The organism is [Scytonema hofmanni] UTEX 2349 (genome assembly GCF_000582685.1).
GTDB lineage: Bacteria > Cyanobacteriota > Cyanobacteriia > Cyanobacteriales > Nostocaceae > Hassallia > Hassallia hofmanni.
This window is the reverse complement of record NZ_KK073768.1, coordinates 1,846,487-1,904,157: the sequence shown is the minus strand read 5'-3', so window position 1 is coordinate 1,904,157 and position 57,671 is coordinate 1,846,487. Positions and strand designations below refer to the sequence as shown.

Sequence of the window (57,671 nt, the reverse complement as noted above, 5' to 3'; positions counted from 1 at the left end):
AGTTCGTAGCGCTAGTAAACCTAAGTTTCCCAAACCTTGGAGTGCTTGATATAGCGCTTGTGGGTTGCTGTCTATTTCGTTAGCTTTGGGTGCAACTTGCTGAAGTAAGAAGGAATTGGTAATATCTAGAATAGAGCGATCGCAATCCATAATTTTTTCACTTTTGCAATTCTGAACTGAGCAACTCAGCACTCAAATAGATAATCCCCCCAAATCTCTTAAATTTCAAGCTTTGAGGGGTTAAAAAGTTGCAGCAAAAAGTGAATCAGTATTTAGTTAACACTCAAAAGGTTAAGATTTTTTATCAATTTAAGTTAAGTTTTAGTGAAATACTAATTAAAGATGTATGTCTTCGTGAACAATGAGATCCCGACTTCTCTAAGAAGTCGGGGATCTAAGTCTTAAGATTTTCACAAATCAGATAATATTGACATATTGCATCATTTGCAATTAGCTTCATAACCCGCCGTGGAATTAATTCCACGGCTCATAGCTCAAGTCCATTAAAATGGACTGGAACCTTATACAGATGTTTTGCCTCATAGATATTGACATTTTCCGGTTTTGTAGCTAATAAAGTATCTGCACCACTTACCCAAATTACTTTCTTCTCAAGTGAGAAAAATTCTTTCCTTAATTTAAATCAGTGGAAAACTTCCCTATGGAATCAGAAAAACTGGATCGTTTTCAAAAGTATGGTGAATCGATTCTCCGGAAAATAGACTCAGTACCGCAACAGCCTTCACAACAAGAAGATTGGGTTCCAGCTAGTCTAGATGACTGTCTGATTCACCTCCGGGAAGCTGCTGAAAAAACTGTCAAACTTGCTACATCAAGTGTTAAAATCGGTGTGATGGGTGAATTCAGTAGTGGAAAAACTTTGCTTTTAGGCAGTTTGATTGGTTACGCAGATGCTTTACCAATTAGTGAGAATCCTACCACAGGCAACGTTACCGCTATCCACCTCAAACCGCAAGAAGACTTTAAAACTACGCAACTGAGTAATTTTGCTGTCGAGTATTTGACTCACGACGAGGTTAACGAGTGCTTGCGCTTCATGCTGGGGGAGGCAAACCAAAGAACAATCGCAGCGGGATTGTCTTCTGTACCCCAAGAAAAGCTGAAAACCTGGAATGATATTCTTAGCTGGTGCGAAGAAACGTGGAACAATAGTAAAAACTTGGAGTTGCGTTATCTGTTGCGCGAGTTAGTATCTTTCATTCGCGCTTATAATTCTTATGGTGCGGCGATGTCTGGTAGGCGCTACAATATTGATGCTACCACCGCCCGCGATGGACTGACGCTAGCCGATCAACCGATGGCAATTCAGACTCTCAACTTTAAAGATTTACCACCAACGCATATTAAATTACCAAATGCACCTCAAAGACTGCCAGCAAAGTTATTACAAAATAGCTTTCCGCTGATTCGTCGTGTAGATATTGAGGTAAAAATATCAAAAGATATTTGGGATCTTTCCGGAAAGAGTGGAACATCAGAGTTTATTTTATTAGATTTTCCCGGATTGGGTGCTGCTAATTCGGGAGTGAGAGATACATTTTTGTCGTTGCGAGAATTGGCAGAAGTACAAACAATTTTAGTCTTACTAAATGGTAAATCTCCGGGAAGCGATCGCGCTAACAAAATCTTCACGATGATGCAACAGCAACGTCCCGGACAAGACCTCAAAGATTTAATTTTAGTAGGTGTAGGACGCTTCGATCAACTACCTTTAGAAAGTGAAGGTGGTGAAAGAGAACTTGATAGCTTAATTAACGATAATGTAGATAATCCTTTAAAAGAAAACACCGTTTGCCAACACCTCAAAGTTTTGCAAACAACTCTTGAAGGTGCATCCGCATTTACTAGCCAAAAAGAGCGAATTCTTCTACTCTCACCACTTTTAGGATTAGCTGATTTAGCCAAACGCTCTAGTAAAGTGAAAGCAGGTTCACCAGAGTTTTTAGCTAATTTAGATTATCCTGATTATTTAGATCGTTCTAAGCGATTGCAACAAAAATGGGGACATTTAAGTGAACGTTTGTTAGAATCTGATTCCCGCAGTCATCTAGGCAGACAATTGAGTTATTTTGCACAAGATGGCAGCATTAGCAAACTGCGAGAATTGATTCAAACCCACGTAGCTACTCACGGTTTCAAGCAGCTTTATGAAGATACTCGTCGAGCTACTAATGCTTTGCATCAACAACAAGATAAGTTGAAAAATATCTTAGATGAAATTAAAGAGCAAGGCATACCAATGGCAGAAAGTCAATCTTTTCTTGACTTACGCTTTGCCGTAGAAACCTTAGATAAAACATATAGAAAATTCCAAAAAGAATTAAGTAAAGAACCACTCAAAGACAAACGAGGAATTACAGTTAGCGATGTGGTGAAAGACGAACTAACTTATAGAATACTTAATTGGAGTCAGTGGACTTTGCTTTTCAACAAAGCAAACAACGGGATGATATCATTAACAGAATCAAAAGGTGCGGCAGGGAAATTATTTGATAGAGGAAATAAACTTAATAGTTCCCTCCCAACTAAAAGCGATGATTTTTATCCAGCATTTGAAAAGACAATTAAAGAACTAGAAGAATTTGCACGCGATCGCCTGAGTCAAGCAGTGGTAGACTCATTAAGTAAGTTATCAAACCAAATAGCCAAAGAACGCGATCGCTTGCGAGAAATTCTCCATCCCGAACAGGAGCAAGACATTCAACAAAAATTTGGTGATGAAGAAGCAGATTTATTTTACAAACTGCTTTTAGGATGCGATCCTAACCAATGGCAAGAAGCGATAATTTCCGAAGTTAGTAGTAAAGATAAAACCAGCATCCCTGCTAACATGTTTCCCTTAGCGCGTCAAGACGATAAACACAACATTGGACAAATCTTTGATTGGGCGCCAGAAAGAAGCCAAAGCAACCCCAGAACCGCTAACCATCAACTTTTAGTACTGCGACTGCGAGATGAAATTACCGCTAGTGCCAGTTTACATCTTGTGCAGTATGTTAGTGAAGTGAATCAGCGAGTTAATGCCGAACTAGAAGGAATTTTAGATCAGATTGTTCCTTGTTTACAAAATATTTCTAAAAAGGAAGCGTTGTTAAGATATATTGCAACAGATGAATCGCAAATTAATGCGGAAATTCCTAGTTGGTTGCAGATTATTTTAGATATTGCTAACTTTGAAAGTAATTCGATTTGATTGGTGAAAATTAATTTTATAACGAACCGCGAAGAAGCGAAGAACACGAAGGAAAGAGAAAAGAGATATAATTGACCTAATTTCTAAACTAATTCCTCTCTCCTCCTTTCTTCGTGTCCTTCGCGTCTTCGTGGTTCGTTTCTCTTAATCCAAATTCCCTACAAATATGAACCTTTTCCAATTAAACAATAATAAAGAATTAACAGATTTATTAACAATGAACTTTGAACAACTTAACAAAATCGAGAAACCAAAAAAAAGATTTCCCGGATGGTTTGCGATAGATTTTGGCACATCAAATTCTACAGTTACATTATTTGACCCCATTGAAGTACCTATCGCGGAAATTCTGCCGAGAGAACAAGAGATACGTTTGCGCGATCGCATGGCACAATGGTTGAGTTCTCCCGCTGCAATTGCTTTACCAGATATTAGCGCAAGTGAATGGGATAAGTTCATCGCAGAAATTAGCAAAAATCTGGAAATAGAACCAAGTCAGTTAGGTGAAGTTTTTGAAAGTGATAATAAGGAGCGATTTTTAGAAGCGATTCGTCAAATTGAATTATGTTTGGGAACAAGCGATCGCTTTCGTCGTGCTGTCAGCAAAAAACTTTACCAAATATATCATGAAGTGTTCCGCGTTCCGACTCTAGAATCGCAAAATCTCATCCCGGTTGTGTTAGATATTGATCGTCGAGATACGGAGATTCCTAGTGAGTTGGAAGTTTCTAGTTTGACTGCTTTGAAACTGAAGATGGGGAGAGAAGCGAGAGACAACAGAAAAAAGGCGATCGCTCAAGGTACTAGCGGTTCTTTAGAGGAAATTATTAGCAAGTTTCATCATTCACCTAAAAGATATTTCGGTCAAGATCGGTCTTTTGGTGTTATTATAGAAGGCGAAAAAACTACAATTACTGTTAATCAGTTAATTCAAGCTGCTTGGGGACATCTTGTTGAGTTAACTGAAGATTATCGACAACGTGCACGACGCAAATTTTCCGAAGGGGATTTGTTGACGGCAGTTGTGACTTATCCAACTGTTGCCCCCCCAGTTATTCGCAAGGAAATTAAAGAACTTGTGGAACAACTTGGTATTGATGATGTGCAAACAGCTTACGATGAAGCTGTTTCTGTGGCAATATTCTTTTTGTGGCGAGAGTTTGGTGGTAATTTGAATATTGGAATTGAATCTTTCAAAACTCGCTGTCATCAAGAAAAAAATAAATGGTCGCAAAATGTGCTTGTTTTAGATATTGGTGGGGGAACAACTGATTTAGCTTTAATTGAATTAACTTTAGAAGATAAAACTCCCTTTTTTGGAGATAATGAAGATAGAGGACTTGGAGGACGCTACTATAGACTTACTCCCAAGTTGTTAGGTTCATCTGGTCATTTGCAATTAGGTGGTGAGTTAATTACACTGCGAATGTTTCGGCTTTTGAAAGTAGCGATCGCTGATTCTTTGTTAACAGCAATTACTCTCGGTTCTTTAGAAAGCGATAAATTAGAAGATTTAATTAATTCCGAATTAAACGAGCGCTTTTTAGAACAAGGAAAATTTAAAAGCGGCAGTCTTTTGAAATGTGTAGATAAAGAAAATCCTGAAGGTGATGCAGCTTACAAAGATGCTTTAGATACTGCGGAGAAAGTGTTACCTACTCGTTGGCAACAAGCACCTCAACGCTTACAAACATTTTACGCCCTTTGGGAACTTGCAGAAGCTGCCAAACTCAAATTAGGACAAAAGTCACCAGCAGACGGTTCTACTTTAACCTTCACTGTTTCTGAACAACAAATTTCCGAATTATTAACACAAAGTAGCATTAAATTCAACATTCAAAATGCTCATAATATTAACGTCACCTTAGACAGTCAACAATTTGAAAGAACCGCAGCTACAGCAATTAAAGAAGCAATTGGCATTGCTAAAGGATTGATGGAAAGTCGATTGCTAAGTAGCGGACAAAAAGTTGATTGGTTAATTCTATCTGGGAAAACTTGCAATCTTGATTTAGTCCAGCAAGAAATTTATCAGGAATTTAGTAAATCACAATATTTTGTTTGGAATCCAGAGCGAATTACCTTTGTTTTAGAGTTTACTAAATTAGCTACCTCTGCCGGTGCTTGCTACGCTGAAAAACTGCGAAGACTCAGATTCGATCCAGAAGAATCTAAAGGATTGCTACGTAAGGGAGCAAATCAACTAGAAATAGATGTCAAAAATTTATTTTATTATTTACCTTGCAACTTTAAACGCAAAACTCAAAGCAACGACTTACTACCAATCTTTCAAGCTGGACAAGAACTTTATCAATTAGCTGATAGGGAATCTGTAGCAAAAGTTCGCACCAATTGGCAAGGGATACAATTAAGCAACATCATCTATCGTCAAGATTACGAAGATGGAGATTTGCGGCTTTGGGGTAGCTTTGATGGTAAAACTTTAATGGAGAAATTGAAGATAGAAGAATCAGAATTTCTCAACAAAATTAAAGTTCAATTTGAAATTGACCAAACACTACAATTTAACGTGTTACTTTGTCGAGGAAATCCACATTATTTAATTGATGTTCCTGGTATTGATGTCGGAATAGCAATATTAGCGCACTTCCCCACTGCCGAAAGCTCAAAGTTATTTTCTGATGGTAAATTGAATTGGAATATTGCCATTGAACGTCCCTATCAAAAGCTGAATAATGGTGACATTGCAGTCAATGTGATCGAGTCAGCAACAGTCGATCAACCAGATGCTTATCATTTGGTATTTGTGGCAGAAAGCAATGATAGTAAATCTATCAAAGAATTTCGTTATGTACGCGATCGCTTACAAGAAACAGGAACCGGTTTAATCAGTAAACCCTTACCTCCCTTTCCCCAAAACAGTCAGCACACCTTCTACATTTATCAAACAGATCCCCAAAGAAACACCAATAAATGGATCAGAATTGGCGCCCTAACTAAACCAGAAATAACCACAGATTATCCTTGTCAATATCATGTTACCCTTGATGAGAAAGGCATTCTCCGGATGCACGCTGGTGAAGTCCCTTACTGGACATCAACAAATGAAGAATGTCTCAAAGAAGAAGGATGTGTTTTTCGCGCTGAACTAGAATTACAACCCAACGAAGTTGATAAAGAACGCGATCCATTTTGCGGCATTCATTAATAGTTAGGAGTTGTGAATATTTAAGTTGAAAAAATCATGATTCTTCTTCTCCTCCGCGTCTCTGCGTGAGAAAAATTATTTCTCCATTCTTTTCTAATTTTTTAATTCCTAACTTATAGTACAGACGTTCCGCCGGAACGTTATAGTACAGACGTTCCGCCGGAACGTCTCTACCTAACTCCTAATTTATTATGCAGCACTTACGCCGACTTTTAGAAGTAGAAAACTCAGAATTAGCCCGGTTATTACGGTTTAGTTTGTACGGACTAGAAGCTTCTCTGAAAAAAGCTCAAGCAGAATTATCTAACGATCCCGGAGCGAAAATATGCGACGAAGTGCTGCAAGAACTTTGTCATCTTTTACAACCTTCAACCGTTGCCCCTTTAAATAATATCACCTCCACAAATGAGTTAAAACTAACACGCTTGCGAGATGAATTTAATGATGACAAAGAGCTAACTTTATATTTAGGAAATTCACCACTTCAAAGCCAGACTGACTCAGATTTGTGGAACGAAATTCAACGAAAGCTGTTAAGAATTCCAGAGGATGTAGCTACATATTGGCGTCAAAATGCTTTGAATCTTGCTCAAGAAGCTGGTGCTATTGAGGATAATTCAAATTTATACCAACTTCCTTTTATCCGCGATGAAATTATTTACCCAGGACTCAGCGGTAGTGTGAATGTCCAAGGTTTGCAGTTGTCTCAAAATGAAATGACTCATGGACAAGAATCAAATGATATGTATCTACTTGCATGTATGGTGAGTTTGTTGATAAAACTTATCGAAATTGAACCAGATTTGCATCATGCTTTAAAAAGTATTTTTAGCTTTGATGTTGTATCTTTGCATTCAAAACCAGAACAGCGAACTCAATATATTGAAGCTTTAAGCGATCGCTATCAACGCATCCAAAAAGCTGAACAAAATGCATATCCCTTATTAACTCTGCGTGCTTGGATTGATATCGACGAAGCAATACACTCCCTTTTATTCGTTCCTCCAGCCGAACGCTATTCGTGGTGGGGGAAATTACAACAAGAATCGCGACGCATCCTGAAAAAAGTAGCCGATAGGGTAAACAACGCAGGCTATGATGTAAGAATTCGCCAATTATCCGGACTTTACGCCGATATCTGTGCTTTTTCCAAAGATGACTTACAATTAGATTGCGGCGGTACACCCGGAGAAGTTTTAACATGTCTGCGAGTATATGCGCGAATCAACCAAGAAGATTGTTTAGGACGCGTCATCTTTCGCTCATTGAGGTAATTTTCTGGCTTTAGCGCTCTTCTATGATTATCGGCAGAGAATAATCTCATCAAACCCCGGCACGTATTCGTTACTATGTCTAGATATATCAATATTTCGTAAACATTAGCAACTCTAATTGTGTGCGAAAATCATTATCAACTAAGGTGATAACTTGCAGGTATGGTGACTGTAATGCTGGGTAAAAAGCTTGGTGGACGCTACCAAATTATTAAACATTTGGGAGAAGGTGCGTTTGGAGTTACTTTCGTCGCTGAAGATATGCAACGACCAGGAAATCCTCAGTGCGTTGTCAAGCAGTTTCAACCAAAAAACACAGACCCCCACACCTTGCGGGAAGCACGACGGCTTTTTGATAACGAAGCCAAAATGCTAGAAAGGTTAGGAAACCATGACCAAATCCCTCGTCTTTTGGCTCATCTGGTAGAAAACGAAGAATTTTATTTAGTTCAAGAGTTTATCGAAGGACACGACCTGAGTCAAGAAGTGATTTTAGGTCAAAAATTGAGTGAAGCTGTAGTAATTAAACTTTTACAAGATATTTTAGAAGTTTTAGCCTTCGTTCATCAGCACGAAATCATTCACCGAGATATCAAACCATCAAACATCCGGCGGCGCAAAGATGGTAAAATTGTCTTGATTGACTTTGGTGCAGTCAAACAAATCAGTACCCAAGTAGTTAATGCTCAAGGTGAAACGCGTTTTACGGTTGCGATTGGTACTTTTGGTTACATGCCAAGCGAACAAGCTAGTTGTAATCCGCAATTGAGCAGCGATGTCTACGCAGTGGGAATGATTGGTATCCAAGCACTTACAGGAATATTCCCAAATAATTTACAAAAAGACTCTCAAACAAATGAAATTATTTGGCGTCATCAAGCACAAGTAAGCCAAAAATCAGCAGATATTTTAGATAAAATGGTGCGCTACGACTTTCGTCAGCGTTACCACTCAGCAACGGATGCATTAAAAGCTTTAAACGATCTGTCACATTCACCCACAAAAGTCTGGCGATCGCCTAAAAACTTTATTATTGGATTAGCGATCGCAGCAGTACTTACAATCAGTATTGCATATTGGTACTTAATTCCTCGTCCCAAACCACCAGAAAATTTCTTAACTTATGGAAATTCAAGTTTAGGGATAACAATCAAATATCCCCAAAGCTGGGAAAGACGAGATATAGACAATCCCATCACTGGGGAAGTAGTTGCATTTGTCTCTGCCAAACAAACTGATGCAGATAAATTCCAAGAAAAACTAATCATCAGCGTTCAAGATTTTTCTGGGACATTACAAGACTTTAGCGATACATCGACAAACGACATCACAAAACATTTAGTAAATGCTGAAATTCAAAAGCCAAGGGAAACGACACTTGCAAATAAATCTGCATATCAATTAATTTATACTGGTAAAGGTGGAGACAATAATTTAAAAAGTATGCAACTTTTTACTTTAAAAGGTGATAAAGCATATGTAGTTACTTACACAGCAGCAATAGATAATTACAACGACTTTATCCAAACAGCAGAAACAATGATTAAATCATTTGAAATTCAGTAGAGACGTGACCATGGAACGTCTTTGCAATATATGTGATTTGCCAGATATGACATAATATGAAAAAATCGGTTTAACTGCACTATTAAATTATGACGATTATTACCCTGCAATTGTCGCCGGAATTGAAACGAAAACTACAAGAAAGTATCGCACGTCATGATCCCCAAAGCATTCGAGAGCTATTAGCTGAAGCGTTTGCACCAACTGTAGAAGCATTCCTGGAACAAACACCTACTCAATTAAACGATAAGCAGTGCGAGGATGAACAAAAGTTAGAAGAAAGTATAGATAGATTATTAGATGAGTTTGCATCACATGTTAACTCAATACCAACACTTTCAGATTATGCAGTGAGTCGTGAAGGTATTTACGAAGAACATTCCTAGCTGTGATATATCTTGTAGATACAAACTTTTTACTGCGTTTTGTGGATCGTAACAGTCCATTAAACACAATTGTCAGAAATGTGAGAAAAAACCTCAGAGCAAATGGAGCGCAATTAACAATAACGTCACAAAATTGTAGAGAATTTTGGAACGTAGCTACAAGACCAACAGCAAAAAATGGGTTAGGGTTAACACCAACCTATGCAAATCGCTTATTACAGGTAATTGAACGTTTGTTTCCATTAATCTGATACACCTGCGATTTATCCTGAGTGGCGTCGGCTTGTGGTTACATATAATGTGTCAGGTGTGCAAGTACATGATGCTCACCTTGTTGCTAGCATGAAAGCAAACGGTGTTACCCATATTCTGACATTTAATACAACTGATTTCACTCGCTATGCAGTTGAAGGGATTGTAGCAGTTGATCCGGGAACACTGTAGATGACGCAAAGGTACGATCGCACAAACCAAAATCCAGTCATGCGATCGCATTATCTAACACTACTGATACTTTTTAATTAACTCAACGGTTTTTTGGTAATTTTCTTTTCTTCCTTGTTGTTGATACAGTTCAGCTGCTTTCTCCAAATCAGCCAATCCTGCTTGTTTCTCTCCTAAAGAAATACGCTCAAGACCCCGATTATAATAAGCTAGGGCATAGTTAGGATTAATCTTGATCGCAGAGCTGTAATCAGCTAATGCTCCTTGTCTATCTCCCATATTAGAGCGGATAAGACCCCGGTTATTGTAAGCTAAGAAATAGTTAGGATTAATGCCGATCGCTTGATTGTAATCAACTAATGCTCCCTGGGAATCTTTCAATCTGTCGCGGGTAATACCCCTGTTATAATAAGCATCGGCATCGTTGGGATTAATCTTGATGGCTTGATTGTAATCAGTTAATGCTCCTTGCCTATCTCCTAAATCGTCGCGAGCATTACCTCGGTTAACGTAAGCTTCAGCATAGTTAGGATTGAGGCGAATAGCAGAATTATAATCGGTAATTGCTACCTGAAACTCTTTCAAACTGTAACGAACAAGACCCCGCTTGTTGTAAGCTCTAGCATAATTAGGGTCAATCTTGATAGCAGTATTGTAATCAGTAAGTGCTGCTTGCTTATCTCCTAAATTATCGCGGACAAGACCTCGGTTATAATAAGTATCGGCATCATTGGGATTAATCTTGATAGCAGTATTGTAATCAGCGATCGCTCCTTGGTTGTCTCTTAATTCATAGCGGATAGCACCTCGATTGATATAAGCATTAACATAGTTAGGGTCAATCTTGATAGCAGTATTGTAATCAGCGATCGCTCCTTGCTTGTCTTTCAACTCATCACGCACAAGACCCCGATTGTAATAAGCCTTAGCATCCTTAGGGTTAATGCTGATAGCAGAGTTATAATCAGCTAATGCTTGTTGATAGTCTTTCAAGTTGTAGCGAACAAGACCCCGATTGTTGTAAGCGTTGGCATATTTGGGATCAATGCCTATAGCTTGATTGTAATCAGCGATCGCTCCTTGCTTATCTCCCAAACCGTTGCGGATAATACCTCGGTTGTAATAACCTAGAGCATAGTTAGGATTAATGCTGATGGCAGAGTTATAATCAGCAAGTGCCCCTTGCTTATCTCCCAAACTAGAGCGGATAAGACCCCGGTTATTGTAAGCATTGGTATATTTGGGATCAATCTTGATGGCAGAGTTGTAATCGCTAATTGCCCCCTTTTTATCTCCCAAACTAGAACGTGTAATACCTCGATTGTAATAAACTAGGGCATTATTAGGATTAATGCGTAGCGCCGAGTTATAATCAGCTAATGCTCCCTGCTTGTCTCCTGAATCATCGCGGGCATTACCTCGATTGACGTAGGCTAAAGTATAATTAGGATTGAGGCGAATTGCTTCCGTTAAATCAGCGATCGCTCCTTTAAAATCTCCTTTGCCATACTTATCTACACCCTGAATATACAAGTCGTCAGCTTTAGATTTTGTTGTAACTGGAGTGTTAGGAAAAGAAACACCTACATCTACCTTAGTTGTTGCTGATAATTTCAAAAAGGTATTAATTGGAACACCCAAATTAAACCCTGTTTTAATTTCTTTAGTATCTTTATCTGCTCTCCCGTGAATTCCGATTAATTCACCATTTTCATTTAATATTGCACCACCACTCATCCCCTCTGACGTATTATTGCTATAGACCAAACTATAGCCATCACGCAGAGCTTTTGAAGCATTAGCAGTAATCCGCCCATCACTGAAAGTATAAATCGATTGATTAATCGCAAATGTTGGTGCAGGGAACCCAGTTACATAAGCCGTTGTCCCTTCTGTACTCACGTCAGAATTGCCTATTTTTGCCACAGGATAATTTTGATTGCTGCTAAACTGCACCACAGCTAAATCTACTCCTGGCAACACTTTCATTGTGTTATAATTAACTGCATAGCGCCGATTATCAGAAGTAACAATTTCATAATTATCTGCCACATCTACCACATGAGCCGCAGTTAGCACAGTGTAAATATTGCCTTCTTTCTTAACAATTACCCCAGAACCAAACCGAGGCTTTTTACTTTGAATCAGCACCGTGATTTCTTTAGCAATTTTATTCACCTCAGTCGGTGATAGCGCTACAACCACTTGCATTTGCACAAAAGCAATTGAAACCCCAATTAATGCTGGTGCGAGTCGAGAATAAAAATTCATTGCTTTAATGCTCCAATAAACTTAATAACAGTCTCTATCGGTACAGCCCAACTGAGGTGAGTAATTTTTTTGTGCAAAGCTGCGTCAGCTTCCGAACCGTCAGCAAACACAGAAGGTGCATCCCATAGTGGATATGCGTGCATCCCATTTACACCGACAACTTCACCACGACGATTTAACAATGGTCCGCCGCTCATACCCTTTTCGATATCATTGGTATAGCCAAACTGATATCCTCCCTCCAAAGCTTTGTGCAGCTTCAAAGATATCTTCCCACTAGTGAATGCAAAGCCATGTTTCTGAGTTTTCTCTTCTTCAGAAGGAAACCCACCTGCAAACACCTCATCCCCCACCGTCGGCGAAGAACCAAAAGATGCCACACTATAAATAATGCCAGTGCTGCGGAACTGCAATAAAGCCAAATCATTTTGCCCAAAGCGAATAGTTTTAGGCACATCAGCCACCCAGATCCGCTTATCATTAGTTTGAATGCGATACGGGGGATTCTGCGATCGCAACACATGAGCATTCGTCACCACAGTATAAAAGTAGCCCTGCCTTTTTAATAAAATCCCTGAACCTAATACATCTCGCGATATTACCTTCACAGTAATAGCTTGCGCCTGATTATGTAACTGTTGTATGGATAATTGAGCAACCGATAATTCCGGTTTTGCCAACTTACTACTACTGACATTTACTGCCAATCTTGACAAAGTGATACATAAACTGCCCGCACAAGCAATCAGTGTAAATTTACGCCAATTCATTTAATTTTTTGAGTTATTTCCTCATCATGACTCCTTGCCATCTACCTAAACAAGTAAATTACATCTTTAAATGTTTAGTGTCTGTACTCGGCTGAGATGATGTAAAGTACAAATACGCTTCTACATCAATATTCACCGGGTCGTTGCTTGTGTTACCACCAAGTTGATTTGTAGCGTTTCCAGCTGCCAAAGCACGGCGATCGAATAATTGGCGTGCAGTTGCATTGGGATCGCTGCCTCGTTTGAGAGTAAATAACAAAGTTCTATCTGTACAAGCAGCGTTTTTTTCAGCAGCAGCGCACACCACAGGCAGTCCGTTGAGAGTACCTGCTTTGATATATCTTAGAGTACGGTTATCATAAGTTGTTTGAAATCTCCGAGACACCTGTTTGCAGCGTTCTACAGGTGTCAATTCCTTACTGCCCAAAGACGTAGTAATCCAGCGAATAATCGGCAAATTCTTTCCGTCTTGAGTGCGAACAAATGTTGTCGGTACACTATTGCTTTTGCCGCAGTAAAAAGTCGTGCCTTCAGCATAGCTAGGTAGATTCATTGCACCTGTTGCTAAACTAGTCAGCGCAGCTATACCAAAAACTCGTGCAAACCCAGTCAAAACGTGACTATATATTTTTATTTTCATAAGTACAAAAATGTGTTTAGTTTAACACTAATGTTTTTCTACACTTAGTTACAACCTCAAGTTGCAGAATTTCGGAATATACTTAATATATATCAGGAAAGTGGCGGTGATTTTTAATTGTATACATTATTAAAAATAAATTATTATTACTTGACAAAACCTATAACAAATGGTAATAGCTAATGAATAATTCCTCATTAGACATAGGAGTGAAAAACAATGTAGAGACGCGATATATCGCCTCTCTACAAAGGTTTCGGGTAACGCATAGTTCATTTTTACTCCTATGTCTATTAGCCATTATCAATTTTGAATTAATATAAATAACAACAGCTAAATATACAGATAAGATTATGTCTGCGATTTGATTGATGAGGTGATAACTAAGTATAGCCCAGATGAAAAGCTCGTAGACACGCTTTCTTAGCGAGTCAAGAGAGCTCACATAGCATATCCGCAAACATTTAGCACCATAGCTTCCATTGAACCACTATAAATTAGGAGTGACAAAGTGAAAAAGCAACCAGATTCATCTCCTGAAGAAGTAAAAAAGATTCAACCTGTCATGAAAAAAACCGGATTCATACCTAGGTCAATTGGCAGAACAATTAATAAAATAAAAAGTGATTTTAATCCGCAATCAGAGCAGCAATTTGTTCAAGATTACCGAGTTTCTAGAAATAGAACAACAACGGCTGTAAAATTTTTGACAATGCTAGTTCTTGTACCGCTTTTAACGCAAATACTATCGAAACAATTTATAATAAGTCCTATATTAGAGCGCGTTAGAGGTGAAAACACACCCGAAATTTTCCTGAACTCGGAAATGGAAGAAGAAGCTCTCGAAGAATTAAAGAGTTTTGAAAGACAACTTAAATTTAACAATTTGGTTCATCAAGCACCCCTGCTTTCTTCTGAGGTGATAGAAGAAAAAGTCAAATATAAAGCACTTAAACTTGCCGAAGAATTTATTGGTAAAAGCAATAATGCCATTAGCAATGTTTTTGCTGATTTGATATCACTAATCGCTTTTGGCGTAGTCATCGCTACAAGTAAAAGGGAAATTGTGATGATCAAGTCTTTTATGGATGAAATTGTTTATGGTCTAAGTGATAGTGCTAAGGCTTTTTTAATTATTTTATTCACAGATATATTTGTCGGATTCCACTCACCACATGGGTGGGAAGTTGTTCTAGAAGGATTATCAGAACATTTAGGTTTAGCAGCAAATAGAAGCGCAATATTTTTATTTATCGCGACATTTCCTGTGATTTTAGACACTATATTTAAATATTGGATATTCCGTTATCTCAGTCGTTTATCTCCGTCAGCATTAGCTACATTAAAGGAGATGGACGAGTAATGAATAATTAAAACTTCAAAAAATATCAATAGACATCTGGTAAAAATTAATTATGCGTTGCCCGAAACCCTTGTAGAGACGTTCCGACGGAACGTCTTTACGTCTTTTCTGGAGATGTCTAATGGTTCTCGATAACGCATATTTAAATTGGGTCGATGTTTAATGTCTAGAAATGAGATAAAAAATATTTTTGCCAAAAATTTAGTGTTTAAATATACAAATACTTTTACTTTTACATTGAAAAACGCCTAACTTCAAATCCCTGCAATCCTTTTGGTTTTTCATACTCAACTACTACATTTTGAACCATAGCAGCAGGTGGTCCAGAATGACACCAGCGAATCATCTCTTCTACAACATTCTGCGCTCCCTCAAAGACTGCTTCCACGCGATTGTCGGGGAGATTTCGCACCCAGCCGTGCAATCCCAACTGCCTAGCTGTATCGACAGTAGCGTAGCGATAACCTACTCCTTGAACTCTCCCCGTAACAAATACGTGGGCGCAGATTTGCGGGGATGCTGTAAGACTTTCCATTCAATGGCATACTATTGACGATATCTAGTTTACCTGCTTTATTGACATAATATCTAGTTTTTTAGTTGAAAAAAGTGATTTTAAACCTAGTCATTATCCTTCCGAGCCTCAACTAAACCTCGTCCATGTTGAAACCTGAAGTTTATAATTATTCAGATGTGTCCCTATCGACGTAAGGAAGCAATCTCAAAGTCTTGGCAGAAAACTACGGTTTTCAAGGTAGACGAGGTTTAACTATTTTTTCTGGTCATTGTTGCCAGCCTCAACCAACAACCAACAACCAACAACAACTAACATTTTTTCCTTATGTCTAACCTGCCTCCACTCAATACCGAAACCATTTGGGCAATTCTTAATGAAGAAATTGATGATGCCGTAGTTAACAAATTGGTATGGCATTACTTAGGCTATCGCTACGACGAAACAACCGGACAATGGGACACTAGTCAAGTGTTACCAGAATGGCGGGATGAGTACCCAGAACCACCAAATTTTATTGAAAATCGCCCCCCAACAGTTAAATTGACTCGTTCTATTCCTGCGGAAAATAAACAATTGCTGAAACAACAACTAGGTTTCAAAGGTTATAAAATCGGTGAATTTGGACCTCGACAAACTCGTAGAGCGACTGCGGCAAATTGGTTGTTAAGTTACATGCAAGAAACTAACAGCAAATCTGAGTAATCAAGCAGATTCGCAATTTTAAATAAGTAGATGGGCATAAATAAACGGAATTTTGTCGTAAACGGTATCCCTTAAAACTTTGATATCGGGGGTTGTCTCTTTCATCTGGTGTTACCTTGATGTGAAAGCTTTGCTAGTCAAGCATTATACTTTATCGTCGCTTCGCTCCTGGGTGTGGGGTGTGGGGTGTGGGGTGTAATGAATTGAACAGTTTTTAGTAGCTAATTTGACTTCAAAAATATTCTCAAACAGTCCTCTTTCAGAGGACTTAAGCTATAAGACAGGGACTTATAGTCCCTGGCTAAATTCAAAAAAAGTAAAACCCGCTTTCGCGGGCTGTTTATCAAGAAATAATTTTTTACAATTGTGGTGCTTGTTCACCCTATATACTTCATTTCGGCTTCTAGTTGACGTACTAGCTTTTCGTCACCTTTAGCTCTAGCTACTTCCAAGCGATGTTCTAGGTTTTTTTGCAGATTTTGGTGATGAATTTCTTCAGCTTGTTTTGCCGCTTGGATTCTGTTAGTAAGCATAAATTTTCCCTCTAAGTTTTTGCTTTATGTCTTCAATTTTGAATATAACACAACTTCCGTAACATAGGCTACAGAAAAATGTGGTTTTATATATTCCAATTGATACATTTTTTTCCAGATGAGTCAAATCACCTTACTTAGCGATTTTGGCGATCGCGATGTGTATGTCGGGGTAATGAAGGGAGTAATCGCCCAAATCAACCCAAAATTAACCACAATAGACTTAACGCACCAAATACCGCCACAAAACATCGCTGCGGCGAGATTTTGCTTGATGAATGCTTATGCTTATTTCCCAAATGGGACAGTGCATTTAGCGGTGGTAGATCCAGGGGTGGGAGGAATCAGGAGAGCGATCGCCTTAGAATTAGCTCATGGGTTTTTGGTGGGACCTGACAATGGTATATTTAGCGGGGTACTTAGTCAAAGTCCCGCGATCGCCGCAGTCGAACTGACAAACTCTCAATATTGGCGAACTCAACAACCCAGCAGAACTTTTCACGGAAGAGATATTTTTGCACCTGTGGCAGCGCATCTTGCTACCGGCGTTTCTTTAAAGGAGCTAGGGAGAGAAATCGATCCAGCAAAGTTGATAAAGTTAAATTTAGCAGAATCCAGTTTAACAGAAACTGGCGTAACTGGTTTTATACAATATATTGACCATTTTGGCAACTTAGTCAGCAACATTGAAGCAAGTTACGTAAAAGGTAAAACCTGGTATGTCAAAGCTGCCGGGTTGACGATCGCAGGTTGTGAAACTTACGCTGATGTAGAAGTTGGGGATGCGATCGCTTTAATTGGCAGTCACGGTTGGGTAGAAATTGCCATCAACAGCGGCAATGCACAGTTACAGTTGCAGATGAAGTTGGGAGATGCGGTAGAAGTATTTTTTGAGCAACAAGAACCCCGACTTCTCTATTGCATAAATTAATGTCGAAAATTTATCACGAAAACTCTGCGTCACTCTGCGCTTCCCTCCGCGTTCCTTTGCGTTAAAAAACGCGCTCGTTCTTATGGAAAACTGTACTTAGACCGTTACTATCCTGGAAACCCAATTTATTGATGCTAGTTTCGGTTGAGAGGTCGTTAGTATTTTGAGCATTCATAAAAAGTATAAACTTATCTGAATAAAGGATGATTTTAAGAGTTATTACTGATAGAATTTTCCAGAATAGAGACTAACTAACATCAACGAGCAAAAAAGTTGCACAATCTCTCCTAGCATAGGAAATATAGATTCAAATCCAAGATTGTTATGACTCTAACAGAATCGCCACCATCGGTTTATCAAGGTCAGTTTGGCGAATTTACAATTAATCAAAGCGATCGCAAAAGCGTAATTATCTATCGCGCTGCTTTAATGGTAGCCGCACTCAGCTTTGCGATCGCCAGCGCTTTGGTATTGTTTGACACCAACCCAACTACCATCCAAGCAATTACACCTTTGTATACTGTCTTTTGTCTTGCTCTGGGTGTGAGTTTACTGACGATTCATATCTATTTAGCACCCCTGCACCGAGCTTTACAAGCTTTCTGGCTCATCGGTTGCATTTCCTCATTTGCAGTGGGACATTTTGACAGTCAACCGTTTGCTGTGACAGTTTACACTCAACCACTTACCTTGCTGGGAATTGGTTTTATCTTCGCAGCTTTGACAGGTATATTTTTCAAAGAAGCTTTTTGCTTCAATCGTTTAGAAACAAAAGTATTAACCTTTACAGTGCCGATACTGTTGCTAGGACATTTGGGAGGTGTTTTGCCAACTCAAGCCGAACAAGTTTTATTAGGAATCTGGGCGATTTTGTTTGTAATATTTGCTTTGCGGAAAGCTATACAAGAAATTCCTCCGGATATTGGTGACAAATCTGTGTTTGCTTATTTGAAAGCAGAGCGCACAGCCAAAGCATAAATACAGCTTAATGTCAACAACAAAGCGTCGAAATCAAAAAAGACCAAAAATCCGGCTACTAAAACGCCAAGAAATTTGGACACTGACGGCGCCGGGATGGGTAATAGCGATCGCTTTAATGATTTCTGTAATGTTTTTCAGCATTACTTATTTATACCCGTTTCTCGCCGTCACTTCTCCCATAAAAACCGATGTCTTGGTACTTGAAGGTTGGGTAACAGACTACGCAGTAAAACAAGCATTTACCGAATTTAAAAATGGTTCCTACCGACAAATATTCACCACCGGAGGTCCGGTAGAAAGAGGATTTTATTTAGCTGAATATAATAATTTTGCCACAATTGCCGCCGCAACTTTAAAAAAGCTGGGTATGGAATCAGAAAAAGTGACAGTTGTAGCGGCACCAGATGTAATTAAAGATCGGACTCATTCATATGCGATCGCACTTCGTCAGTGGCTAGCAAATTCAAATTCCCCGATAAAATCAATGAATTTGTTAACCTCTGATGCCCATGCTCGCAGAAGTTGGCTAATATTTCAACAAGTACTTGCCCCGAAAGTCAAAGTCGGAATAATTGCCGCCAAACCATCAAGTTACAATCCAAATAAATGGTGGACTTCTAGCGAAGGTGTGCGAACAGTCATTTCGGAAACTATCGCTTATATTTATGCGCTATTTGTCAATTGGGACATATAAAAGCCAGAAGCCAGAAAAATCTCTTTCCTAGTCCCCAGTCCCCAGTCCCTAATCCCTAGTTATCCCAACACCTCCACTTGTTGTTCCACCACATTAAGTTCATCAAGAATTCGCCAAATTTCCTGTAACATTGGCTGTAACCCAGCGCCGGTAACAGCAGAAATCAAGAAAACTGGCGCAAAGGATAGATGATTAAGTTGCATAGCTAGTGCATCCAAATCTACAGTTTCGCGATCGACCGCATCAATTTTGTTCAGTGCTAAAACAAGCGATCGCTCTGCTAAACCTCGTCCATAATCTTGTAACTCTTTTTTAATCGTTTTATATTCGCCTATCACATCTTCACTGGTAGCATCTATCAAGTGCAACAGTACCCGCGTCCGCTCAATGTGACGCAGAAAATCGTGTCCCAACCCCGCACCACCAGAAGCACCTTCAATCAATCCGGGAATATCAGCAAAAACTGTACCATCACCACTCGGTTTCCTGACTACACCCAAGTTCGGTATCAAAGTAGTAAAAGGATAATCAGCAATTTTCGGACGCGCTGCTGACAAAGCTGATATCAAAGTTGATTTTCCCGCATTTGGTACTCCAATAATTCCCACTTCTGCTAACAGTTTCAACTCCAGACGCAGCTGCTTTATTTCTCCTGCTAATCCAGGGAGCGCGTATTCTGGAGCGCGGTTACGATTACTCAAGAAATGTTGATTTCCCAAGCCACCTTTACCACCTTTAGCTACCACAAAAGTCTGATTTTGCTCAATTAAATCTGCCAACAATTCACCACTTTCCGCATCATAAATAGCCGTACCGCAGGGAACTTCGACAGTAAAATCCTTACCATTTGCACCGGTACAGTTATTTGGTCCCCCACGTTCACCGTGTTCACCTTGAAAGCGATGGTTGTATCTAAAGTCCAGCAAAGTTTGCAAATTGTTCTTCGCCACAAAAATCACCGAACCGCCGCGTCCCCCATTTCCGCCGGAGGGACCACCAGCCGGCACATACTTCTCCCGGCGGAAAGCGACAATACCATCGCCACCCTTGCCGGCTTCAACTTCAATGTTTGCTTGATCGATAAATTGCATAGTTATTTGTTAGTTGATGGTTGTTAGTTGATAGTTGATAGTTGATAGTTGTTGGTTGATAGTTGTTGGTTGATAGTTGTTAGTTGATGGTTGATGGTTGTTGGTTGATAGTTGTTACTTTTCCACTAACTTCTAACAACTAACCACTAACCACTAACCACTAACCACCAACTCCTAACAACTAACAACTAACCACTAACTAAATATAAGATGAAATATCTTCACGGCAATCATCTGCTAGATAGGAAAGAGCGCGAAAACGCAAACCCACAAGTTGTTCATAAAGTGGATTTATTTTACACATCGGAGGAATGTGAACAATTTTCCGACCAAAGAGGTTGACATCGCGCTCAAAGGGACACTGGGAAGGTATCATTTTGCACAAAAAGCGGGCGACTCTGGGGTCGTGAATCTCTAGTTTGTCTAGCCACTCACGCATCGATCGCAATCCATCAAGTTGCCGTTTTGTTAAATTGGCGGAAGGAGTCTGTAGTTGCTGTGGGTGTTCTATAGTGTAGCGCAACGCTTTGAGTAATTCCTCTGGCTGTCCCAAAACGAGGCAGAACTCATGCAAAAGGTCGTCTTCACTGGGAGAATAAGTCCCATCTGCGATCGCTACCATCACCGCTGTTCTCAAAAAATTTTCCGCTGCTGTTGTATTTTTACCCAACACCGCAGCTAATTCCTCTGGTTCAATTGGCTCTAATGTGTCAAACTTAATTTTCGGTGCCAATTCTGTGTCAGTGATATTAGCAATTAATTCTTGTTCTTTCGCATCAAAGTTACCATCTGCCCACGCAACTGTCAGTAATCCACGCAACCAAGCGGCAATTTGATCGTTGCTATAAGGAGATTGAATTGCACCTTTCATAAATAATACTCACGCTTCGAGCTACCTTACTTTTATACTAAGCTAATCATTCGTAGTCAGGGCTTCAGCCCTTCTTTAATCTAAACGCCCTCAGGCTATAAGCCTGGGGCTACACAAACGAAGTCCGCCTTCGCGGACTTTGAGTCTTTCAGTCCGCGAAGGCGGACTTTGTTCATGTAGCCGCGACTTTAGTCGTCGGGTGAGAAAGTGAGAAAGTTATCTTGCAGTTTGCCTTCGCGGACTTTGTACGCACAACGCTGCACCTTTCTTTCAAGGTGTCAGGCGATAAATTTATCAGCAAAAATGCGGAAAGTCCGAACGTTCTTCTGTTTAAAAATATGTAAAAGTATATTATAATCAACCGCGTCTGAGGAATTTACAGGTATGACTGACCCCGTAACAACCTTAACAGCTTTTGCGATCGCTGAATTTGCCTTCAAAAAGTTTTTTGAGTCTGGTGTCGGTAAGCTGGGGGAAAAGTTCACCGAAACCGCGCTTACCAAGATGGATGAACTGCGGCAGAAGATTTGGGATAAGTTACGCGGAAACCCTAGAGCCGAAAAAGCCTTGCAGGAAATAGAAAAAGGCTCAAAAGACCACTTGAATAAACTTGCAGTTTATTTAGAAGATGAAATGAAGGATAATCCTGATTTTGCCGCACAAGTAAGCACTTTAGCTCAAGAAATCAAAGCGGGTAAAATTCAAATCAACAGCCAAAATATACAGCAAAACTACGATAACAGCACTGGCTTTCAAAACGATATTGATGGTGGTGAAAATTACATCGCTCACACTATCAACATTCATAAACCCTGACTAGAGTCGTCTGGAGGGGAACGGACAAAGAGAAATCCCGTTAATTCTATTATCAACGAATTACCTCCTGAAACCCAGAATTGGCACGGGCGCACAGATGAACTTGCCCAAATGCGAGAATGGTTGCAAGCGGATAACGTGCGTTTAATTGGCATTACCGGGACTGGTGGTTATGGCAAATCTTCCCTGGTTGCCAAAGTCTTTGCAACTGCACAAAGCTTTGAAAAGCAAGTTTGGGCAACTTTTAGCCAAAATTACCCCTTTGCGATTTGGGGACGCTGGTTATTGGAAAAGTTAGGCAAAGCAACACCTGAAAAAGAAGCAGATTTATTAACTGCGGTTTGTAATAATTTGCGAACAGGACGCTATTTGCTGGTATTGGATAATTTAGAAACTCTGCTAGAGGAAAACGAAAAATGGCACGATCGCACTTACTATGATTTCTTGTTGCGGTGGTTGAGTAGCCACACTGAAAGTGTAATTTTAGTCACTAGCCGCGAACAACCTCAATTACCGTCCAATACGCTGAATTACTGCCGTTGGTTGCCATTGAAAGGACTTTCAACCGATGCTGGGGTAGCACTGCTAGAAGATTTAAATATTCAAGGTGCTGAATCACAAATTAGAGAATTTGTCAAGCAAGCGGATGGACATCCTTTATTAATCAAGCTGGTGGCTGGAGTGTTGCACGCTGATGAAGGGGATATAGTTGATATTAGCGCTTTGAGAAAAAATATCTTTGAGATTCTGGGGTTACACCGGGATGATCCAGAAGCGAGTATTGGTAAGATTCTTGATGCCAGTATTGCCCGGTTAACGCCAAAGTTACAACAACTATTATTTAATTTAAGCGTATATCGCCCCGCTTTTAACGCCACAGCCGCAGCCGCACTTTTACCAGAAGAAGAGGTGACACAAGCAGATTTGCGGGGATTGGCGAAAAAATCGCTTTTGCAAGAAAACAAACTAGAAAGCGGTTGGATATTTGAGTTTCAGCCGTTAATTTGGGCTTATCTGAAACAGCAAGCGGGTGATTTAACCGAAGTACATCAAAGAGGAATTGCTTACTATCAATCTATCGTTAAAGAATCTTGGCAGACGAGAGAAGATATCACACCACAACTGGAAATTTTTCATCACCACTGCGAACTTAAACAGTATAACCAAGCTTGTAACATTCTTAATTCCTGCTACAAATTTTTGGATTTGAGAGGATATTACACTACCATTATTGAACTATCTAGCCGACTAAAAAAGGAATGGCAACCCACTAACCAAGATGAAAATAGGGAATTTGCAAATATTCTCACATCTTTGGGCAATACTTACAATTCCTTGGCACAATACCAAAAGGCGATTGATTATCATCAGCAGTCTCTGGGTATTGTACGCGAGATAGGCGATCGCAATGGTGAAGCTGCTTGTCTAAATAATTTGGGCAGTGTTTACAATTTCTTGGGACAATACCAAATTGCGATTGATTACAATCAGCAGTCAGTAGCTATTTTTCTTGGGATAGGCAATCGTAATGGTGAATCTGGTTCTCTGACTAATTTGGGAATTGCTTACAAATCCTTGGGAAAATACCAAAATGCGATTGATTACCATCAGCAATCACTGGATATTAGGCTTGAGATAGGCGATCGCAAAGGTCAAGCTGCTTCTTTGACTAATTTGGGTAATGTTTACGGTTCCTTGGGAAAATACCAAGAGATGATTGATTACTGTCAGCAGTCACTTACTATTGATCGTCAGATAGGTGCTCGCAATGGTGAAGCTGCTTGTCTAAATAATTTGGGCATTGCTTACAAATCCTTGGGACAATACCAAGAGGCGATTGATTATCATCAGCAATCACTGACTATTAGGCTTGAGATAGGTGATCGCAATGGTGAAGCTGCTTCTGTGAGTAATTTGGGCAATGTTTACAATTCCTTGGGAAAATACCAAATTGCCATTGATTACTATCAGCAGTCACTGACTATTACACGCGAGATCAGCAATCGCAATGGTGAAGCTGCTTCTTTGACTAATTTGGGCAATGCTTACAATTTTTTGGGAGAATACCAAATTACGATTGATTACTGTAAACAGTCACTTGTTATTTTTCTTGAGATCGGCGATCGCAAAGGTGAAGCTATTTCTCTAAATAATTTGGGCAGTGCTTACAATTCTTTGGGAGAATACCAAATTGCGATTGATTACTTTCAGCAGTCACTTACTATTTATCAAGAGATAGGCGATCGCAATAATGAAGCTGCTTGTGTGACTAATTTGGGCAATGCTTACAATTTATTGAAACAATATCAACAAGCAATTGATTGTTATCAGCAGTCGCTTACTATTTATCGTGAGCTAGGCGATCGCAAAGGTGAAGCTAATTCGCTGAATAATTTGGGCAGTGCTTACTTTTCCTTGAAACAATATCAACAAGCAATTGACTGTTATCAACAATTATTAACGACTCAACGTGAGATAGGCGATCGCAATGGTGAAGCAGCTTCACTTCAAAATCTTGCCCCCCTTTATCATTTAACAGGCAGAATTAAAGAAAGTTTAGCAGCTGCTTTTCAAGCTACTCAAATTCAACAAGAACTAGAACTTCCTATTGAAGCTTGGGTTATACCAAAGTGGCAGAAATCCGTTGTTAAATTTGCTCAACGTGGTAAATTACAATTGGGTTTATGTTTTCTTTTGGGTTTATTTGCTTTTCCCTTTGCCCTAGTTTTCATTGTGTCGTTGATGTTGTGGTGATTAATAAAAGCTAAATTGTTACAAGGTAGATAGTTTTATAACTAAATTTTTGTTTATATTAGACATCTCCGAAAATGAACTATGCGTTGTCCAAAACCCTTGTAGAGACGCGAAATTTCGCGTCTCTACATTGTTTTCTGGATTTGAGGCTCGCGTTATTGTAATTGTACATACTGAACGAGACAACGTGATACGTATAATTTCTGCAAGAAAGGCTACAAAAAATGAAGAAATCAGATACTTCCAACAAATCGCAGACTGATTGGGAACGATTGGATGCTATGAAAGATGAAGAAATTGACCTTTCAGAATGTCCAGAAATTACACCGGAGATGTTCGCTCGTGGGGTTGTACGTCGTGGTTTGAAACCTACTCCCAACCAGGTACAAGTCACATTGCGCGTTGATAATGATGTCTTAGAATGGTTTAAGGCGCAAGGACGTGGATATCAAACGCAAATAAATGCGCTGCTTCGAGCATACATGGAAGCGCATAAGTAATTATTTAAACTATAATTTCTCAATTGCTATCTTTGGAACAATAAGTCAGAGCTATCAAAGTTTTAGTAGTCGCGATCGCTATCCTGAACAAATACATCTAATGGACATTTAAGATATTCATGACAATGCCAACTTAAAAGAAAACTGTTGAGCGATCGCTATTCACTGATTTGGCTCATCAACTTCCGTGAACCTTTACTGATATTGATATCGGTCCGAAACGATTATCCACCCCACAATAAAGGATCTCTTCCTCAGATACGGTTTGGTATGCTTCGTCTCCGTATCGATAGTACGTTGAGGCACATACTGCATCGACATCAGGATCGGACAAAAGAGATTCAAGACCCCAAATTTCCCCAGGAGATGCTCCTCCAACACGGAAGGACTGCTCAAGCAATGCGAAGCGTTTAACTAACTCACAAGTCCCGTTTGAATATATGGATGCGATTCCGGACACTATATCCAGGTTGAATCTCGCAGTTTTAATCTCTGGAATGTGTTTATTTAAAAGCGCTCTAAAAAGGAGTGCTTTATCTATAATTGCTTGTGCATCTTCGTTGTTGAAAATGCCAACCTGAGCAAGCAACTTAGGAAAAATACATTTGCCTGTTCGCATAATCACAAGGTCAGTTCCCGTGTATAGTCCTTGAGAGAACCTTTGAACCCCTAAACACTGTACCTGGTGAGAACCAACAGTAATAAAACTCGCACTATATGTCTTCAAATCTTCTGGGTGAAGATTTTCTTCCACCACCAGTCCGTATTGTTGGAGCTTACCTTGATCCGCAATTTTATCAGAGATAAACTGCTCTAGCTCTTGGAAAGAGCTAATGACAAACTGGCTCATTCCCAAAAATGCAAGCGGATCTTTGAGCCGAATTTGATACACTCCTTTGTTGTAGAGCTCCTTGAAAGCTATTCTCAGATCATCAGTACTGAAAACTGTAAATCCAGGAAGAACAAGATTTCGCTGGGCAAGCTCTTCAGAAAACTCATGAGACCATCCTAGCGGACAAACCGCTTCTCTACTAACCAAGGGATGCATTATTGCTTTTGTAGATTGGTGGGGTCTGGCTACAATTCCACCAAAAAAATCCTTTTCGCTCTCGATAAGCGCATCCTCGATCAGCTTTTGGTTCTCTTTCAACTCAAGGACTATAGTTTTATCAGCAACGTAGTATGTTTTCCCCTGCTCAATACCACCGAATCTCTGGAAGATTTCGGCTATTTTTGCCGCAATCCGAAGATTTCGGTAATAAGCGAACTTAACAGGGGGTTTGTTGCTGTTGATAACTAACGTTTCAACTTTGAACTCAGGAATAACTAAGTTCTTGAAGGGAACTGAGTTTGACTGTCCATCCCCCAATGAGGACGAAGACACCTCTAAATCCTGGTAGTGCATTGCAAGAGTTTGGGTGATGTATTCGTTATAGTAACCCAAGTTGCTAGTTAGGGTTTGATGCGATCGCGCAAATTACACAACAAAGTTTTAGTAGTCGCGATCGCGTAGCGCGTCCTGTTGCTCAACTGCACTTGGTGCAGTTGCCTCGTTGCTTTGCAACGAGGGAGGCATTTCTGAAAGAAATGCCTCAGCAACATACGGACGATCGCTCTCCCATATCCTACCCTATGCAAATATTTTTGAGAATATTTATAGTTAAATCCACCAAGAGAGAGTTAATCTGTGTAGTGGAGGTATTTTTATGACTAAAACCACAGTTAACCTTGGTGTTGTTCAAGAAACTCTGCTAATCCCGCTCTGGGCTAGAGCTTGTGAGTTTTCCAAACCCGATCCAATTATACAAGACCGGAAATCGGTCGAGATTATGGAGGCGATCGATTACGATTTTGATAAATTTGCTACTGCCAAAAACTCTCAAATAGGCACTTGCTTGCGAGGAATGATCCTCGACAACTGGGTAAGCGCTTATCTCCAACAACATCCTCAAGGTTCGGTGATAGAAATTGGTGCAGGACTCAATACCCGTTTTGAGCGAGTTGATAATGGTGAAGTACGCTGGTTTGATTTAGACTTACCAGACTCAATGACGCTGCGAAAGCAGTTTTTTGAAGAAACACAACGCCGTCAGTTTATCACGGCTTCAGCCTTGGATATAGATTGGATTGAGCGCGTTAAAGCAGTTAATGCACCTTGTATGTTTGTGGCAGAGGGAGTACTGATGTATCTCAGTGAAGAACAAGTGCAGCAGTTGTTTGCTAATCTTTTAGAGCATTTTCCTGGTTGTTGGTTTACTTTTGATTCTATGTCACCGCTGATGGTGAAAAATCAGAAGAGACATGACTCAGTAAATTACACCTCGGCAAAATTTAATTGGAGTATCTCAGATATTCGCAAGATTCAAGACTGGGATTTCCGCTATCAAGTAATCGAAGTCTTTACATTTGCAGACTTACCTGCTAAATATCTACGACGCTTTTCACTGATAAATCGCTTGCTTTTTTCCTATATTCCTTTCTTGCGGAATACGTATCGCTTAACATTAGTTAGATTGAGTTAAATCCCAGTATTTTCAGGTATACATAATGTTTTATTTTGGTATTGAGCATGAAGTCGCTTTCTTCAACAAAGAAGGAAAGTTTGCTGATTTTTCGCGAACAAAATTCGCTGATTTTAATCAAATTGTAGAAAGATTACCCACATACCCCAGCGACTATCCCCAATTGCGTGTCGGTAATGCTGGTATTAAACAAAAAAGATGGTATATTGAAGGGTTTGAACGATTTGAAGATTCAGAAAATGTCATCGAATGCGTTCCTAAAGGTATTGAAATCAGAACAACGATAAATTCTACTATTCAAAACGCTATAAATGAATTATCCGAAAGTTTTCGGTTGCTATGTGAAAATGCTAGTAGCTTCGGTTTTTCACCTGTTTTAATCAGTTTTAATCCATACTATGCTGTTTTTAAGCCGCAACCCCCATTAAATGATTATGAAATAAAATGGCGGCAAACTTCCCCAGAAAGACAAACGGCACACATCCCCATGTTGACTTATGGTCCTGATTTAAATATATCAGTTAGCGGGTTATCGGCTGAAGGTGTAATTGATATTGGGAAAAAGTTAACTTATTACAGCCCCTACATCGTTCCATTTAGTTATAGTTCTCCTTTTTATCAAGGTACTTTGTGGGATGGTTTATCGGTAAGGACATTTATTAGAACGGGAAAAAGACCAGCGGTGATGGTATTTGTAGAAAAGCGCGAACAACTGATAGATAGCGTACCTTCATTAACGAAAATAGCACGCATACCCGCAGAAGTTGGGAGAATTGAATTTAAGGCTTTTGATAGTTGTGATGATTTTACAATTTATGCCGGATTGTTAGCATTATTAAAGGGTTTGGTGTTAGATCAAACTCTTTTGGGTAGAGCAACTGTACCCGATGGGGAGAAACATCAAATATCCGCAAAAGAAGGTTTTGACAACCAAGATATTTTAGCGATCGCTCTTCAAGTTTTGCAAGCGTCTGAAATTGCACTCTTCAACGATCCTGATGTTCAGTTGTTAGCACCGCTGAAAGTTATGCTTGAAAAGCGCGAAACACCAGCTCATAAACTAATTCAGATTTTTAACCGAGTCGGTTCCATAGAAGAGGCACTCTTACAAACTTACCAATCTGGTCTAAGTAAAGGGGAAAGGAAAAAAGAGGAAAGGTTACAATTCCCTTTCTGACAATTTCTTCCCCCCTTTCCCCTTTCCCCTTTTGTTTATTTTGAGTTCATGTAGCTCAAAATAAATTCACTAAACTTGTGTAGTTCTACTACGGTTTTGCAGTACCAACTGTTGCTTCCACTTTCACGCTTTTTACACCCTTGACTTCTTTGACAGCGGGTTCAATTTTCTTGATATCCGCTTCAGATGGTACTGTTCCTGTAACGGTTACAACACCATCTTTATCTTCAGCTGCTAACTTGCTGCCAGGAATCTTTTCTGTTAGTTTGCTATTAACTAAGCTTTTCGTGTCGGCTCCACCTTTCATCGCGTCGCCTTTCATCGCGTCGCCTTTCATTGCGTCGCCTTTCATCGCGTCGCCTTTCATTGCGTCGCCAGTCGTCTGGGAAGCCTCTTTTGCTGGTGCGCCAGTTTGAGTCTCTGAACCAGTTTTAGTAGCTTCTTGACAGCCAATAGTACCGACTAGCAAAATGCCGCTGACTAGAAATGGAATTAGCTTTTTCATTTTTGTCTCCTAATTGAGCAGTTGAGGCGATTAATTGACTTATCTGACATGGCGAGGAGCAAATCTTAAAAAACAATTAAAAGTGAAATGGCATAAGTGGTGACGAAAGCACTTATATTTATTGCCGAAATTGAGCCTACAAAAACTTCTAGATTCTTTGTGTGAGGTTGTTTCTAGAAATGTGAATTCAACTTCGGTTATAACTACCCACGGCTAGGGTGGCTATAAGGGTTGGCTGTCTATCAACTTGACTTTAACTCAAGGGTAGACTTTGCCGTGCCAAAGCGTGATTTAAATGTTACCAGATTTGTGCGAAATTGGTTCATCCGCACTAAAAATTTAATATTGTGGCGGCAGTTATCTTTGTTTAATGCGTACAAATACGTAAAATATCAGATTAATATATGATATCTTGCAACTTATAATTGAGTGATATACCTGAAAACAGTACCCGTTACAGCTTTGCTTGCGGCACCTTCATTGCTCTTTATTGCCAACGCGATGAAGCATTTCCACACCAGCAATATCATCATGGTTCGTTAACTCCGATTCAAAGGATCGGTAATCTCTACTCGCTGTTAGCTATTTATTCTACAAAACTTTAATTAGTAATATTCTGGATACATTTGAGATACACCAATGAATATTGATTTACGAGGATATCGTCAGAAGGCAGGCATGGGTCAAGTGCAGGTGGCTAGTATACTAGGCATCTCCGACAGAGAAGTTTCCCTTTATGAGCAGGCTTCTGAAACAGTTCCAATGGGGCTTTTAGTGAAATGGCTGCAAATATTTGGAGTTGACATTGCTACTGCTATGTCAGCACCAACACCACCACTCAAAGGAATTGATCCAGGGACTCCATACGTGGAACTGTATCGCAGACTAAATTTACTAAATCAATATATTGATGCATCTCATAAAGTAAATACATTAGACCTGCCAACTAGGTTAGCGACTCCAGATGATCTCAAACGGCAACTAAATCGTTATAGGCAAAAGCCAAATGTGGTATTAACTGGAGGATTTGACGCTGGTAAGTCACATATGGCTAATGCTCTCCTGGGCAGCAAAAACTTGCCAGTTGGCTATCAACCAGCAACACGAGTAATTACATTTATTCGCCACATCGAAGACCGTCCTGAATGGTTCAAGGGAGATGTATTGATTTTTGAGGAGGGCTTTTGGCTAAAAGATGAAAAAGGTAAGCAAATAATTGACTTGTTACTCCTTGATGACAAAGAACGTTGCGAGCGGTATTGTTTACAAGCAGGAAACTTCGATATTTTGCCAAAATACGGCGTACATGGCAGCAATGAGGATGTAGCAGCCCATGCAGCCGTAGTTTATATGGAATCCCCTCTACTACAAGCCTGTAACTTGATAGACCTCCCTGGTTACTCAGATCAACCGGATGAGGTTTCAAAGGATGTTGAGAAGGCTAATAGCGCAGCACAGATCGCCGATGTATTGCTGTATGCTTCGCCAGCCAAGGGTCACATTAATGGTCAAGACATGATTCGTCTCGGTGGCTTAGTGCGTTTACTTCCTTTCCCAGAAAATGAATGCGACAATTTTCCAACACTGGGTAATTTCTTCATTGTAGCGACCCATGCCGATCCAAGCATCTCTGACCATCAACTTCAAGAAATCCCAGATAAAGCCTCAAAACGCCTTTACAATCAATTAAATGAATCCGCACTCAAAGAGCGTAGGGAACAGACAAATCGATTTATTACCGAAGAAGATTTTAAAGCAAGGTTTTTCACCTTCTGGTCAGAAAGACATGATAGATGTCAACGACTATTTGATGATTTGACCAAAACACTAGAAGAATTTCTTCCTCAAGCACGTATCTGCCGTGTTCAGAGAGAACTTCAAGCGATAAAGGAGGATAACCCAAATAAGTATTCTAGCCAGATTGAGGCGTACCAAAAAACTCTTGCTGATATAGATTTAGGGCGAGCGCAATTACAAGCAATCGAAGATAATGAGTCTGCTCATCAAAAAGAAACTCAGCATAAACGTAATAAAGTAGACCAACGCATCAATGAGTTAAAAAAAGACACTAAAGTTTCCTTTCAGAAATATGTAGAACAATTACTAAATGTCGAGACTGTAGAACAGACAATACGAAATAAATACAGCGATAAAAAAGAGGCGAAGGAATATCTCTCCGGCTATCTTCTGGAGAAACTTCAAGCTGAAGCGGAAAATCTCATTAAAGCCAATTCAGAGAAGTTAACGCCTGAGATTGAAGCTTTCCTCGGATCATACCAAGAAGCTTTACTTAAACTGCCAAATCTAGACATATCTATTCAGATTCCCTGGGATGCTCAAGGGTCTTTTATCGGCGGGCTTGCAGGTCTAACAAGCATCGGAGCTTTGTCTGCTTGGGCAGCAGCGCTGGGAAATTTGGGCGGTTATATTTTAGTTGCCCAGTTAGTTAGCCTTTTGTCAGCACTTGGTATTAGTCTCGGTGGCACAGCAGCGGTAATTGCTTTTGTAGCTGCTATTGGTGGTCCTATCGTGCTTGCGGTAGGTCTAGCTGCTGCATTAGCTTTTGCACTGGGGAGCTTGTTTGGCGAGTCTTGGGAGAAGCGTTTGGCAAAGCAGACCGTTAAATACTTTGAAGAACAACGTGTACATGAAAAGTTCCTAGAAGGAATTGATCAGTTCTGGCAAGATACAACTAAAAGTTTTGAGAAAGGGGCAAACGCAGTAGAAGTTGATTGGAACAAATATATTCAACATCTACGTGAGATAACGTCTCCTAAAACAGATTCAAAAGAGCGAATTGAAGAAATTATCAAGATATTGGAGGTAGGTAGGGATTTTTTCGCCGGAATTCCTTGGTCGAATACTAATTTTGCTCCTCATTCTGAGTGCAAAAATTGACCCCAAGGGACATATTGGACTGCTCTTGACCCAAACTGGAAGATGTGATGTGAGTAATTAAGAGGAAGGCGAAAAAAATTGTACGCGCTTATCTACAAAGCTTGCAAGGTGAATCATTCAGCCAAGTGCGTACAGTTTTACCGTTTTGGCACAGTGACCCCTTGGGCATGGGGCATTGGGCATTTTTTGTCTCCCCATCTCCCCATCTCCCCATCTCCCCATCTCTCTCACTCCCCACTACGGAACAGGCGCCGAATTAACTGGCATACTTGGCGGAATTTGTTCAATGGGAATCAGCGCTTCCATTACCGCTTTAGCAATGGGTGCAGCGACGGTGGAACCAAAGGCATTTTGTCCTTTTGGCTCATCCACTAATGCCAAAACTACATAACGAGGAGATTCCACCGGCAAGATACCTACAAAACTGGTGATTTTCGCATTACTGAGGTAGCCGCCGGCGCGACTGGCTACTTGAGCTGTACCAGTTTTACCGGCGATGCGATATCCAGGAATTTGTGATGCTTTTCCAGTTCCTTGAGAAACTACAGTTTCCATCATTTCGACAACTTTTTGGGTTGTCACAGTAGAAAAAATTTGCCGTGGTGCTGGTAAATTAGGTGAATAATGCATATGTCCTTTGGTATCAATCAGCCCACGGACTATATGAGGCGTAACCAGTTTTCCACCATTTGCTAAAGCTGCGTGCATTTGTACCAGTTGTAAAGGTGTTAAAGAAAAACCTTGACCAAAGGATGTAGTTGCTGCTTCAATTGGCGAGGCGGTAAATTCTTCTTGGCTTTTTAACTGACTAGCTACTTCAAAAGGCAAATCTGTTTGAATACCTTGCCCTAAACCTAAGCGTTCTAGCCAGTTGTAGTAAATTGAAGGCTGCAATCGCTGAATGATTTGCACCATGCCAATGTTGCTAGAGTGTTGCAGAACCTGAGCGATGTTTATTCGCCCGTAACGTTTGTTTTCAGCATTTCTGATAATTCGGTCAGCGACTTGAATAGAACCTGGGTCATTGAACGTATCATCTGGTTTAATGACACCATTTTCGAGAGCGATCGCCACATTCAAAGGCTTGAAAGTCGATCCTGGTTCATAAAGATCCGCCACTGTCCAGTTTTTGAACAATGAAATATCAGCTTTTGAATATTCATTTGGATTATAAGTAGGTTGAGAAACCAAAGCCAAGAGCGAACCATCCCACGCATCCATCACAATTACCGCTCCGCGTTTTGCCCCAAACTTTTTCATCTGTTGTTTGAGAGCTAAACGAGCCGAGCGTTGTAAGCGACTATCAATAGTCAGTTGCAGACGTAAATCATCAAAACGCAAAAATCCTTCCGGAGCATGATCTGGCATTAGCGCACCATTACCTGCCCGACTCATTCGCACCGTTTGCCCAGAACGTTCTAACAACTTTTCTTGACTATATTCAACACCTGCCTGACCGCGACGGTCAAGATCAACATAGCCCACCACATCAGCAACTAAATCCTGTTGCGGGTATAATCGGGAGTATTTTTGAATTAACTCCAAGCCATCTAGATGTAAAGAAGAAATGCGATCGGCAAGTTCTTCGGGCAAAGCAGAGGAAAGTAGAATACCGCTTTTTTTACTTTGAAAAATTTTCTCTAAATCAGCAGTGTCTTTATTTAATATTGGCGCAAGTTCATTTGCTATATCTGACCCAGGCTTATTAAATAGCTTGGGATGAGCATAAATAGTATACACAGGACGGTCGAGCGCTAAAACATTATTACCACGATCTATCACCGGACGACGGGGCATAAAAGGTCGCAAATTTACCATTTGTTGGTTTCGTGCCCTCTGCGTTAACTTTGGTCCTCTGACAATTTGCAACTGATACAAGTTCAAAGCTAAACCAAGTCCTGCCGCAACTAATACACCCCACACCAGAAACAAACGGGACTTTATGTACTTTATGTTGGGTGTTTGGTCTTGGGTGCTAGAAGCAATTTTTTCTAAAGCTCGCACTGAAGCCTTTTGCTGTTTTTTGAATCCAGATGAAGGCAAATTTCTAAATTTTATTCTGCTTGGTGACTTTCGCATTGTCTGTTGTCCTTTACATTTTTGGAGCGTTGATGGTTGATAGTTGTTGTTTGATAGTTGATGGTTGATAGTTGTTGTTTGATTAACCACTAACCACTAACTACTAACCACTAACCACTAACCACTAACCGCTAACTGACTTTAATATCCCAGCCCAGGAGCGCTTTGCTGCTGTGTTTGAGAATTTGGCATTGTTGTTGGCGATCGCCCAACGTCTCCAACAGAAGGCATTGAGTTAAAATTATGAGATGCTGGATTGATGAAAATCGCCCTCGCGGGAGTTGGCGCTACCAACCCAGTTGATGGTTTTTCGCCTTCCACAGCCATTTTGTTTTGCAGCACCTCGTTGGTTGTTGTCAACTGTCGGTCTTGGCGTTGCAAGTTTTGCAACTTTTGGTATGCCTGACTCCATAGTTCTTGAGAATAAACTGTCCAACCGTAAACTACTAGGGTTGCTGCCACTAACAAAAATGCTGCAATTGAGGAATTACGATGTATGGTGTGCAGGCGTAGTAACCATAAAGGTGGTGACTCAGAATTAGGCATTACGGGAACGCGCTCTTGATTTCCCTTTGGACTTTTAGGTGTCGCCGAGGAGCCATTTTGCTTTGGTAATTTTTGTTTGCCCAATTGACCAGGTGCGGGCGTAACCGTTTTATTTGTGTTTGAACGCCGTTGTCTTCTAGAGGACATTGGTATGGAACCATTGCGCGACGCTGACTCAAAACCCGCAGAAGGCGATTTCCCTGAGGGCTGGGTAATACGCCCAAACCAATTACCCTTTGCTGCAACAGATGATTTGCGACCAACAGCCATAACTTTTACTTTTGTGAGGAAAGGAAATACTATATTTTTGGTTACTAGTCTCTTGATTGCTAAAGTTCAAATTATTTTTTCAGCAATCAGCACACATTACACCCTACACCCTATGAATTGTTCTGACAGGTAGCTGCACCAATTTTTGCATGAAGTGAAGTGCGAAACCTCAAGGGCAGAATGTATTGCTTGCGACAGGCGGGCTGCGTCAAGCGTTACTCATTACAGAATTCTCCCTTAAGCCCTAACCCCTTTGTTTCACATCAGTATGGTTAGATAAAACTAACTTAGGCAAGATGCACTCCCAGATGAGGATTTTTGGTATGATAGCGTGGATTGCTACCAAATTTGCTTTCTCTACCTTCAGTGATAAATTTATCTTCTTCTTGAGTTAAGACAAACTAATCAAATTGCTATAGAATACTTACGCTGAAAGAAAAAAGAAGAAAATATCTGGCGGAAATCTGTAATAGGAAGCATTTAAAAAAAAGCAACAAATACGGTATGGTATTCAACAGGCGAAAAATAGTTCTTGCCATAATTGGTGAAAGAGGAGTTATGAAAATAAAAATCTTTGGTTTTGCTGCAATGTTAAGTCTGGCTGCTCTTCTCGGAGCTTGTGACAGCGGTGGTGGTGGTGGTACCAGCGAACCAGGTGCAACTACTTCCCCCGCAGCAGGTGAGCCTGCTGATGGTGGTGCGATGATGAGTCCTAGTCCTGGTGGTGCGATGATGAGTCCTGGCGCTACTGCTAGTCCTAGCGCTACTAAGAGTCCTTAGATATAGTCTTACTCGCACAAAGCTCACAAAGCAGGTGATTAGCAGCGCTCCTCACTACATCATACTTAGTTGAGTAAGTTCAAGCGTACTATCAAATTTTTGATGATTAAAAGCTTGGGGCGCCCTAAGAGCGCACTAAAATATTAGTCAGTACAACAAGAGGAGGACACTAGTAAAAACGATCTTCGTCGCCACTAAGTGTCCGCCCATGTTTTGTTGTAACTAATAAATTAGTCTTACCAAATGAACTCTAGGCTTAAAAAAGAAGTTCAGTCCAAGAAATAGACTTGTTTACGGGTATAATCCTTTACAGCCTCAGTTTTGCTAGGCTAAATGCTTGAATGCTTGAAAGTGACAAAAAAATAATCACGCTGACTGGCAGTTGCTCTTGAGTATTTCCCATAATCTATTCCCGATACCAATTATCGATATCCATAGAGATGTTACATGTAACGTATGCACAGATTTACAACGATCGTAATTCACCCTCGCATCGTTATAAATAATTGGTATGAGATGGAAAGATGACCGGGTAATGATGCTTGACTTTGCCAGATTTTTATTTTTCTTTCTTTCTTTAGAAGTAGCATTTCGCTTTTACGTAAATATACTTATAATAAATTTTATTTGAAAAATTTGACTAGCAGCAAGTCGCAACCAAAGCGTGAGAAGATTAGGAATATGAAAGTATGAGTACGGTAAAGCAGTTTATAGATTAAATATTAAGTGCCCAGATGGGGAGAGTGAAAGCGAGAAAAACGATAATATTTTTTGTGGTCAGCATCAGCACTAGTATTTTAGTGTGGTTAATTAGCGTGGGAACATTAGTGATAGCATTACCGCCGCCAGAGGATACACCCGAAGAGATATTGCGAACGGAGATAATTATAGAAGCGCGATCGCCTGTTGATGGCAAATCTTTAACTGCCACCGAATACGCAGAACTGCTTACCCAGTTGCAAACCAGTCCACCACCAAAACTGACTACCAAAATTCGCCAACAAGTTTTCTTGCTTCGCATCCGTAAAGCATTACTTCAGGTTTTTCCCTTTTTAAACTTGTAACGTTAAATTTTTCTTTAATTTCCATCACCTGAAAACTAGGAGCGCATCATCTGTTTTCTTTATCTGCTTTTTTTCTCGCCACAACAAAGCCGAAAGAAGAATTCATTGGTGAAGACCGAAAACAGTGGCGACAAAATCTGCAAATAAATGTAAAGAATATATATAGATATTAAAAAAGTCGATTTACTCAATCACCATATCTCACGTAGGTAGCTTCATGTCCATGACCACGATCGCTCCAGAACAGGTTAACCGCATAATTGGGAACCAGCATCACGACCCCTTTGAAATACTTGGTTCCCACCTCATCGAACAAAATGGTAAAAACGTCTGGGCTGTGCGAGCCTACCTACCAAATGCGAGTGCAGCTTGGGTAGTGCTTCCTGAAGAACGTAAAGAATACCCAATGGAAGCAGTACACGATCCTCACTTCTTTGAATGCACGATTGAAGTTTCAGAACTAGCAAACTACCAGTTACGCATCAAAGAAGGAGAACACGAACGTGTCACCTACGATCCTTACGCCTTTCGTTCTCCAAACTTGACAGAATTCGATTTACACCTGTTTAGCGAAGGCAACCATCACCGCATTTACGAGAAATTGGGAGCGCACACCACCGAAATAGACGGCGTAAAAGGCGTTTATTTTGCAGTTTGGGCACCCAACGCCCGGAACGCTTCCGTATTGGGAGACTTCAACAACTGGGACGGACGCAAAAACCAAATGCGGAAAGGTGTCACCGGCGTTTGGGAATTATTTATTCCCGAACTTGGAGTAGGAGAGCATTACAAATATGAAATCAAAAATTTTGAAGGACATATTTACGAAAAATCTGACCCTTACGGCTTTCAACAAGAAGTCCGCCCCAAAACCGCATCGATTGTCACCGACTTAAATAATTATAGCTGGGGTGACGAAGAGTGGATGGAAAAACGTCGCCAGACCGACCCCCTCACCCAGCCAATTTCCGTTTACGAAATGCATTTAGGCTCTTGGTTACACGCTTCCAGCTCCGAACCTGCCAAGCTACCTAATGGTGAAATTCAGCCCCCAGTTTCTGTTTCCGAACTTAACCCAGGCGCACGCTTCCTCACCTACCGGGAATTAGCAGAGCGACTCATTCCCTACGTCAAAGAGTTGGGATACACCCATATTGAAATGCTACCAGTTGCCGAGCATCCTTTTGATGGCTCTTGGGGCTATCAAGTAACCGGATACTTTGCCCCCACCTCGCGTTTTGGTACCCCGGAAGATTTCATGTATTTTGTTGACCAATGCCATGAAAACGGTATTGGCGTGATTGTCGATTGGGTTCCCGGTCACTTTCCCAAAGATGGACATGGTTTAGCCTTCTTTGATGGCTCTCACCTTTATGAACACGCCGACCCCCGCAAAGGCGAACATAAAGAATGGGGTACTCTTGTCTTCAACTACAGCCGCAACGAAGTCAGGAATTTCTTAGTAGCAAATGCTCTGTTTTGGTTTGACAAATACCACATTGACGGAATTCGTGTTGATGCTGTCGCCTCGATGCTTTATCTTGACTATTGCCGCAAACCAGGTGAATGGGTAACAAACCAATACGGTGGTAGAGAAAACATCGAAGCAGCAGATTTTCTGCGTCAGACAAATCACACTATTTTCAGCTATTTTCCCGGCATTCTCTCAATTGCCGAAGAATCTACCTCTTGGCCGATGGTATCTTGGCCCACCTACACAGGGGGACTGGGCTTTAACTTAAAGTGGAACATGGGCTGGATGCACGACATGCTGGATTACTTCAGCATGGACCCTTGGTTCCGTCAGTTCCATCAAAACAACATCACCTTTAGTATGTGGTATCACCACAGTGAGAACTTCATGTTGGCACTGTCACATGATGAAGTGGTGCATGGTAAGAGCAATATCATTGGCAAGATGCCCGGAGATAGATGGCAGAAATTCGCTAATGTGCGTTGTTTATTTAGCTATATGTTTGCCCATCCAGGTAAGAAAACCATGTTTATGAGCATGGAGTTTGGGCAGTGGAGTGAGTGGAATGTTTGGAGTGATTTAGAATGGCAATTATTTCAGCATGAGCCACACCAACAGTTAAAACAGTTTTTCACCGATTTGAATCATCTTTATCGCTCGGAACCAGCTTTATATAACCAAGATTTTGCTCAAGCTGGGTTTGAGTGGATTGATTGTAGCGACAACCGTCATAGCGTGGTTTTCTTTATTCGTCGCGATAAAGATTCTGATGATTTCATTATTGCTGTTTGCAACTTCACACCGCAACCGCATTCTCATTATCGCATCGGTGTACCGGAACCGGGATTTTATACTGAGTTGTTTAATAGTGATGCGCGTCAATATGGTGGCAGCAATATGGGCAATTTAGGTGGTAAGTGGACTGATAATTGGTCGTTGCACAATCGTCCTTATTCTCTGGATTTGTGTTTGCCACCTTTGGGAGTATTGTTTCTGAAGTTGGATAGAAAGAAGACAGCAGAAGTGATGGAATCTTAAGTTAAGAGGGTGAGCCTTTTGGCTTAAGCATGAAATAAAAATGTAGAGACGTAGCAGTGCTACGTCTCTACAGGTTTTGGATAACCCATATTTAAATTCGGTTGATATCTATTATTGCGATCGCTCTTTTTCTTGAATGCGATCGCACAAAACACCACCCACTCTATCAAATAGACACGCTCGTTGTGAAAAACAATGTAGAGACGTAGCAGTGCTACGTCTCTACAGGTTCTAACGCATATTTAATTTCTACGCCTATATCTAATTTATAAATTGTTAGATAATGAAAAAGCGATCGCCCAACTTCAACAACAAAAAACTTACCTTCGCAAACTACGCGGATCAAGGGCATCCCTTAAACCATCACCGAGCAAATTGAAAGCCAGCACTGTCAGAATAATCAGTATAGCAGGGGGCCAAATTAGCCAAGGTTGCAGTACCAAAATCGAAGCATTGCTTGCCAAAGAAAGCATATTACCCCAAGAAGGATCGGGTGGTTTAATACCCAAGCCAATGAGACTAAGTACCGCTTCTGCCCCAATAAAGCTAGGAACTGAAAGCGTAGCAGCGATAATTATATAAGTTGCAGTTTGCGGCAAAACGTGACGGAGAATAATATAAATTGGCTTACCACCCATTGCCCGCGCAGCTTGGACAAACTCTCGCTCTTTAATTGAGAGTACCTGTCCGCGAATTACCCGCGCTAACCCAGCCCAACTAATAACTGAAGTAATCAATACTATTAGCAAAAAGTTCTGCGTGCTACTTAAACCAGCAGGTAATACTGCCCCTAAACTCACCAAAAGATAAATACTAGGAAACGTCATCAACACTTCAGCTAAACGCATGATTATGCTATCAGTCCAACCGCCGAAATAACCAGAAATTCCCCCAAAGAACAGACCAAGGGGAAAAGTAATCAGGACACCGATAATTCCAATAAATAAACTAATACGACCACCATACAACAAGCGAGTGAATTGGTCGCGACCTTGGTCATCAGTACCCAAAAAATTGAATTTGACATTATCGGTTGTGCCAAACAAATGCCAATTGAGTGGAATACCTGGAATTATTGTCACTTCGTCCCATTTGGGCGGTACGGGAAAACTAAGCTGAAACAAATGGTACTCTGAACCTTGAACGAATAAACGTAAAGGTGAAGGCTTACTGCGGTCTACGATTAGTTCTCGTTTACCCGTTTCTAAATTTGTGTCTCCTTGGGTCGTCGGATAAACATGAGGACCGATAAACTGCCCCGATTTAGAAAACCAATAAACTTGAGTAGGTGGCAGGAGCGAACCATTTGCTTGTGTCACATATGGGTCGTAAGGAGCGATGAAATCAGCTGCGATTACTGCCACATAAAAAACTAATAGCAAAATTGCGCCAAATCGCGCCAAGGGATTTTTCTTGAGTCTTTGCCACCAATTCATAATATTTGTTGGTTGTTAGTGGGCATTGGGTATTGGGCATTGGGCATTGGGCATTTCCCCTCTTTAAATTTTCACTATCTACTATCCACTAACTGCTCTTTGAATTTATGAATTATATCATGTCAGGTTTATTACTTACAATTGTAAAGACGTTCCGGCGGAACGTTTCTGTAAAGACGTTCCGGCGGAATGTCTCTGTAAAGACGTTCCGGCGGAACGTCTCTACGAACATTGCGATGTTTTTATTAGTGTTAATTAAACGGACATGAGATTATGAAACTTTTTTACTTATTTGTAATTTATGTTTCATAATTCTTAACTCCTAACTCCGCTGCTCCTGTAGAGACGCGGTTAATCGCGTCTCTCCTAACTCTTCTAAGTATCGTTCTTCTTGTTGTTTTTCGTGTTCTACAACAAATACATTTGAATAAAGATTAGCTACAATTTGTTTTCCCTGCTGTGTCAAAGACAAATAATGCAGTCCTTCTTTAATATAAGGATATACGCCATTCCAGTAAAACTTAGCGTAGTTTTTTCGCAAATCGGCAGGAGTTTTATAACCCAAAACCTTATTCATTCCCGTTTCTTCAAACTCGTAGAATAAAGAAGTAATTTTCCGTAAGTAACGTGGATCGCTTAATTGTCCAATCAAATCGGCAGCACGCACTAAGCCAGCAAAGTTACTTGTACCTTGATGATCCTCTGCCGCAGGCACTGGAAAGCGAGTCAATTCAATGTTAGTCTTAATTACCTCAGAATCTATCAACCCGTGACCGCCAAAACGCTCATCAATGAATAGTTTTGCTCGATCAACATGATACGGTGTGAGGCTGGCATCCGAAGCACCCGGATGAAGAGTAATCATTTGCCCATTTTTACCTGTGGCATACAAGTTTTCGGTTTCTCGGTCTTCTCGGCAAACTCCTTTGACATAGCCGATGTCATGACACAGTAAGGAGATGACATAATGCAACCAGTCTTCACTCTTAACACCACCTTCACGGATATGTTTGCCTCGGAGAATTTCCTGTCCCACAAGGGTGACTAAGACAGAATGTTCAACATTGTGATATAGAGCATCGCTATTGGCAATGTTTTCTAAAGCCATGTTGCCCGCCCAAGCTATGATGTCCTGGTAGTCATTTTTTGAGCAGCCGTAAGTGCGGTGGTAGCCTTCTCGAATTTGCTTGACAAAAGCATCAATCAAAATTTCAGTCGCATTGAACATAGTATTATTTATTGCCAAAATTAAATAATTGGGGAGGCATTTGCTGGAATTGAGTACGCAGATTTGTCTAGGAACACAAGACGGAAGTCAAAAGTCAAAAGTCAAAAGTCAAAAGGCTTATATAGGAGACTTTTTGGATATTTTGAATGGTAGCTTTATTTCCGCCGACCTGTACTAGGAGCGATGAATGCGATCGCATTTATGGGTGTCCTCTTCCCTGATGTGTCTATCACAGCATAGGCGATGCTCTCCTAGAAGCGCAAAGTTCCAGAAGAATTGGGCATTGGGCATTGGGCAAGAAAGAGGGGTAAAGGTTAAAGGTTAAAGGGTAAAGGGCAAGAAAGAAGAAATATTTTCCCTAGTCCCCAGTCCCCAAAATATGACTATTGTCATGGGTAGATTTTCCGAGCCGATACAGCCATAAGCCTAGGTGATGAGTCATAGTTAATATACGATAATTAATTTAAAGTTTTTTTAAGCGAATATCACTATTGTTATTTGGGTACTTCTGGAGGGATGACTGTGAGGGAGGAAAAGTTTTCAGATATTGAGGTGGAAGAAGTTTCGGAATTCGAGAATGCTGACTTTGAGGAAGATCGCGTTAGTCGGCGATCGCGTCCTTGGCTATTACCGCTATTGCTGGGTACTACTTTGGGAATAGCGATCGCTTTCGGGGGAATGCGTTTATTAGCTAATCGTTCCGCTGGTCAACAAAACCCGGTAGCAACTAAACCTGCCGCAAGTGTTGCCCCCTCAATGACAGTCACCGTCGCTCCGGTTGAAACTACTCGCGTTGCCCGTGTTCTAAATACTACAGGTACTATAACAGCGCGTGATTTGATTCCGGTATTACCGCTCACAAATGGCTTGCAAATCAAACAAGTCTTAGTAAAAGAAGGAGATTCAGTTAAACAAGGTCAAGTTTTGGCAATTCTGGATGATTCAATATTGCAAGACCAAATTCGTCAAGCAAGAGCTGATGTGGAATCAAAGCAGGCAAATGTAGGTTCTCAAGAAGCCGAGCTAGCATCAAAACAGGCAGATGTAGCCACTAGTCAAGCAACTGTGGCATCAAATCAGGCGATCGTCCAGCAAAGACAAGCAGATTTGGGTCAAGCTAAGGCAAGGTTAGAAGAAGCTACGCAAAATCTCCGAAGCTATCAACAATTAGCAAATGCAGGGGCAATTAGCAAGCAAGAACTCTTGACTCGGACAACAACTGTAGCCACAGCAACAGAAGCCGTGCGTCTTGCCGAAGCAAACATCAAAAGTGCCGAAGAAAATGTCAAGAGCGCTCAAGCTGGTGTTAGAGCTGCCCAAGCAAATGTCAACATTGCTCAAGCTAACATTAACAGCGCCCAAGCTGCTGTCAAGAGTAGTAATGCTCAAGTTCAACAACTGAAAACTCAGCAAGGACAAACTGCGGTGCGATCGCCAGTTTCCGGACTTATAGCTGAGAAACTAGTTAGAGTTGGCGATATGACCGGAATTCCACCGCAAGCTGCCCAAAATGGAATGCAGAATGGAACTAACAACTCAGCACCCCAAAGGCTCTTTTCCATTATTAATGATGGCAGGCTAGAACTTCAAGCGCTGGTTCCCGAAACTCAATTACCACAAGTAAAAATTGACGCACCGGCGCAAATTACCTCAGAGCAAGATAACCGTGTACGCTTGCAAGGACGAGTTAGAGAGATACAACCGGTGATCAATCAGCAAAGACGTGAAGCAACCGTCAAAATTGACTTACCCCAGACAAATTTACTCAAACCTGGAATGTTTGCCCGTGCGGTGATTACTACTAATACAGCGGTAGGGATGGCAGCACCACAAAAAGCTGTATTACCGCAACCTGATGGTAGTGCAAGTGTATTCATCCTATCGGGTGAAGACATAGTACGTGCTGTGAAAGTAGAAGTAGGAGAAATTCTCATTGGTGGCAGGGTGGAAATTAAAAAAGGTGTAAAAGTAGGCGATCGCCTAGTTGTTGATGGCGCAGGTTACATCAAAGATGGCGATAAAGTGCGCGTAGTCAATAGATAGTGGTTAGTGGTTAATGGATAGTTGATAGTGGTTAAGTCCATAGTCGATAACCGTCAACCAACAACCATCAACTAACAACCAACAACTAACAACTACCAAAATTTATATGTCTTTCAATATTTCGGCTTGGGCAATCAAAAAACCTGTCCCGACGATAGTTATATTTTTAATGTTGACAATAATCGGTTGGTTCTCCTTCACTAGTTTGGGAATTGATACTAACCCAAATATTGATGTACCAACAGTTTCGGTGAGCGTTACCCAACCAGGTGCCGGTCCTGCGGAACTTGAATCGCAAGTAACGAAAAAAATAGAAGATGCTGTTGCTGGGTTAGGAAACATCGATGAATTGCGTTCGACAGTTACCGATGGTTCCTCGAAGACGACAATAACTTTTATTTTGGGGACAAATAGCGATCGCGCTACCAATGATGTCCGCAATGCAATTTCCCAAATTCGTCAAGATTTACCCCAAGATATCAACGATCCAATCGTCGAACGTGTGGATTTTGCTGGTGGTCCCATCGTTACCTACGCTGTTACATCCAGCAAGCTTTCTGTAGAAGAATTAAGTAACCTCGTAGACCAAACTATCAGCCGCGCTTTATTATCAGTCAAGGGAGTGGGGCAAGTTAAACGTATAGGTGGAGTTGACCGAGAAATCCGGATTAACCTTGACCCAAATCGTTTACAATCTCTTGGTATCACCGCTACCCAGGTAAACGACCAAGTACGTACTTTTAACGTTAACTTACCTGGTGGACGCGCTGAAGTTGGCGGTAGCGAACAAAGTATCCGCACTCTAGGTAGTGCCAAAAGCGTCAAAGACTTGACAAATTACGAAATTGTCTTACCTAATGGTGGTTCTGTCCGTTTATCTAGTTTGGGGACGGTAGAAGATAAGTTTGGTGATATTCGTCAAGCTGCACGGTTGAATAACAAACCTGTGGTAGCCTTCCAAGTATTGCGGAGTACAGGTAGTGTCACAGTGACGGTAGAAGAAGGAGTGAAAGCAGCGTTAGAAGAACTGCAAAAAACACTTCCCCAAGATGTGAAGGTGGAATTAATTTTTACCAGAGCCACCCCCGTGCGCGACTCCTACCAAAGCACAATTGATGAATTAATTCAAGCCTCAGTCCTAGCAGTAATAGTAATTCTCATCTTTTTGAGAGACTGGCGAGCAACATTAATTACAGCAGTAGCTTTGCCTTTGTCGATTATTCCGACCTTTTTTGTGCAGCAAGCCTTAGGTTACACCCTCAACAATATGACTTTGTTGGGATTAGCGCTAGCGGTGGGTAACTTGGTTGATGATGCCGTTGTGGAAATTGAGAACATGGAACGGCACATAGCAATGGGCAAAACACCTTGGGAAGCTTCTTTTGACTCTTCTGATGAAGTGGGACTAGCGGTGATCGCGAGTGCGGCAACAATTATTGCCGTGTTTTTACCCGTTGCTTTTATGGGTGGTATTCCTGGGCAGTTTTTCCAACCTTTTGGTGTTACCGTTGCCGTTTCGACAATTTTCTCAACTCTTGTGGCACGCATGGTGACACCGATGATGGGTGCGTATTTGCTCAAAGATAAGAAACATGATGAAGGTGCAAAACAGCACAAGCCCAAAAAAGGAATCAGATTTTTGGGGATAAATTTTGGGTTTCTAGGTCGGAGGAAGAATCAAGAAGAAGAAGAAATTCCTTTCTCACTTCCCCCCTACCCCTCGGAATTGCAAACGCAAAGCATTTCTTCCCCTTCCTCCAAAAAGCGGCGTTTTCAACCTTATAAATCAATGTTGAAGTGGGCATTGCGACATCGATTGACAACATTGGGTATTGCTCTGGCTTTCTTCATCGCTAGTTTGATGCTGATTCCTGCTATCCCCAAAGGTTTTGTGGATGACGGAGATGTGGGTATTTCCACTGTTTTGATTGAATTACCCCCCGGTTCTACTTTGCTAGATATCAACAAGGTAGCCACGCAAGGAACCAACCTCATCCGGCAAAATCCAGCAGTTGAAAGCGTTCTAGCCACAGAAGAAATAAATTCTGCTACCCTCACCGTCAAGCTCAAACCCAGAGAAGATCGAAAAGTTACTCAAAAAGAGTTTGAGGTGCAAATACGTCCTTTATTCCAGCAAATAGCGGGAGCGAGAATTAGTTTCCAAACTGAAGGAGCTGGTGGTGATGGTAAGGAATTATCTATAGTTCTCAGAAGTGAGAATCCAGACGCTTTACTTGAAGGTGCTAACGCGCTAGAAAAGCAGATGCGAACAGTACCCGGATTAGTGGAGGTGTCTTCAACTGCGAGTCTGGTAAAACCAGAGATTTTGGTAATTCCCGATCCGCAGCGAGCCGCAGATTTAGGTGTAACCGTGCAAGCAATTGCCCGGACTGCTTCGCTGGCAACTATAGGGGATATCGAGGCAAATTTAGCGAAATACAATCTGAGCGATCGCCAAATTCCCATTCGCGTCCAAATCGACCCGAAAGCGCGAGCAGACATCAACACAATCAAAAATCTCCAAGTTCCGACTCAAAATAACACCTTGGTTCCCCTAATTGCTGTGGCAGATATCCGCTTTGGTAGTGGTCCTGCAACCGTCAACCGCTTTGACCGAGCTCGTCAAGTTGCGGTGGAAGCTAACTTCCAAGGTATCGCTTTAGGAGAAGCAGTAAATGCAGTTAACAAGTTACCTGCATTCACCAACTTGCCCCCAGGAGTGACTCAGCAACCTTCTGGAAGTGCGAAAATTATGGCAGAAATTTTCAGTCGCTTTGGTGCTGCATTAGGACTGGCATTAATGAGTATCTATGCGATTCTGGTTTTGCTGTATAATAACTTCCTGTATCCCATAGCGATTATGATGGCGTTGCCCTTTTGTTTAGGGGGGGCATTGGTAGCCTTGATGGTGGCTCAAAAACCTTTGGGAATCTACGCCCTAATTGGTATAGTTTTATTGATGGGAGTTGTTACCAAAAACTCGATTCTCTTGGTGGACTATGCGATTATGAACCTCCAAGAAGGCAAAAAACAACGTGAAGCACTGCTAGAAGCCGGATTGTCACGATTGCGCCCAATTATGATGACTTCTTTGGCAACTATTGCCGGTATCATTCCTCTTGCTTTGGGAATTGGTGCCGGTTCTGAAGTTCGTCAACCGATGGGAGTTGCGATTTTAGGCGGTTTCACAACTTCCACTTTGCTGACTTTGGTGGTTGTGCCGGTGATATTTACTTATATTGACTCTTTCCAAAGGTGGATTGTAGATACGGCAAAATATGGATTTGGCAAGAAACGGCGCCGCAAGAAGGTTACTGTTGAAGATGTCATCAGTTTGCCCCCTGCTAGGAAAGAACCACCGTCTGAGTACTCAATTCACAAATAACATCATGTCGTCCCTCCTAGAGACTATTCTGTGCTACGTCTCTACAATAATATGGGTGATTTATTTCAATACAGTTCAGTTAAGGTTTTTTGGACTTATTTCAGACTTGTAGAGACGCGAAATTTCGCGTCTCTACCAAGGATTTTAGGCTTAACACCAAGCGTATTGTGATTTATTTCGTAGTGAGGACTTTAGTCCTCTCACGCTAAGAGTGAGTACTTTCTTGAGACGTGAGGCTTCTTTTGTTCCAGCTAAAGTCCTTGCTACAAAAAGAAGATATAATGTGGTATAATACTTTTTAGTCTTATTAAGGCTAAAAGATTTGCGGGTGTAATTCAGTGGTAGAATCTCACCCTCCCAAGGTGAATGTCGTGGGTTCAAGTCCCATCGCCCGCTTTGAAAAGTTTTGCCTTAGCGAAGCTCACCGTTCGCACAGCGTTCCGCAGGAAAGGTATCACTCTTTGATAGATAAGCAGCAAAAGAGAACTACAGCAGATTTCAGGTTAATGAAGTACATATAGGAATCATATTTGATTTTTGAAAAAAACTAAGAGATAATACGGAGATGAGTGATAAGTATAATGAGGAACGATGATGAATCAGCACTTACAGCAGGCGATCGCAGAACTAGAGGAATTTATAGTTCAAAATATAAATGCCCGTGAAGTGAGAAAAGGGTTAGCAGTAAAGCTGGTTTATCAAGGTTACTTATATGAGGAAATCCAGAGAATTCTTGGCGTTTCACTTGGTTCGATAACAGGTTGGAAACAAGTATATGAGGATAATGGAATTGATGGTCTAAGACTAAATTATAAAGGAAGAAAAGCTATTTGAGTACTGAGCAGCGAGAGGAAGTATTGAGTTGGCTTCAAACAAAGGATTATTGGGAAATAGGAGAATTAGAGTATAAACTAGCTTTTGAATATGATGTAGTTTACGAAACGAAAAAAGTTACTACGATTTGTTTAAAGCAGCAGGAATCAGTTGGAAGAAAACCACAAAATTAAACCCAAAAGCTGACCCAGATGCTGTTTATGCAAAAAAAAGAGATTGAAACATTGTTGGAAAACAATCGTAGTGAAATTGAAACAGGTAAATTAAGAGCGTTACTGATTGATGAATGTCATTTAATGTGGGGAGACTTAAGTGGTTATATATGGGGTAAAACAGACCAAGAAATTATGGTTCCAGTGGTCAATGAGCGAGAGAAACAAACATATTATGGAGCAATTGACTATCTTCAAGGAGAATTAATACTTAAAACCTATGATGCTGGAAATTCCAAAAATACGATTGATTATCTACGTTATTTGCTAGATGAGTCTCCTAATCAGCAATTATTAATTTTTTGGGATGGAGCTAGTTACCATCGTTCTCAAGAAATTAAAAATTTCTTGAATGAAGTGAACAAAGGACTTTCAACTGACCAGTGGAAAATACACTGCGTTCGTTTTGCTCCCAATTGTCCGGTACAAAACCCCATTGAGGATGTTTGGTTGCAAGCCAAAACCTGGGTTCGACGTTTTTGTGCTTTGCTCCCTTCATTCTCTCATTTAAAATGGATGTTTGAATGGTTTATCCGTCACACTACCTTTGATTTTCCCACTCTTCAGATGTACGGAGCTTTTTCAAAAATCAAATATTAGTCCTATATATAAAACCCCTCTCCTTGTAGAGACGTAGCACAGAATAGTCTCTACGTGTATTCGATTAGAGCGATAGGGTGCTGTAATTACACAATGTCATTATTAATTCTGATTTTGTAAGATTTTTGGAAACATTTTTGTTCAAAAATCAAATAGGAATCCTATAGTTTATTTACAGCAGATTTCAGGTTTAGGAGGTACATGCGTAAAACCGAAAACCCTGTAGAAACGTTACGAAAGGAACGTCTCTACGTGTATTTAATCACAACGCAATCTGCTGTATATCCAGTTAGCGGTTAATTCATCAGTGCAGCAAGCAAAGTTCTGACCACAATTTCCAATTCTTCAGTTACTCGATAAAGGTTAATTGCTTGTTCAATACTTTGTTTTTGTCTATTTAATATACCAAATTGCCAAACATTACCTGTAGTTACTGCTCCTAATATTTCAGCTTGAGTAGAATCAGTCCATTTATCAAGAGCTATCATCTCAGTAGCTAGTTGTATAAATCCCCTATTTATATCTGCTTGCTTGGCTTCAATCACAATTAAATTTGTTGTTGTTCGCAGATAATAATCTAAATTGCCTTGAAGTTTATTATCAACTTTAATATTATATTCAATTCGTAATTCGGCGTGGGAATAATGAATTATATCAGTAACAATCGGCGCAATTAAAATTTCCCGACGAGTAGCTTCGTTTTCTAAATTTACAAAAGGTAATACTTCTTCAATCCGTTGCTTTAGGTCGGCAAGTCTGTCTAATGAGCCTGAGTATTGTGGTAAGTTCAGAAATTTTCGCTCGAATGAATAACCAAATTCAGCGACTAAATCATCAACTGCAAACCCTAATTCAAAGTAATTGCTAAAAGTATACGAGCGATTTGGGTCTAACAATGGTGTGCGGCTCATTGAATTCCTCTAATCAAGTAAATTACGGTTTCAGCTAAGTATAGTTTTACATAATAACGAGCGCGTTTTTTAACGCAGAGGAGCGCGGAGGTAAGCGCAAAGTGACGCAGAGTTTTTGTTAGAAATTTTCGTCATGAACTTATGAAATGCTGTACTAAGTTTTGTCAGTGAGTGGGGATATCGTCTCGTATAAAAATTTGTTGTTTGGTAGTTAAATCAGTCGTGGTTGAATTCATATCTTCATCAAACAATATAGCGGTTCTTGGTTGAGGTACATATAAAACCTCACCCCTTGTAGAGACGAAGCATGTGGAATGTCTCTATGTCTTTTTTACCAGATGTCTAATATGACCTGCACTGCGTACAATAACTATCAAGACATTATGCAGGCAGAAGGTGATGGAAAAAATGAAATTGGACTGGTTAAAAATTGTGTTGGTAGAACCAGCAGGTCCAATGAATGTGGGTTCTGTAGCACGGGTAATGAAAAATTTCGGGTTACATCATTTAGTATTAGTCAATCCTCAATGTGACTTTTTGGGGTTGGAAGCAAAAAAAATGGCAGTTCATGCCGATGATGTTTTAGAATCTGCGGTATCGGTGCCGACTTTGCCAGAAGCATTGCAAGGATGTGTGAGAGCGATCGCTACAACTGCTCGTGTGCGTGATTGGGAAAAGCCTTTAGAAAATCCCCGCGATGCATTACCCTGGTTATTGGAAGAAAAAGACAAATCAGCAGCCTTGATTTTCGGTCCAGAAGACCGGGGATTAAGTAATCAAGAGTTAAACTACGCTCAGAGGTTTATTCGCATTCCCACCGATTCTGTTTATCCAGTGCTAAATTTGGCTGCGGCTGTGGGAATATGCTGTTATGAACTGGCAGAAAATCTCAAGCAAAGCGATCGTCAAAGCTTAAACAAAACTGAACTGGCACCTTTTGAGGTTGTGGAAATATACTATCAACAATTAGAATCACTTTTATTGGAAATTGGTTACATTTATCCACATACAGCAGCTAGTCGGATGGAAAAATTTCGACAACTTTATAATCGTGCTGGACTGCAAACTAAGGAAGTAGCTATGTTGCAGGGAATTTTACGGCAGGTACAATGGGCTATGGGGGGAAAGAGCGATCGCGAAAATTTGTAATTCATCGTTTACTATCATACTGATCATCTCCCCAAAATCATAAACATAACTTCAACACAAAAATGCTACTTAATGACAGAAAATGATTTCAGTATTAAAGTGTTGCTATAAGTTTTGGGTCGGGATGCAACAAACAACTAGATTGGGTCATAAGGAGTAGCAGTGTCAGAATCAAGTGATAAACTAATCGCTTTTTCACGGCGTCAACCCAGCAACCGACGCCAAAATAAGCGTAAAGTGCAACCAGTACAACAAAATAAAGAGAAAAAGAACGTATCGCGTTCGCGAAGCGTGTCCAAAGGACTCTCGCATCCCCAAAAAATCAGCACTACACTTAGTCCTCCAGGTGTCCCGAAGACACGACCAGGGTTAGTTATGCCATCTGCTGTCAAAGGAAGAATACCACCCTTTCAACCCAGTGGTGGAAACTTAAAGGCGATGCGAAAGCAGGTAGTCTCAAAAAGAATTTCGCGATCGCCAAAAGCAGGTCAACGACCATCGCGCAAAACTAGGTTAAAGCCAATGGCAAGATCGTTGTTATATGCAATGCGCTTGTTAATTGTGGGAGTTGGTATTGGTGCGATCGCTGGTACAATCCTATCAGTTTTAGATCCTGCTACTCGGATTAACTCGGCTTCGGTGTCATCGAACACTAATAATGTTGAGCAAAAGGCACAATCTCCCCAGAATTTCCAAAATAGCGGTTTATATTTATCTCAGGAAATCACCTCCTTAAAAGCTGCTGTGCAAAATTTGGCACTGGCAAGTCCAAATTTGACCCCAGGAGTTTTCTTGGTAGATTTAAATAGTGGCGGTTATGTAGATATAAACGCTGGTGCAAGTTTCCCCGCAGCTAGTACAATTAAGGTGCCGATTTTGGTTGCCTTATTTCAGGATGTGGATGCAGGCAAAATTCGCTTAGATGAAATTCTAACCATGCAACAGGATATGGTTGCAGGTGGTTCGGGAAATATACAATATAAACCTGTGGGAACTCAGTTCACAGTGCTGGAACTTGCCACGAAAATGATTACAATCAGCGATAACACTGCCACAAATATGCTGATTGCTAAATTAGGTGGTATTGATGCGTTAAATCAGCGTTTTCGCAGTTGGGGTTTGACAACCACCGCTATTCGTAACAAATTACCAGATTTAGAAGGTACAAACACCACCAGTCCCAAAGAATTGGGGAATTTGCTGGCGATGGTGAATCAAGGTAATTTAGTATCTATGCAATCACGCGATCGCTTGCTTGATATCATGCGTCATACAGAAAGAGATACATTATTACCCTCTGGTTTAGGAGCTGGCGCAACCGTTGCTCACAAAACCGGCGATATTGGTACAATGTTAGCGGATGCTGGTTTAGTTGATATGCCAAATGGCAAGCGTTACATCGCTGCTGTCATGATACAACGTCCGAATAACGACCCCCGCGCCGAAAAACTCATCAGTGCAATTTCTAGTACTGCTTACCAACAATTCAGCCAAAATCTTGCACCCAACCCCATAGGAAACACTCCACCCCTAAGCGGTTATCAATCCCCAGTCATGACACCTCAAACCAACCCAATGGGAAGCGGTTATCAACCCCCAGTCATCACACCTTTACCCAACAATACAGGAATTTATCCACCCCCATACATAAATCCTTCACCCAATAACATGGGAACCAATTATCAATACCCCATAACCAATCCTCAATATTACCCCCCAAGATAATTCTTATATTAATTATTATTTCGTAGTATAGCGATTCCCACATTCATGAGGTACAGAATATTGAATTAACCGCAGATGAAGATAGATAAACGCCGATGGACGCAGATAAATTTATACCTCAGCAGACTAGGAAACGCTATAAGCACGAAGAGTGCTTCAAATATGCATGTCAACACCGTTGATACCGCATTCCCGGTAACTGGGAAATCAAACCCATAAGTTCCAACTGCAACAAAGCACTAGAAACCGAACCAGCATTCATCCCCGTTTGTTGGATAATAAAATCAAAAGGTAAAGACTCCGAAGAAATAGCTTCCATAACTTGTTTCAGTTCTGGTGGTAAATTTACCAGAGGTAACTCTTGCTGTATTAGTGAATCTTCAATTACATCAAATTGTGGTATTGCACCCAACATCTTTAACAGTTCATCAAGTTCCCTGAGAATCGGCGTTGCTCCTTGATAAAGTAACTTTAAACACCCTTGGGATGGCTGGTCATCCAGTCTACCAGGTAGTGCATAAACATCTCGTCCAAATTCATTTGCGTATTGCGCTGTAATTAAAGCACCAGATTTTATCGGTGCTTCCATCACCAAAACAGCGCGAGTCAACCCGGCAATTATTCGATTGCGACGGGGAAAATGAGTGCGATCGGGTGGTGTTTTCGTGCTGTATTCACTCAGCACTAACCCAGATGTCAAAATCTGCTTGTATAAGTCGCGATTTTTGTGTGGATAGATGACATCTACACCGGTACCCAAAACGGCTAAAGTCCTTCCCCCAGCTTTCATCGCAGCTAAATGACATTCAGTGTCAATTCCCTCTGCCATTCCAGAAACAACTGTAAAATTATTTTTCGCCAAAGCCGCGCTAATTTGACGAGTCCAACGTATACCATATTCTGTAGGTTTGCGCGTTCCGACAATGGAAACTAGGGGTTTTTGTCCGAGATTTTCTGACAAATCCACTTCACCACGATAATACAAAATTGGCGGTGGGCTTGGTGTTTCTAGCAGCAAACGCGGATAATCTACATCAGCTGGTGTCCAAAAATGAGGATTTTCTTGCTGGTGTTTGATTAGTAGTTGTTCGGGATGCAAAGCAGAACGTTGTTTTATCACTTTTTCCAGCGTCTGCAAACCAAAACCCTCTACTTGAGCTAATTCACCTTGATGTGCTTTCCAAGCGGCAGCCAACGTGCCAAAATGCTGTTGTAAACGTTGTAACAACACTGGACCAATCCCCGAAATTTGCGACCAAGCTAACCAATATGCACGTTCTTCTAACACTTTCCCATTCTCACTTCTACTGCTTGATTATTCCCAAATTGAGTTTGTCTATTTATGTTGATGAATGGGGAACTAGGGATTGGGGACTGGGGACTAGGGAATAGAAAGAAGGTGAATAAAAATAATTACCAATGCCCAATGCCCAATGCTCAACAACCAACAACCATCAATGATTAAATATTTATATCGTCCTCTGTTATGCATATCTGGTTGCTTAATATTTTTAATTTTGCATAGTTTTCTGGCTTCATCTCCTAGTTTGGCAGCTGAGAAAATTGTTGTCAGATATGGAATATTTGCTCAATCGCTTCCCATAGCAGATTTACGCAAGTATGCAGAAACAAAAAAAGTATCGTCTGATTTACAATCTTTTCTCGGTTATTTAAAACCTAAACAACAACAAAAGTTACAAGAAGCGCTTCAGGTGAAAAAATCTCTAGATATTGTGGCTTTAAATAAGCTGGTAGATTCATCAATTGGTAAACTATTTTTATCTGGTGCTTCTCGTGCGATCGCACGAGAAGATCGAGCCGGTGTACCAGCACTACGAGCAGCTTTGCTTCTTGGTGCAAAATCACCAGAAGGTTTAAGTATACTCAGCTTTCTCGAAGCTTATCCCAGTGATAGATTAGTTATTGATGTACCAGCTACTTTAGACTTACTCAGCAAATCAAAGTTATTTTTTGCTTCTAATGATGCAACAATCAAAGATAATTTAAGTTCTTCACCTTTATGGCGACTGGAACTACAATATCAGATATTCGCTAGCGAAGGAAAGCAATTTTCCGGCTGTTTGTTTGGTGATTCTATTTCCGCTCAAATTGGAAATACTCTTGGGGAAGGTAATTTTAATTTTGCGTTTAATGGTGTGAGTTCAATTTCATTAGTTCAACAACTGCAACGTTTAATTCCGACTAAGGTGAAATGTGAAAAAACCATCATCGCAGTTGGGAGAAATGATGCTTTGTATCAACTTAGTGATGAAGAGTTTAGGAAAAATGTGAAAGAAGCGATCGCACTCGTGAGAACATCGGGAACTAAACAGATTTTTCTCATTCCCGCTTTTTACTCAACAGTTGCCGCTAGCAAAGATCCAACTGTAGCAGCTCCACTCCCGAAAGTCGAACAAATCAACGCTGTGATTAATCAAGTGGCAGCTTCAGAAAATGTCCCCGTTGTCGCTGAAGGTATAGCACCGTTGTATGAAAATAATGTTTTGAAAGATAATTTAACAACTGATGGCGATCATCTGAATGCAGAAGGACTCAAGATTTATCGACAAGCATTATTGAATATTCTAGGGAAATAAATATCCCATCGTAAAGACGTTCCATCGTAAAGACGTTCCACCGTAAAGACGTTCCGGCGGAACGTCTCTACAATATGTGTGATTAGCCTAACATTATATAATGTTAGGCTAATTAATTTTATTCAAACTTTGATAAACCAGCGTTGACGATACATTCCGTAAGCTACAGCTAACCAAAATAAGACGGTGACAATGGCAAATAATAGTGAACCATTGAAAGCACCAGCCCAAGGTACGAAAAGATTATTGTAAATCCAATCGAAGGTGTTTGGAGCTTTTTCACCGCTGCCGATGTTGGTTTTCACCAAGATTTTAATTAGTAATACAGAAGCAACGAAAATAGCGATCGCATTTAAACCCATGACTTCAAACGCTTTACTCCAACGTCGTATCCGTCGCACTTCAATCAGTTCATAACAACCTGCGAGCAATATTAATGCCCAACCACTGGTAAAAATTACATAAGAACTCGTCCACAATTTCTTGTTAATCGGGAATGTCAAACCCCATACCCAACCGATAATTAAGCAACCAATACCAAATAAGACTAAACCTATACTTGTGCGTGATTTGACTGGCTGATTCCGTATCCAATCACCAGCGAAGTAGCCAGCAAAAACGCTAGCGATCGCAGGAATCGTACTAAAAAGCCCTTCAGGATCTCCCATGAAGTTGAAACCATCACCTTTATATAGATGTGAAGAGGGAATAATCAATCGATCCACAAAAGCCCCAAAATTACCTTCTCGTGTCAACACTCCGGCACCAAAACCGGGAACCGGCACATACATCATCGCCAACCAGTAACCGATAAGCAACACTCCTGCAAGTATCCATAATCCTTTACGCGGTATATTTAAGACTGCCAAGGACGCAAATAAATAAGCAAGGCTGATGCGTTGTAATACTCCCATAATGCGGATACTACCCAAATCGAAAGTCCCAATCCCCTTATTCCAAAATATATTCAGCAGCAATCCCAAAGCAAAAAGAATGGCAGCGCGGCGCAAAATACGCCAATATACACTTGATGTAGGTTTATTATTTTCGGTATACTTAGATAACGAAAAAGTCATCGCTACACCAACAATGAAGAGAAAGAAGGGAAATACTAAATCAGTTGGTGTGCAACCGTGCCAATCAGCATGAAGTAAAGGTGGATAAACATTCGGTTCGGCGATGCCTGCCATATTCACAAGAATCATACCAGCGATCGTAATGCCGCGAAAAACATCAAGAGAGGTGAGACGCATAAGCACAATTATGTGTTTGACAATTAGATTACTCTCCTCAATGCAGACGAGCAAGAAAAATTTTTAGACCGATACACAAGTTAAAGTTTTGTCAAGTATACAACAGACATCGAGTTGAAAAACAATAGACATCTCCAGAAAACAATGTAGAGACGCGTTAGCGAAGCGGGACGAAGTTCAATTTCGCGTCTCTACAAGGGTTGTAGACAACGCATAGTTCATTTTCACTCCTATATCTAATGTAGAGACGCTCCGATGGAACGTCTTTATGTCTTTTTTGGAGATGTCGGGGTTGAAAATCAATGTAGAGACGTAGCACTGCTACGTCTTTGTCAACTATACAACAGACATTGAGTTGAAAATCAATGTACAGACGTCCCACTGCTACCAATACGGTTCGGTTAAGGGAAATTGTAGGTTGGGTTGAACGAAGTGAAACCCAACAAAGCCTTGGAAAT

The 57,671-nt window shown here is 40.7% G+C and carries 44 protein-coding genes, 1 tRNA gene and 1 pseudogene (1 of these 46 cut by a window edge); 29 read left to right on the top strand and 17 right to left on the bottom strand.

Annotated features, from left to right (window positions below; genetic code table 11):
- Window positions 1-150 carry the beginning of a cyclase family protein gene (locus TOL9009_RS0113585; RefSeq protein WP_029633293.1) on the bottom strand. Its footprint begins 1,806 nt before the window's first position, so the window shows 150 of its 1,956 coding nt (coding positions 1-150); it begins with the start codon at window positions 148-150; its stop codon lies off the left edge, out of view.
- 511 nt (window positions 151-661) lie between these two features.
- Between TOL9009_RS0113585 and TOL9009_RS0113580 the strand changes: the two genes are divergently transcribed.
- The 6 genes from TOL9009_RS0113580 (at window position 662) to TOL9009_RS49315 (ending at window position 10,053) form a co-directional block, all read left to right on the top strand.
- Window positions 662-3,214: a dynamin family protein gene (locus TOL9009_RS0113580; RefSeq protein ID WP_029633292.1), complete on the top strand. Its 2,553-nt coding sequence runs from the start codon at window positions 662-664 to the stop codon at window positions 3,212-3,214.
- A gap of 166 nt (window positions 3,215-3,380) precedes the next feature.
- Window positions 3,381-6,383: a virulence factor SrfB gene (locus tag TOL9009_RS0113575; protein ID WP_029633291.1), complete on the top strand. Its 3,003-nt coding sequence runs from the start codon at window positions 3,381-3,383 to the stop codon at window positions 6,381-6,383.
- A 191-nt stretch (window positions 6,384-6,574) separates the two neighbouring features.
- Entirely contained in the window at window positions 6,575-7,657 is a 1,083-nt protein-coding gene (locus tag TOL9009_RS0113570) for a hypothetical protein (RefSeq protein ID WP_029633290.1), read from the top strand.
- 174 nt (window positions 7,658-7,831) lie between these two features.
- The gene (locus TOL9009_RS0113565) at window positions 7,832-9,223 is read left to right on the top strand and encodes a serine/threonine-protein kinase (RefSeq protein ID WP_029633289.1); all 1,392 of its coding nucleotides are present in this window, start codon (window positions 7,832-7,834) and stop codon (window positions 9,221-9,223) included.
- An 89-nt stretch (window positions 9,224-9,312) separates the two neighbouring features.
- Window positions 9,313-9,609, top strand: a complete 297-nt coding sequence (locus tag TOL9009_RS0113560; RefSeq protein ID WP_029633288.1) for a hypothetical protein — start codon at window positions 9,313-9,315, stop codon at window positions 9,607-9,609.
- A gap of 285 nt (window positions 9,610-9,894) precedes the next feature.
- Window positions 9,895-10,053 (top strand): hypothetical protein, encoded by a 159-nt coding sequence (locus TOL9009_RS49315; protein ID WP_242055393.1) that lies wholly within the window; start codon window positions 9,895-9,897, stop codon window positions 10,051-10,053.
- 60 nt (window positions 10,054-10,113) lie between these two features.
- On the opposite strand, the gene TOL9009_RS0113550 is transcribed toward TOL9009_RS49315, so the two are convergent.
- Genes TOL9009_RS0113550 through TOL9009_RS0113540 form a run of 3 tightly spaced genes read right to left on the bottom strand, consistent with a single transcriptional unit; the run spans window position 10,114 to window position 13,734 of the window.
- Window positions 10,114-12,324: a serine protease gene (locus TOL9009_RS0113550; protein WP_029633287.1), complete on the bottom strand. Its 2,211-nt coding sequence runs from the start codon at window positions 12,322-12,324 to the stop codon at window positions 10,114-10,116.
- The gene (locus tag TOL9009_RS0113545; protein ID WP_029633286.1) at window positions 12,321-13,094 is read right to left on the bottom strand and encodes a S1 family peptidase; all 774 of its coding nucleotides are present in this window, start codon (window positions 13,092-13,094) and stop codon (window positions 12,321-12,323) included. The genes TOL9009_RS0113550 and TOL9009_RS0113545 overlap by 4 nt, the downstream gene beginning before the upstream one ends.
- A 58-nt stretch (window positions 13,095-13,152) precedes the next feature.
- A complete protein-coding gene (locus TOL9009_RS0113540) occupies window positions 13,153-13,734 on the bottom strand; it encodes a COP23 domain-containing protein (protein ID WP_029633285.1) in 582 nt (193 codons plus the stop codon).
- A gap of 511 nt (window positions 13,735-14,245) precedes the next feature.
- Between TOL9009_RS0113540 and TOL9009_RS39060 the strand changes: the two genes are divergently transcribed.
- Window positions 14,246-15,097, top strand: coding sequence for a hypothetical protein (locus tag TOL9009_RS39060; RefSeq protein ID WP_051502890.1), 852 nt, complete (start codon window positions 14,246-14,248; stop codon window positions 15,095-15,097).
- Between the two features lie 232 nt (window positions 15,098-15,329).
- On the opposite strand, the gene TOL9009_RS0113530 is transcribed toward TOL9009_RS39060, so the two are convergent.
- Window positions 15,330-15,632 carry an acylphosphatase gene (locus tag TOL9009_RS0113530; RefSeq protein WP_029633284.1) on the bottom strand — a complete coding sequence of 101 codons (303 nt, stop codon included), beginning with the start codon at window positions 15,630-15,632 and terminating at the stop codon, window positions 15,330-15,332.
- Window positions 15,633-15,938: 306 nt separating this feature from the next.
- Between TOL9009_RS0113530 and TOL9009_RS0113525 the strand changes: the two genes are divergently transcribed.
- On the top strand, window positions 15,939-16,316 hold the full coding sequence (locus TOL9009_RS0113525) for a DUF1823 family protein (RefSeq protein WP_029633283.1): 378 nt from the start codon (window positions 15,939-15,941) through the stop codon (window positions 16,314-16,316).
- Between the two features lie 377 nt (window positions 16,317-16,693).
- Here the strand turns inward: TOL9009_RS0113525 and pirA are convergent, their stop codons facing one another.
- Complete coding sequence (gene pirA, locus TOL9009_RS47255; protein ID WP_186227549.1) at window positions 16,694-16,849, bottom strand: arginine synthesis PII-interacting regulator PirA; 156 nt, start codon at window positions 16,847-16,849, stop codon at window positions 16,694-16,696.
- A 118-nt stretch (window positions 16,850-16,967) separates the two neighbouring features.
- On the opposite strand from pirA, the gene TOL9009_RS0113515 reads away from it, so the two are divergent.
- From TOL9009_RS0113515 to TOL9009_RS0113505, 3 genes are all read left to right on the top strand, one after another.
- Window positions 16,968-17,780 (top strand): SAM hydrolase/SAM-dependent halogenase family protein, encoded by an 813-nt coding sequence (locus TOL9009_RS0113515; RefSeq protein ID WP_029633282.1) that lies wholly within the window; start codon window positions 16,968-16,970, stop codon window positions 17,778-17,780.
- A gap of 324 nt (window positions 17,781-18,104) precedes the next feature.
- Window positions 18,105-18,758 (top strand): DUF2301 domain-containing membrane protein, encoded by a 654-nt coding sequence (locus tag TOL9009_RS0113510; RefSeq protein WP_038296337.1) that lies wholly within the window; start codon window positions 18,105-18,107, stop codon window positions 18,756-18,758.
- A gap of 10 nt (window positions 18,759-18,768) precedes the next feature.
- Window positions 18,769-19,455 (top strand): ElyC/SanA/YdcF family protein, encoded by a 687-nt coding sequence (locus TOL9009_RS0113505; RefSeq protein ID WP_029633280.1) that lies wholly within the window; start codon window positions 18,769-18,771, stop codon window positions 19,453-19,455.
- 59 nt (window positions 19,456-19,514) lie between these two features.
- On the opposite strand, the gene obgE is transcribed toward TOL9009_RS0113505, so the two are convergent.
- Window positions 19,515-20,546 (bottom strand): GTPase ObgE, encoded by a 1,032-nt coding sequence (gene obgE / locus TOL9009_RS0113500; RefSeq protein ID WP_029633279.1) that lies wholly within the window; start codon window positions 20,544-20,546, stop codon window positions 19,515-19,517.
- 199 nt (window positions 20,547-20,745) lie between these two features.
- Window positions 20,746-21,417 (bottom strand): Mo-dependent nitrogenase C-terminal domain-containing protein, encoded by a 672-nt coding sequence (locus TOL9009_RS0113495; RefSeq protein ID WP_029633278.1) that lies wholly within the window; start codon window positions 21,415-21,417, stop codon window positions 20,746-20,748.
- Window positions 21,418-21,801: 384 nt separating this feature from the next.
- Here TOL9009_RS0113495 and TOL9009_RS0113490 point away from each other — a divergent pair, with 384 nt between their 5' ends.
- Genes TOL9009_RS0113490 through TOL9009_RS0113480 form a run of 4 tightly spaced genes read left to right on the top strand, consistent with a single transcriptional unit; the run spans window position 21,802 to window position 25,487 of the window.
- Complete coding sequence (locus TOL9009_RS0113490) at window positions 21,802-22,233, top strand: hypothetical protein (RefSeq protein ID WP_038296336.1); 432 nt, start codon at window positions 21,802-21,804, stop codon at window positions 22,231-22,233.
- Window positions 22,234-22,281: 48 nt separating this feature from the next.
- Window positions 22,282-24,987 (top strand): tetratricopeptide repeat protein, encoded by a 2,706-nt coding sequence (locus tag TOL9009_RS39055; protein ID WP_313770082.1) that lies wholly within the window; start codon window positions 22,282-22,284, stop codon window positions 24,985-24,987.
- A 49-nt stretch (window positions 24,988-25,036) separates the two neighbouring features.
- On the top strand, window positions 25,037-25,249 hold the full coding sequence (locus TOL9009_RS50520; protein WP_072022132.1) for a BrnT family toxin: 213 nt from the start codon (window positions 25,037-25,039) through the stop codon (window positions 25,247-25,249).
- Complete coding sequence (locus TOL9009_RS0113480; RefSeq protein WP_029633276.1) at window positions 25,212-25,487, top strand: BrnA antitoxin family protein; 276 nt, start codon at window positions 25,212-25,214, stop codon at window positions 25,485-25,487. Before TOL9009_RS50520 ends, TOL9009_RS0113480 begins: the two co-directional genes overlap by 38 nt.
- A 178-nt stretch (window positions 25,488-25,665) precedes the next feature.
- Here TOL9009_RS0113480 and TOL9009_RS0113475 read toward each other — a convergent pair whose 3' ends face one another.
- Complete coding sequence (locus TOL9009_RS0113475) at window positions 25,666-26,931, bottom strand: DUF3182 family protein (protein ID WP_144238226.1); 1,266 nt, start codon at window positions 26,929-26,931, stop codon at window positions 25,666-25,668.
- Window positions 26,932-27,193: 262 nt separating this feature from the next.
- On the opposite strand from TOL9009_RS0113475, the gene TOL9009_RS0113470 reads away from it, so the two are divergent.
- Complete coding sequence (locus TOL9009_RS0113470; RefSeq protein WP_029633274.1) at window positions 27,194-28,009, top strand: class I SAM-dependent methyltransferase; 816 nt, start codon at window positions 27,194-27,196, stop codon at window positions 28,007-28,009.
- Between the two features lie 25 nt (window positions 28,010-28,034).
- A complete protein-coding gene (locus TOL9009_RS39050; RefSeq protein ID WP_051502888.1) occupies window positions 28,035-29,186 on the top strand; it encodes a hypothetical protein in 1,152 nt (383 codons plus the stop codon).
- A gap of 88 nt (window positions 29,187-29,274) precedes the next feature.
- Here the strand turns inward: TOL9009_RS39050 and TOL9009_RS0113460 are convergent, their stop codons facing one another.
- Entirely contained in the window at window positions 29,275-29,691 is a 417-nt protein-coding gene (locus TOL9009_RS0113460) for a BON domain-containing protein (RefSeq protein ID WP_029633273.1), read from the bottom strand.
- Between the two features lie 639 nt (window positions 29,692-30,330).
- On the opposite strand from TOL9009_RS0113460, the gene TOL9009_RS0113455 reads away from it, so the two are divergent.
- The gene (locus TOL9009_RS0113455; RefSeq protein ID WP_029633272.1) at window positions 30,331-32,589 is read left to right on the top strand and encodes a dynamin family protein; all 2,259 of its coding nucleotides are present in this window, start codon (window positions 30,331-30,333) and stop codon (window positions 32,587-32,589) included.
- Window positions 32,590-32,826: 237 nt separating this feature from the next.
- Here the strand turns inward: TOL9009_RS0113455 and TOL9009_RS0113450 are convergent, their stop codons facing one another.
- On the bottom strand, window positions 32,827-34,668 hold the full coding sequence (locus TOL9009_RS0113450) for a peptidoglycan D,D-transpeptidase FtsI family protein (RefSeq protein ID WP_029633271.1): 1,842 nt from the start codon (window positions 34,666-34,668) through the stop codon (window positions 32,827-32,829).
- Window positions 34,669-34,809: 141 nt separating this feature from the next.
- A complete protein-coding gene (locus TOL9009_RS0113445) occupies window positions 34,810-35,484 on the bottom strand; it encodes a hypothetical protein (protein WP_029633270.1) in 675 nt (224 codons plus the stop codon).
- 558 nt (window positions 35,485-36,042) lie between these two features.
- Between TOL9009_RS0113445 and TOL9009_RS0113440 the strand changes: the two genes are divergently transcribed.
- From TOL9009_RS0113440 to glgB, 3 genes are all read left to right on the top strand, one after another.
- The gene (locus TOL9009_RS0113440) at window positions 36,043-36,264 is read left to right on the top strand and encodes a hypothetical protein (RefSeq protein ID WP_029633269.1); all 222 of its coding nucleotides are present in this window, start codon (window positions 36,043-36,045) and stop codon (window positions 36,262-36,264) included.
- 734 nt (window positions 36,265-36,998) lie between these two features.
- Window positions 36,999-37,328, top strand: coding sequence for a hypothetical protein (locus TOL9009_RS0113435; RefSeq protein WP_029633268.1), 330 nt, complete (start codon window positions 36,999-37,001; stop codon window positions 37,326-37,328).
- A gap of 223 nt (window positions 37,329-37,551) precedes the next feature.
- The gene (glgB, locus tag TOL9009_RS0113430) at window positions 37,552-39,840 is read left to right on the top strand and encodes a 1,4-alpha-glucan branching enzyme (protein ID WP_029633267.1); all 2,289 of its coding nucleotides are present in this window, start codon (window positions 37,552-37,554) and stop codon (window positions 39,838-39,840) included.
- A 320-nt stretch (window positions 39,841-40,160) separates the two neighbouring features.
- Here glgB and TOL9009_RS0113425 read toward each other — a convergent pair whose 3' ends face one another.
- Together TOL9009_RS0113425 and TOL9009_RS39045 are read right to left on the bottom strand one after the other, a co-directional pair.
- Window positions 40,161-41,276 carry an ABC transporter permease gene (locus TOL9009_RS0113425; protein ID WP_029633266.1) on the bottom strand — a complete coding sequence of 372 codons (1,116 nt, stop codon included), beginning with the start codon at window positions 41,274-41,276 and terminating at the stop codon, window positions 40,161-40,163.
- 322 nt (window positions 41,277-41,598) lie between these two features.
- Window positions 41,599-42,504: an Npun_R2479 family HD domain-containing metalloprotein gene (locus TOL9009_RS39045; RefSeq protein WP_051502887.1), complete on the bottom strand. Its 906-nt coding sequence runs from the start codon at window positions 42,502-42,504 to the stop codon at window positions 41,599-41,601.
- 516 nt (window positions 42,505-43,020) lie between these two features.
- On the opposite strand from TOL9009_RS39045, the gene TOL9009_RS0113415 reads away from it, so the two are divergent.
- The 4 genes and pseudogenes from TOL9009_RS0113415 to TOL9009_RS45585 all read left to right on the top strand — a co-directional run.
- Window positions 43,021-44,547: an efflux RND transporter periplasmic adaptor subunit gene (locus TOL9009_RS0113415; protein ID WP_199341416.1), complete on the top strand. Its 1,527-nt coding sequence runs from the start codon at window positions 43,021-43,023 to the stop codon at window positions 44,545-44,547.
- Between the two features lie 106 nt (window positions 44,548-44,653).
- Complete coding sequence (locus TOL9009_RS0113410) at window positions 44,654-47,932, top strand: efflux RND transporter permease subunit (RefSeq protein ID WP_029633264.1); 3,279 nt, start codon at window positions 44,654-44,656, stop codon at window positions 47,930-47,932.
- 324 nt (window positions 47,933-48,256) lie between these two features.
- Window positions 48,257-48,328, top strand: a tRNA-Gly gene (locus tag TOL9009_RS0113405).
- A gap of 219 nt (window positions 48,329-48,547) precedes the next feature.
- A pseudogene (locus TOL9009_RS45585) lies at window positions 48,548-49,578 on the top strand (IS630 family transposase); the annotation flags it as partial.
- Window positions 49,579-49,874: 296 nt separating this feature from the next.
- On the opposite strand, the gene TOL9009_RS0113390 reads toward TOL9009_RS45585, so the two are convergent.
- Window positions 49,875-50,489: a hypothetical protein gene (locus tag TOL9009_RS0113390; RefSeq protein ID WP_029633262.1), complete on the bottom strand. Its 615-nt coding sequence runs from the start codon at window positions 50,487-50,489 to the stop codon at window positions 49,875-49,877.
- A 408-nt stretch (window positions 50,490-50,897) separates the two neighbouring features.
- Here TOL9009_RS0113390 and TOL9009_RS0113385 point away from each other — a divergent pair, with 408 nt between their 5' ends.
- Window positions 50,898-51,638 carry an RNA methyltransferase gene (locus TOL9009_RS0113385; protein ID WP_029633261.1) on the top strand — a complete coding sequence of 247 codons (741 nt, stop codon included), beginning with the start codon at window positions 50,898-50,900 and terminating at the stop codon, window positions 51,636-51,638.
- 162 nt (window positions 51,639-51,800) lie between these two features.
- On the top strand, window positions 51,801-53,363 hold the full coding sequence (locus TOL9009_RS0113380) for a serine hydrolase (protein ID WP_029633260.1): 1,563 nt from the start codon (window positions 51,801-51,803) through the stop codon (window positions 53,361-53,363).
- Window positions 53,364-53,532: 169 nt separating this feature from the next.
- Here the strand turns inward: TOL9009_RS0113380 and dprA are convergent, their stop codons facing one another.
- Window positions 53,533-54,651, bottom strand: coding sequence for a DNA-processing protein DprA (dprA, locus tag TOL9009_RS0113375; protein WP_029633259.1), 1,119 nt, complete (start codon window positions 54,649-54,651; stop codon window positions 53,533-53,535).
- Between the two features lie 54 nt (window positions 54,652-54,705).
- On the opposite strand from dprA, the gene TOL9009_RS49310 reads away from it, so the two are divergent.
- Window positions 54,706-54,828, top strand: coding sequence for a hypothetical protein (locus tag TOL9009_RS49310; RefSeq protein WP_260675890.1), 123 nt, complete (start codon window positions 54,706-54,708; stop codon window positions 54,826-54,828).
- Window positions 54,797-55,960, top strand: coding sequence for an alpha/beta hydrolase (locus TOL9009_RS0113370; RefSeq protein WP_051502886.1), 1,164 nt, complete (start codon window positions 54,797-54,799; stop codon window positions 55,958-55,960). The genes TOL9009_RS49310 and TOL9009_RS0113370 overlap by 32 nt, the downstream gene beginning before the upstream one ends.
- Window positions 55,961-56,082: 122 nt before the next feature.
- On the opposite strand, the gene TOL9009_RS0113365 is transcribed toward TOL9009_RS0113370, so the two are convergent.
- A complete protein-coding gene (locus tag TOL9009_RS0113365; RefSeq protein WP_029633257.1) occupies window positions 56,083-57,213 on the bottom strand; it encodes an acyltransferase family protein in 1,131 nt (376 codons plus the stop codon).
- Window positions 57,214-57,671 lie beyond the last annotated feature (458 nt).

Excerpts from the sequence above, each read along its gene's own strand:
- TOL9009_RS0113545 (WP_029633286.1), bottom strand. The coding sequence starts at position 13,094 with ATGAATTGGCGTAAATTTACACTGATTGCTTGTGCGGGCAGTTTATGT.
- TOL9009_RS0113385 (WP_029633261.1), top strand. The coding sequence starts at position 50,898 with ATGAAATTGGACTGGTTAAAAATTGTGTTGGTAGAACCAGCAGGTCCA.
- TOL9009_RS0113365 (WP_029633257.1), bottom strand. The coding sequence starts at position 57,213 with ATGCGTCTCACCTCTCTTGATGTTTTTCGCGGCATTACGATCGCTGGT.
- TOL9009_RS0113510 (WP_038296337.1), top strand. The coding sequence starts at position 18,105 with ATGACTCTAACAGAATCGCCACCATCGGTTTATCAAGGTCAGTTTGGC.
- TOL9009_RS0113370 (WP_051502886.1), top strand. The coding sequence starts at position 54,797 with ATGCTCAACAACCAACAACCATCAATGATTAAATATTTATATCGTCCT.
- TOL9009_RS0113470 (WP_029633274.1), top strand. The coding sequence starts at position 27,194 with ATGACTAAAACCACAGTTAACCTTGGTGTTGTTCAAGAAACTCTGCTA.
- TOL9009_RS39050 (WP_051502888.1), top strand. The coding sequence starts at position 28,035 with ATGTTTTATTTTGGTATTGAGCATGAAGTCGCTTTCTTCAACAAAGAA.
- obgE (WP_029633279.1), bottom strand. The coding sequence starts at position 20,546 with ATGCAATTTATCGATCAAGCAAACATTGAAGTTGAAGCCGGCAAGGGT.
- TOL9009_RS49310 (WP_260675890.1), top strand. The coding sequence starts at position 54,706 with ATGTTGATGAATGGGGAACTAGGGATTGGGGACTGGGGACTAGGGAAT.
- TOL9009_RS0113455 (WP_029633272.1), top strand. The coding sequence starts at position 30,331 with ATGAATATTGATTTACGAGGATATCGTCAGAAGGCAGGCATGGGTCAA.
- TOL9009_RS39045 (WP_051502887.1), bottom strand. The coding sequence starts at position 42,504 with ATGTTCAATGCGACTGAAATTTTGATTGATGCTTTTGTCAAGCAAATT.
- TOL9009_RS0113505 (WP_029633280.1), top strand. The coding sequence starts at position 18,769 with ATGTCAACAACAAAGCGTCGAAATCAAAAAAGACCAAAAATCCGGCTA.
- TOL9009_RS0113515 (WP_029633282.1), top strand. The coding sequence starts at position 16,968 with ATGAGTCAAATCACCTTACTTAGCGATTTTGGCGATCGCGATGTGTAT.
- TOL9009_RS0113565 (WP_029633289.1), top strand. The coding sequence starts at position 7,832 with ATGCTGGGTAAAAAGCTTGGTGGACGCTACCAAATTATTAAACATTTG.
- TOL9009_RS0113425 (WP_029633266.1), bottom strand. The coding sequence starts at position 41,276 with ATGAATTGGTGGCAAAGACTCAAGAAAAATCCCTTGGCGCGATTTGGC.
- TOL9009_RS0113550 (WP_029633287.1), bottom strand. The coding sequence starts at position 12,324 with ATGAATTTTTATTCTCGACTCGCACCAGCATTAATTGGGGTTTCAATT.
- TOL9009_RS0113450 (WP_029633271.1), bottom strand. The coding sequence starts at position 34,668 with ATGCGAAAGTCACCAAGCAGAATAAAATTTAGAAATTTGCCTTCATCT.
- TOL9009_RS0113445 (WP_029633270.1), bottom strand. The coding sequence starts at position 35,484 with ATGGCTGTTGGTCGCAAATCATCTGTTGCAGCAAAGGGTAATTGGTTT.
- glgB (WP_029633267.1), top strand. The coding sequence starts at position 37,552 with ATGACCACGATCGCTCCAGAACAGGTTAACCGCATAATTGGGAACCAG.
- TOL9009_RS0113575 (WP_029633291.1), top strand. The coding sequence starts at position 3,381 with ATGAACCTTTTCCAATTAAACAATAATAAAGAATTAACAGATTTATTA.
- TOL9009_RS0113415 (WP_199341416.1), top strand. The coding sequence starts at position 43,021 with ATGACTGTGAGGGAGGAAAAGTTTTCAGATATTGAGGTGGAAGAAGTT.
- TOL9009_RS0113530 (WP_029633284.1), bottom strand. The coding sequence starts at position 15,632 with ATGGAAAGTCTTACAGCATCCCCGCAAATCTGCGCCCACGTATTTGTT.
- TOL9009_RS0113560 (WP_029633288.1), top strand. The coding sequence starts at position 9,313 with ATGACGATTATTACCCTGCAATTGTCGCCGGAATTGAAACGAAAACTA.
- TOL9009_RS0113580 (WP_029633292.1), top strand. The coding sequence starts at position 662 with ATGGAATCAGAAAAACTGGATCGTTTTCAAAAGTATGGTGAATCGATT.
- TOL9009_RS0113495 (WP_029633278.1), bottom strand. The coding sequence starts at position 21,417 with ATGAAAGGTGCAATTCAATCTCCTTATAGCAACGATCAAATTGCCGCT.
- TOL9009_RS0113435 (WP_029633268.1), top strand. The coding sequence starts at position 36,999 with ATGGGGAGAGTGAAAGCGAGAAAAACGATAATATTTTTTGTGGTCAGC.
- TOL9009_RS0113525 (WP_029633283.1), top strand. The coding sequence starts at position 15,939 with ATGTCTAACCTGCCTCCACTCAATACCGAAACCATTTGGGCAATTCTT.
- TOL9009_RS0113460 (WP_029633273.1), bottom strand. The coding sequence starts at position 29,691 with ATGAAAAAGCTAATTCCATTTCTAGTCAGCGGCATTTTGCTAGTCGGT.
- TOL9009_RS0113480 (WP_029633276.1), top strand. The coding sequence starts at position 25,212 with ATGAAGAAATCAGATACTTCCAACAAATCGCAGACTGATTGGGAACGA.
- TOL9009_RS0113570 (WP_029633290.1), top strand. The coding sequence starts at position 6,575 with ATGCAGCACTTACGCCGACTTTTAGAAGTAGAAAACTCAGAATTAGCC.
- pirA (WP_186227549.1), bottom strand. The coding sequence starts at position 16,849 with ATGCTTACTAACAGAATCCAAGCGGCAAAACAAGCTGAAGAAATTCAT.
- TOL9009_RS0113490 (WP_038296336.1), top strand. The coding sequence starts at position 21,802 with ATGACTGACCCCGTAACAACCTTAACAGCTTTTGCGATCGCTGAATTT.
- TOL9009_RS0113440 (WP_029633269.1), top strand. The coding sequence starts at position 36,043 with ATGAAAATAAAAATCTTTGGTTTTGCTGCAATGTTAAGTCTGGCTGCT.
- TOL9009_RS0113390 (WP_029633262.1), bottom strand. The coding sequence starts at position 50,489 with ATGAGCCGCACACCATTGTTAGACCCAAATCGCTCGTATACTTTTAGC.
- TOL9009_RS0113540 (WP_029633285.1), bottom strand. The coding sequence starts at position 13,734 with ATGAAAATAAAAATATATAGTCACGTTTTGACTGGGTTTGCACGAGTT.
- TOL9009_RS0113410 (WP_029633264.1), top strand. The coding sequence starts at position 44,654 with ATGTCTTTCAATATTTCGGCTTGGGCAATCAAAAAACCTGTCCCGACG.